Annotated in this window: 45 protein-coding genes (2 of these 45 cut by a window edge); 33 read left to right on the top strand and 12 right to left on the bottom strand. The window is 39.7% G+C overall.

The window, feature by feature from the left end; genetic code table 11:
• The 3 genes from L1283_RS06615 to L1283_RS06605 form a co-directional block, all read right to left on the bottom strand.
• Positions 1–635, bottom strand: the start of a protein-coding gene (locus L1283_RS06615) for an outer membrane beta-barrel family protein (protein ID WP_145327873.1). 1,897 nt of this gene lie to the left of the window's left edge; 635 of the gene's 2,532 nt are visible here — the first part of the coding sequence; its start codon is at positions 633–635; its stop codon lies beyond the left edge, outside the window.
• Between the two features lie 154 nt (positions 636–789).
• Positions 790–1,479: a LytR/AlgR family response regulator transcription factor gene (locus tag L1283_RS06610; protein ID WP_075993497.1), complete on the bottom strand. Its 690-nt coding sequence runs from the start codon at positions 1,477–1,479 to the stop codon at positions 790–792.
• Positions 1,469–2,509 (bottom strand): sensor histidine kinase, encoded by a 1,041-nt coding sequence (locus L1283_RS06605; RefSeq protein WP_075993496.1) that lies wholly within the window; start codon positions 2,507–2,509, stop codon positions 1,469–1,471. Before L1283_RS06605 ends, L1283_RS06610 begins: the two co-directional genes overlap by 11 nt.
• A gap of 279 nt (positions 2,510–2,788) precedes the next feature.
• Here L1283_RS06605 and mgrA point away from each other — a divergent pair, with 279 nt between their 5' ends.
• The 3 genes from mgrA (at position 2,789) to L1283_RS06590 (ending at position 5,356) form a co-directional block, all read left to right on the top strand.
• A complete protein-coding gene (mgrA, locus tag L1283_RS06600; protein WP_075993495.1) occupies positions 2,789–3,775 on the top strand; it encodes an L-glyceraldehyde 3-phosphate reductase in 987 nt (328 codons plus the stop codon).
• 19 nt (positions 3,776–3,794) lie between these two features.
• On the top strand, positions 3,795–4,277 hold the full coding sequence (locus L1283_RS06595; protein ID WP_075993494.1) for a YdeI/OmpD-associated family protein: 483 nt from the start codon (positions 3,795–3,797) through the stop codon (positions 4,275–4,277).
• A 92-nt stretch (positions 4,278–4,369) separates the two neighbouring features.
• Positions 4,370–5,356 (top strand): Gfo/Idh/MocA family protein, encoded by a 987-nt coding sequence (locus L1283_RS06590; protein ID WP_248932038.1) that lies wholly within the window; start codon positions 4,370–4,372, stop codon positions 5,354–5,356.
• A 152-nt stretch (positions 5,357–5,508) separates the two neighbouring features.
• Here L1283_RS06590 and L1283_RS06585 read toward each other — a convergent pair whose 3' ends face one another.
• The gene (locus L1283_RS06585) at positions 5,509–6,492 is read right to left on the bottom strand and encodes an aldo/keto reductase (RefSeq protein WP_248932037.1); all 984 of its coding nucleotides are present in this window, start codon (positions 6,490–6,492) and stop codon (positions 5,509–5,511) included.
• Positions 6,493–6,823: 331 nt separating this feature from the next.
• On the opposite strand from L1283_RS06585, the gene L1283_RS06580 reads away from it, so the two are divergent.
• On the top strand, positions 6,824–8,515 hold the full coding sequence (locus L1283_RS06580; RefSeq protein ID WP_145327870.1) for an FAD-binding dehydrogenase: 1,692 nt from the start codon (positions 6,824–6,826) through the stop codon (positions 8,513–8,515).
• Between the two features lie 82 nt (positions 8,516–8,597).
• Here L1283_RS06580 and L1283_RS06575 read toward each other — a convergent pair whose 3' ends face one another.
• The gene (locus L1283_RS06575) at positions 8,598–9,467 is read right to left on the bottom strand and encodes a DMT family transporter (RefSeq protein ID WP_075993491.1); all 870 of its coding nucleotides are present in this window, start codon (positions 9,465–9,467) and stop codon (positions 8,598–8,600) included.
• A gap of 349 nt (positions 9,468–9,816) precedes the next feature.
• Here L1283_RS06575 and L1283_RS06570 point away from each other — a divergent pair, with 349 nt between their 5' ends.
• The 3 genes from L1283_RS06570 to L1283_RS06560 all read left to right on the top strand — a co-directional run bounded on the left by L1283_RS06570 (position 9,817) and on the right by L1283_RS06560 (position 12,877).
• A complete protein-coding gene (locus L1283_RS06570; protein WP_075993490.1) occupies positions 9,817–11,100 on the top strand; it encodes a Gfo/Idh/MocA family protein in 1,284 nt (427 codons plus the stop codon).
• A 1-nt stretch (position 11,101) separates the two neighbouring features.
• Positions 11,102–12,595 carry an alpha-L-fucosidase gene (locus L1283_RS06565; protein ID WP_208734195.1) on the top strand — a complete coding sequence of 498 codons (1,494 nt, stop codon included), beginning with the start codon at positions 11,102–11,104 and terminating at the stop codon, positions 12,593–12,595.
• 87 nt (positions 12,596–12,682) lie between these two features.
• Complete coding sequence (locus L1283_RS06560) at positions 12,683–12,877, top strand: hypothetical protein (RefSeq protein WP_208734193.1); 195 nt, start codon at positions 12,683–12,685, stop codon at positions 12,875–12,877.
• A gap of 11 nt (positions 12,878–12,888) precedes the next feature.
• Here L1283_RS06560 and L1283_RS06555 read toward each other — a convergent pair whose 3' ends face one another.
• A complete protein-coding gene (locus tag L1283_RS06555; protein ID WP_075993488.1) occupies positions 12,889–13,230 on the bottom strand; it encodes a winged helix-turn-helix transcriptional regulator in 342 nt (113 codons plus the stop codon).
• 78 nt (positions 13,231–13,308) lie between these two features.
• Here L1283_RS06555 and L1283_RS06550 point away from each other — a divergent pair, with 78 nt between their 5' ends.
• On the top strand, positions 13,309–14,058 hold the full coding sequence (locus L1283_RS06550) for an SDR family oxidoreductase (protein WP_075993487.1): 750 nt from the start codon (positions 13,309–13,311) through the stop codon (positions 14,056–14,058).
• Between the two features lie 166 nt (positions 14,059–14,224).
• Here the strand turns inward: L1283_RS06550 and L1283_RS06545 are convergent, their stop codons facing one another.
• From L1283_RS06545 to L1283_RS06535, 3 genes are all read right to left on the bottom strand, one after another.
• Entirely contained in the window at positions 14,225–15,064 is an 840-nt protein-coding gene (locus L1283_RS06545) for a cold-shock protein (protein WP_145327869.1), read from the bottom strand.
• 95 nt (positions 15,065–15,159) lie between these two features.
• On the bottom strand, positions 15,160–16,095 hold the full coding sequence (locus L1283_RS06540) for a helix-turn-helix domain-containing protein (RefSeq protein WP_075993485.1): 936 nt from the start codon (positions 16,093–16,095) through the stop codon (positions 15,160–15,162).
• A gap of 70 nt (positions 16,096–16,165) precedes the next feature.
• Positions 16,166–17,008: an SDR family NAD(P)-dependent oxidoreductase gene (locus L1283_RS06535; protein ID WP_075993484.1), complete on the bottom strand. Its 843-nt coding sequence runs from the start codon at positions 17,006–17,008 to the stop codon at positions 16,166–16,168.
• Positions 17,009–17,221: 213 nt separating this feature from the next.
• On the opposite strand from L1283_RS06535, the gene L1283_RS06530 reads away from it, so the two are divergent.
• From L1283_RS06530 to L1283_RS06505, 6 genes are all read left to right on the top strand, one after another.
• Positions 17,222–18,121, top strand: a complete 900-nt coding sequence (locus L1283_RS06530) for an SPL family radical SAM protein (protein ID WP_349681401.1) — start codon at positions 17,222–17,224, stop codon at positions 18,119–18,121.
• A gap of 681 nt (positions 18,122–18,802) precedes the next feature.
• Positions 18,803–22,069: a SusC/RagA family TonB-linked outer membrane protein gene (locus L1283_RS06525; protein WP_312352648.1), complete on the top strand. Its 3,267-nt coding sequence runs from the start codon at positions 18,803–18,805 to the stop codon at positions 22,067–22,069.
• Positions 22,070–22,073: 4 nt separating this feature from the next.
• Complete coding sequence (locus tag L1283_RS06520; protein ID WP_286734781.1) at positions 22,074–23,816, top strand: RagB/SusD family nutrient uptake outer membrane protein; 1,743 nt, start codon at positions 22,074–22,076, stop codon at positions 23,814–23,816.
• 481 nt (positions 23,817–24,297) lie between these two features.
• Positions 24,298–25,539: a quaternary amine ABC transporter ATP-binding protein gene (locus L1283_RS06515; RefSeq protein WP_075993480.1), complete on the top strand. Its 1,242-nt coding sequence runs from the start codon at positions 24,298–24,300 to the stop codon at positions 25,537–25,539.
• A gap of 2 nt (positions 25,540–25,541) precedes the next feature.
• Positions 25,542–26,369: an ABC transporter permease gene (locus L1283_RS06510; protein ID WP_075993479.1), complete on the top strand. Its 828-nt coding sequence runs from the start codon at positions 25,542–25,544 to the stop codon at positions 26,367–26,369.
• 1 nt (position 26,370) lies between these two features.
• Positions 26,371–27,210 (top strand): glycine betaine ABC transporter substrate-binding protein, encoded by an 840-nt coding sequence (locus L1283_RS06505; RefSeq protein WP_088162284.1) that lies wholly within the window; start codon positions 26,371–26,373, stop codon positions 27,208–27,210.
• Positions 27,211–27,278: 68 nt separating this feature from the next.
• On the opposite strand, the gene L1283_RS06500 is transcribed toward L1283_RS06505, so the two are convergent.
• Positions 27,279–27,539 carry a hypothetical protein gene (locus L1283_RS06500; RefSeq protein ID WP_046675378.1) on the bottom strand — a complete coding sequence of 87 codons (261 nt, stop codon included), beginning with the start codon at positions 27,537–27,539 and terminating at the stop codon, positions 27,279–27,281.
• 185 nt (positions 27,540–27,724) lie between these two features.
• On the opposite strand from L1283_RS06500, the gene L1283_RS06495 reads away from it, so the two are divergent.
• From L1283_RS06495 to L1283_RS06420, 16 genes are all read left to right on the top strand, one after another.
• Positions 27,725–28,711 (top strand): helix-turn-helix transcriptional regulator, encoded by a 987-nt coding sequence (locus tag L1283_RS06495; protein WP_115050491.1) that lies wholly within the window; start codon positions 27,725–27,727, stop codon positions 28,709–28,711.
• 160 nt (positions 28,712–28,871) lie between these two features.
• Positions 28,872–29,696, top strand: a complete 825-nt coding sequence (locus L1283_RS06490; protein WP_070567954.1) for a siderophore-interacting protein — start codon at positions 28,872–28,874, stop codon at positions 29,694–29,696.
• Between the two features lie 15 nt (positions 29,697–29,711).
• Positions 29,712–31,061, top strand: coding sequence for an MATE family efflux transporter (locus L1283_RS06485; RefSeq protein WP_145327867.1), 1,350 nt, complete (start codon positions 29,712–29,714; stop codon positions 31,059–31,061).
• Between the two features lie 118 nt (positions 31,062–31,179).
• On the top strand, positions 31,180–34,401 hold the full coding sequence (locus L1283_RS06480) for a SusC/RagA family TonB-linked outer membrane protein (protein ID WP_145327866.1): 3,222 nt from the start codon (positions 31,180–31,182) through the stop codon (positions 34,399–34,401).
• Between the two features lie 12 nt (positions 34,402–34,413).
• Entirely contained in the window at positions 34,414–35,907 is a 1,494-nt protein-coding gene (locus L1283_RS06475) for a SusD/RagB family nutrient-binding outer membrane lipoprotein (protein ID WP_286850548.1), read from the top strand.
• A complete protein-coding gene (locus tag L1283_RS06470) occupies positions 35,907–38,369 on the top strand; it encodes a phosphocholine-specific phospholipase C (protein WP_208734189.1) in 2,463 nt (820 codons plus the stop codon). Before L1283_RS06475 ends, L1283_RS06470 begins: the two co-directional genes overlap by 1 nt.
• A 146-nt stretch (positions 38,370–38,515) precedes the next feature.
• A complete protein-coding gene (locus L1283_RS06465; protein WP_227550161.1) occupies positions 38,516–39,280 on the top strand; it encodes a response regulator transcription factor in 765 nt (254 codons plus the stop codon).
• 10 nt (positions 39,281–39,290) lie between these two features.
• Complete coding sequence (locus L1283_RS06460; RefSeq protein ID WP_075993474.1) at positions 39,291–40,649, top strand: HAMP domain-containing sensor histidine kinase; 1,359 nt, start codon at positions 39,291–39,293, stop codon at positions 40,647–40,649.
• Between the two features lie 124 nt (positions 40,650–40,773).
• Positions 40,774–41,256: a hypothetical protein gene (locus L1283_RS06455; protein ID WP_075993473.1), complete on the top strand. Its 483-nt coding sequence runs from the start codon at positions 40,774–40,776 to the stop codon at positions 41,254–41,256.
• Between the two features lie 70 nt (positions 41,257–41,326).
• Positions 41,327–42,328 (top strand): ABC transporter transmembrane domain-containing protein, encoded by a 1,002-nt coding sequence (locus L1283_RS06450; RefSeq protein WP_075993472.1) that lies wholly within the window; start codon positions 41,327–41,329, stop codon positions 42,326–42,328.
• Complete coding sequence (locus tag L1283_RS06445) at positions 42,318–43,679, top strand: HlyD family secretion protein (protein ID WP_075993471.1); 1,362 nt, start codon at positions 42,318–42,320, stop codon at positions 43,677–43,679. Before L1283_RS06450 ends, L1283_RS06445 begins: the two co-directional genes overlap by 11 nt.
• A gap of 7 nt (positions 43,680–43,686) precedes the next feature.
• Entirely contained in the window at positions 43,687–45,117 is a 1,431-nt protein-coding gene (locus tag L1283_RS06440) for a TolC family protein (RefSeq protein ID WP_088162275.1), read from the top strand.
• Positions 45,118–45,246: 129 nt separating this feature from the next.
• The gene (locus L1283_RS06435; RefSeq protein WP_088162274.1) at positions 45,247–45,765 is read left to right on the top strand and encodes a hypothetical protein; all 519 of its coding nucleotides are present in this window, start codon (positions 45,247–45,249) and stop codon (positions 45,763–45,765) included.
• A complete protein-coding gene (locus L1283_RS06430) occupies positions 45,752–46,252 on the top strand; it encodes a hypothetical protein (RefSeq protein WP_075993468.1) in 501 nt (166 codons plus the stop codon). The genes L1283_RS06435 and L1283_RS06430 overlap by 14 nt, the downstream gene beginning before the upstream one ends.
• Complete coding sequence (locus tag L1283_RS06425; RefSeq protein ID WP_088162273.1) at positions 46,236–46,985, top strand: YoaK family protein; 750 nt, start codon at positions 46,236–46,238, stop codon at positions 46,983–46,985. The genes L1283_RS06430 and L1283_RS06425 overlap by 17 nt, the downstream gene beginning before the upstream one ends.
• A gap of 164 nt (positions 46,986–47,149) precedes the next feature.
• Positions 47,150–48,613 carry a glycoside hydrolase family 76 protein gene (locus L1283_RS06420; RefSeq protein ID WP_088162272.1) on the top strand — a complete coding sequence of 488 codons (1,464 nt, stop codon included), beginning with the start codon at positions 47,150–47,152 and terminating at the stop codon, positions 48,611–48,613.
• Between the two features lie 52 nt (positions 48,614–48,665).
• Here L1283_RS06420 and L1283_RS06415 read toward each other — a convergent pair whose 3' ends face one another.
• Together L1283_RS06415 and L1283_RS06410 are read right to left on the bottom strand one after the other, a co-directional pair.
• Positions 48,666–49,445: a response regulator transcription factor gene (locus tag L1283_RS06415; RefSeq protein WP_075993465.1), complete on the bottom strand. Its 780-nt coding sequence runs from the start codon at positions 49,443–49,445 to the stop codon at positions 48,666–48,668.
• Between the two features lie 2 nt (positions 49,446–49,447).
• Positions 49,448–52,603 (bottom strand): sensor histidine kinase, encoded by a 3,156-nt coding sequence (locus L1283_RS06410; RefSeq protein ID WP_158638847.1) that lies wholly within the window; start codon positions 52,601–52,603, stop codon positions 49,448–49,450.
• Positions 52,604–52,776: 173 nt separating this feature from the next.
• Here L1283_RS06410 and L1283_RS06405 point away from each other — a divergent pair, with 173 nt between their 5' ends.
• The 3 genes from L1283_RS06405 to L1283_RS06395 form a co-directional block, all read left to right on the top strand.
• On the top strand, positions 52,777–53,937 hold the full coding sequence (locus tag L1283_RS06405) for an aldose epimerase family protein (RefSeq protein WP_286850535.1): 1,161 nt from the start codon (positions 52,777–52,779) through the stop codon (positions 53,935–53,937).
• A 201-nt stretch (positions 53,938–54,138) separates the two neighbouring features.
• Complete coding sequence (locus L1283_RS06400) at positions 54,139–57,330, top strand: SusC/RagA family TonB-linked outer membrane protein (protein ID WP_083663683.1); 3,192 nt, start codon at positions 54,139–54,141, stop codon at positions 57,328–57,330.
• A gap of 4 nt (positions 57,331–57,334) precedes the next feature.
• Positions 57,335–57,671, top strand: the beginning of a protein-coding gene (locus tag L1283_RS06395; protein WP_088162270.1) for a RagB/SusD family nutrient uptake outer membrane protein. The gene runs 1,487 nt beyond the window's last position; the window shows 337 of its 1,824 coding nt (coding positions 1–337); the start codon lies at positions 57,335–57,337; its stop codon lies off the right edge, out of view.

Here is a 57,671-nt window from a genome sequence, read left to right as displayed (position 1 = left end):
TCGGCAGGAATCTGGTCGGGGGTGAGCGTTGTAGGTTTTCCATCGACAAAAATTGTAGGGGCTGCATTTCTCAGTTTTACGTTTCCGTCGATATCTACTTGTACAGAAGGCATATTGCGGAGTACATCGATCGCAGTACCGCCAGCTGCAACGATATTCTTCTCTACATTGAAGACTTTTTTGTCGATGTCCATTTCGAGTAGTGCCTTGCGGCCAGTCACGGTAACTTCATCGAGTTTACGGTTGTCATCGTCCAATTTGATCGCACCTAGATCTTTGTTTGTTGTTTTGCTATCGCTATAGTCTACAGCAAGATCTATCGGCGCATAGCCTACAGAACTAATTTTTAGTTTCCATTTTTCTTTTGGTGAAATGGCTGCGAAATTGAACTTTCCATTTTCTGAAGAGCTGGTACTTTTTACCAGGATTTCCCTTTCTTTACCTGTAGCTTGATCCTTGATAACCTTCAATAAATTCACGGAAGCTTGTGAGATAGGTTTCCCGTTGTTGTCCACAATTTGGCCCGAGAGCTGACTTTCGGACATGGCGAAAGCAGGACGACCACCTGCAGGGGCTTGAGCGTGTACGGAAGCAACCGCAGTTGCCATTAGCGCTATTGCTATAAATCTTTTCATTTTTTCTTTGCTATTCTACCGGCTACGCGGATTAGGCTGTTCGATAGTACACAAATTTGAAAAGGATTTTTTAGCTATGCAATCATCTGTAGACCGAAGCGGCCAATGTGTAGACGAACGGATAATTGCATCGATTCAATTTGTGGCGGTAGCATTAGATAAATTGTTCAATATTTTTGATATATTTTTTACCGATAGGAAGGGCGGTTTCAGGTAGGGTGAGTTTGCTTTGGGCGACCTGCTCAATACGATTTTTATTGACAATAAAAGAATTATGTATGCGTAGGAAGTCTATTGTAGGTAATATTTTTTCCATTCCACGGAGGTTGCTGCGCGTAAGAAGGGGCGATTCACGGTCCACCAGGTATATTTTTACATAGTCCTTCAAGCCTTCGATGTAGCTGATTTCATGGAGAAAAATTTTCGTCTTTTTATATTCTACATTAACGATAATATGATCCTGTTCGGGGAGCTGTTTTGCACGGAGCAGCATACCCTCTTCCACTTTTCGGACTGCAGCTGCGAGTCGTTCTTTTGAGATCGGCTTAAGCAGATAATCAATAGCATTTAGCTCGAAACCTTCAACAGCATATTGGTGATAGGCCGTGGTGAAGATAACCAAGGGTCGGGGAGCGAGCTCGCGAATAAACTGCGTGCCCAATTGATCGGGCATTTCAATATCCAGAAAAATCAGATCGATAGCGTGATTTTTTAAATATTCTTCCGCTTCGGCCGTCGCATTAAATTTATGGACGACTTCGATTTGCTCAAAATTCAATAAGTCGTCTTCTAAAATATTGAGTGCGAAGGGTTCATCATCTATGAGTATACATTTAATCTTCATCGGTCATCAGTTTGAGGGTGACTTCGAAATCTCCAACATCGGTTTTTCTGATGCTGAGGTCATGTCGATTGGGATACAATAATTGTAATCGTCTGCGTACATTGGTCAGTCCTATACCTTCGTTTGGACGCGGTTCTGTATGTTGTAAGATTCTATTACGGGATATAAAGATAATGCCACCCGGAGTTTCCTGAAATTGAAACTGTATCTGTGGAGCTGTTTTGCTATCTACGCCATATTTGAATGCATTCTCCACAAAATGTATGAAGAGTAATGGGGGGATCATTCTATTTTTGACCTTGTCTTCGATATCAAGTGTTACATTTCCTTGGATAGGAAGACGAAGGGTCTGTAAGGCAATAAAATTGCGCATATGGTCAATCTCTTTAAAAAGTTCGACTTTGGGGCCGTCTACTTCGTAAAGTATATAGCGTAGCATTTCGGATAACTTAACAATAGTGTCTTCGGAATCTGGTGATTGTTTACGAATGAGCCAACGGATATTGTTCAGTGTATTGAATAGGAAATGCGGGCTGATCTGTAGCTTTAACATTGTTAGTTCTGCCGTTGTTTTTTCAAGCGCAATCTGTTTGTTGAGCTCCTTTTGTCGCGCTTGCTCATCGTAAAGGAAGATCATTGAAGACGTGATCATACAAAGGGAGTAAATAATGCCTGGGCCGATGACCAACCGTACAAAAAGAATATTTTCCTTCGTCAGATGAGCAAGCTCTCCATCTGGATTAAAATAAACTATGCTGTAGTTCAGTGCTACGTAGGTGGCAAACCCAAGTGCCATTAATAGTACAAAGATCTTTCTGCGACCGAAAAAATAGGTGGGCGCAACAACGTAGCAATGCAAGTAAAAATGAGTAGCCAGGAATACAATATTTACTAAATGCGATAACGCCGAATAGGCTTTGAAATCAGCGATCTTATCCGGCTGGTAGAGATACGTTATAAAGGGCAACAGCAGTAATATGGTCCAGATGACAATATGTAAATAGAATTTTCTGAAGAATCTGCCAATCATGTTATGTCTAATTAATCCCTTTGCTTTTGGATAAGACCAAACTTAGATAAATTGCTTTTTATATGCAATATAAATACGTTTCTATGCAAAAAGAATTATGCATCGAAGCCTGCTTTCCTAAGGTTATCATGACCTGTTGCTAATCGATTTGGTGTTAGAAACATGACCTGCTGTTAAATGATATAGTGTTAAAAAGAGGTTTGCGAAAGAAGACGAAAGCGGGAAATACGCTGGACTGTTGGAAATAGTTTTGTATTTTGCAGGTATAAACTTTGTAACGTGACATTCAATCCAAACCGATATCAGAATATGCCCTACAGACGCTGTGGGAAGAGTGGTATTCTCTTGCCAGCCATATCATTGGGGCTTTGGCAAAATTTTGGCGAAACCGATATTCAAGCTGTATTCCGGAAAACCTTGCTGACCGCTTTTGATCGTGGAATCACCCATTTTGACCTTGCCAATAATTATGGTCCTCCTCCGGGAAGTGCCGAAGAGAACTTTGGACAGCTATTGCGTACCGATTTTGTGGGCTATCGTGATGAACTTTTAATTTCCACTAAAGCGGGTTATACCATGTGGCCGGGGCCGTATGGTGATTGGGGAAGCCGTAAATATTTGATGGCCAGTTTACATCAGAGCTTAAAACGGATGAGTCTCGATTATGTGGATATATTTTACCATCATCGACCTGATCCGAATACACCGTTGGAAGAGACAATGGCAGCATTGCGAGATATTGTTCATCAAGGAAAGGCCTGCTATGTAGGCTTGTCCAATTATCCTCCTGATCTTGCTCAGAAAGCAGCTGCGTTATTGCGTGCTATGGGGACACCATGCCTTATTCATCAGCCTAAGTATTCGATGCTGGTGCGGACACCTGAGGAGGGACTTTTGGATGTGCTGCAGGCAGAAGGAATCGGAGCGATCGCTTTTTCTCCTTTGGCACAGGGACTGCTGACCAACAAATATCTCGGCGGCATTCCGGCGGATTCACGTGCTTCGAAAGAACATTTTTTGAAAAGTGAAATGATCACTCCAGAATTAATGGAGAAGATCGACCGGTTGAATAATCTTGCGGTACAAAGAGGGCAAACATTGGCACAAATGGCAATTGCATGGTTGTTGAAAGATGAACGCGTAAGCTCGGTTTTAGTAGGGGCGAGAAATAGTGAGCAGCTGGTTGATTCCCTCAAGGCCCTGGACAGGTTGGACTTTACGACGGATGAATTGACGCATATCGATACTATTCTGAAGCATAATTAATCACCTAATTGATCATATCATGTTTGCCTTTGAAGCACAATTGGAAATTATTGGTATCAATCCTTTTGTTTTTGTTCCTACGGATATTCTTGAAAACCTATTTAAGGATGCAGGAATAAACAAGGGATATATTCCTGTGAAAGGAAAAGTGAATGAAAAGGATTATGTTCAGACGTTGCTGCGGTTTAAGGAGGAGTGGAGACTGTACATTAACACGGCTATATTGTCGAATTCGCCGAAACGAATCGGTGAGACCTTAGCCGTAACAATCGCTTTTGATCCGGAAGACCGCACTATTTTGCCTCACCCCGAACTCGAAGCAGCATTTGCACTAAATAAGGAAGCTCTGCAGGTATTCGATGGATTGTCTCCATCAAAGCAAAAGGAAATTATCCGCTATATTTCTTCCTTAAAAACTGCGGATAGTCGAAGAAAAAACATCGAAAGGGCAATCGGTTTTCTTTTGGGTAAAAACCGATTTGTGGGACGTGAAAAGCCCTAAGAAATCAGACCAGTACTTCGATGTATGTACTGTAATGCTGGCCAGATATCGGGATTATTGGTCAGAGTCTTAGCAATAATTTGAATATACTTATGGATAATCCTAAAATTGTATGGGGTATCATCGGCTGTGGTGATGTCACAGAAAAAAAAAGCGGACCAGCGTTTAATCGCATAAATAATAGTCAGCTAATGGCCGTAATGCGAAGAGATGCGACGAAAGCTGCTGATTATGCTAGTCGACATCAAGTACCCTTGTGGTATTCAGACGCGGACGATTTGCTCGATAATATCGATCTCAATGCGATTTATGTAGCAACGCCACCGTCATCTCATCTCGCGTATGCAGTATCTGCCCTGCGTAGAGGGAAATCTGTTTATGTTGAAAAGCCCGTTACGTTAAATGCGATAGAAGCAGAAAAATTATTGCAGGAAGTAAAAGAAAGAGACGGGAAGTTGGTAGTTGCACATTATAGGCGGCAATTGCCTTTGTTTCTGAAGGTTAAGGAGCTTGTTGGAAATGGTGAAATTGGTGAGTTAAGGACGGTACAATTGCGTTTATGGCAGAGTAGAATGCCCGACCTAGTGACCAAAGGTGGCGGAGATTGGCGTACTGATCCTGCTGTTTCGGGAGGAGGTTATTTCTTTGATTTAGCCCCACATCAATTGGATTTGATGCTCTATTTTTTTGGAATGCCGGTTTCATACGATGGTTTTAGCTTGATTCAGGATAAAGAAAGTGCTGTAGCTGATCAGACCACAGGAACCATTTTGTTTGAAAATCAGCTTGTCTTCAATGGAAGTTGGTGTTTTAATGTTGCCAAAGAAAACCAGGTAGATAAGGTGGAAATTGTAGGAAGCCTTGGGCATATTACTTTTTCTATTTTTGGAAATTCAGTTGTTGTCAAAACAAGAGATGGAGAGAAGGAATTTATATTTGATCATCCTGAAAATATTCAATTGCCGATGATTTCGCGTACGGTAGATTATTTCCGCGGTATCGGGCCAAATCCATCTCCGATTGAGGAAGCCTTGGTTCTGATGAAGATTATCGATAACTTTTCGACAATAAGACCATAGTGTTCTCGTCGTTCTTATCCTAAGCAGCATGATACCATGTACGATCTGTTGGGTCTACCAGCAGTGTTTTATTTTGCGCATTGCTTTGCTGTGAGTGACAGTACACCCATAAGGAGTACTGTCAACTGATTGAATTTGTTCATCGCTGAATGTTAAATTTTTGCTAAAGCAAGATTGATAAATGATAGATCTTCGGCGGTAAGCGTGATATCGATGGCTTGCGCATTTGCTATGGCCTGTTCTGCATTTCGAGCACCTGCCAAAACCACAGTGATCGCAGGCTGTAGACTGGTCCAGCGTAATACCAATTGAGAAAGTGTTACACCTTTGTTAGTGGCAATTGGACTGATGGTATCCAAGAAAGTCTTTACCTTGGCCAGATCAAATTGTTGGAAATAACCATTGCGGTGGTCGTTTTCTTTTAATTTACCTGTATTAAAATATTTACCGGTTAATAAACCTCGTTCCATAGGGCTATATACAATGATACCTAGATCATTTTCCTTTGCATAAGGAACAAGGTCCTTTTCGATACCTCGGTTTAGCATACTGTAACCAACTTGATTACTTGCAATGTTGAGGTTCTTCCGTGCTTCTGAAACTTGATCGACACTATAATTGCTGACGCCGGCGGCACGGATCTTACCTTGTTGTAAAAGAAGATCCAAGGCTTCCATCGTTTCCGAAATCGGGGTCGTGCTATCTGGCCAGTGAATCTGAAGTAGATCGATGTAGTCCGTACGTAAGCGTTTTAGGCTATTCTCTACTTCATGAATTACACTGGTTTTTGACGAATATTTATAAACTGGAATAGTTTTACCAGCTTCTTCTGCATCAAAGAAAAATTCACCTTTTCCTTGGTTACTGCCGTCCCATACCAAACCAAATTTGGTCAATAGCTGTATTTTGGTCCGATCATAACCCTGTATTGCCGCACCGATCATTTCTTCACTTAAACCAAATCCATAAAAAGGGGCTGTATCCAATGTAGTGACACCATTGTCGATCGATGCTTTTACAGAATCAATAGAATCTTTCTTTTCATTTCCGCCCCACATGTTGCCGCCAATGGCGAAAGCTCCATAAGTAATTGCCGATAATTCTAAATCTGTTTTTCCTAATTTTCTGTATTCCATTTTTTTTATTTTTTATATTTCTTGTTAAAATTATTTATTACGCTAATGCACTTTTTTATCAAATAAATCTGTTCGAAATGGCGCTTATTATTATTTGAATGATTGATAGCACAAAGTTATAATCCTGATTTTTATTATTAAAATAATTTAAATTGTGTTATTCTATTATTTTTATAATATATTATTAAGTGTTTTTTTAAGGAAAGAACGAAGGGATTCCTGTTAAGTTTTTCTTGTGCAATCCTGCCCAAACTAGTAAATTTATATAAGGCAGTTGGTCTTGTGAGCAATCACATTTTTATTGGGATAGCTGTTCGGTAAAAGAATAACAATGCAAAAAGTAGAACAATTTAAACCTGATGTGATTATTATTGGATCGGGTTTAGCAGGACTTACGACAGCAATGGAAGTCACCAATGCTGGTAAGAAAGTGCTTCTTGTAGATCAGGAAACGGAAGAAAATCTAGGGGGACAGGCCTATTGGTCCTTCGGGGGACTTTTTCTTATCAATTCGCCACAACAACGTCGCATGGGGATTAAGGATTCTTATGAACTAGCCCGACAGGATTGGATGGGGACTGCCGGGTTTGACCGCGAGGAGGATTATTGGCCACGACAATGGGCTGAGGCCTACTTGAAATTTGCAACAGAAGAAAAGTCTGCCTACATCGCTAAGCTTGGTATAAAGCTGATGTTTATGGTCGGTTGGGCGGAGCGCGGTGATGGTTCGGCCTCGGGGCATGGTAATTCCGTTCCTAGATTTCATGTCAGTTGGGGGACCGGAACCGGAGTTGTGAAACCTTTTGTGGATAAAGCTTATGCTGCGCAGGAAAAAGGTCTTCTGCAGTTTCGCTTTCGACATCGCGTAACAAAATTGCTAACGCAAGATGGTGCGGTAATTGGAATTGGAGGTGATATATTGGCAGACGATCACCAAGCAAGGGGTGTTGCAACCAACAGAACTATTCTTGCAGCGTTTGAATATTATGCAGATCAGGTCGTTATTGCTTCTGGAGGGATCGGCGCAAATCATCAATTGGTACGCGAAAACTGGCCTGAACGATTAGGGAAAGCACCGGCACAAATGATTTCAGGTGTTCCCGCCTATGTCGATGGAAAAATGATCGGAATTGCGGAAGAGGTTGGGGCTCATATGATAAACCGCGATCGCATGTGGCATTATACGGAAGGGATTGAAAATTGGAATCCAATATGGCCTAACCACGGCATCCGTATCTTGCCTGGGCCCTCTTCGCTGTGGTTTGATGCCCGCGGTACCAGACTTCCTGCGCCTTATTTGCCTGGATTTGATACCTTGGGTACACTCAAGCATCTGCAAGAGACAGGCTTTTCTTATTCCTGGTTTATTCTGACGCAGAAGATAATCAAAAAAGAGTTTGCTCTTTCGGGTTCAGAACAGAATCCAGATATTACCAACAAGGATTATAGGTTATTTTTGAAACGCATTTTTGGGAAAAATGCTCCCGGGCCCGTTGAGGCCTTTAAGGAAAAAGGATCTGATTTTATTGTTTCGGACAATCTAAAGGATCTGGTAGCTCGTATGAATCGTTTGACAGGGGAGGATTTATTGGACTATGAAGCAATTAAATCGCAAATTGAAGCGCGTGACCGGGAAGTAGATAATAAGTTCTCAAAAGACACGCAAGTGAATTATATCCGGAATACACGGAATTACCGTGGTGATAAATTAGGCCGAGTGGCAGCCCTTCATAAAATCCTGGCGCAAGAAAATGGACCGCTCATTGCGGTACGTCTCCATGTACTGACCCGGAAAACCTTAGGCGGTCTTAAAACGAATCTCCAAGCACAAGTACTAACAAAGGATGACGAGGTGATAAAGGGCTTGTATGCTGTGGGTGAGGTGGCGGGATTTGGTGGTGGCGGGATGCACGGCTATCGGGCACTGGAAGGCACGTTTTTGGGAGGATGTATTTTCTCCGGCATGAAAGCCGGACAACATATTGCGAGTCTGACAAAGATACCATCTGTCTTAGAAATGTGATGAAAATTAATTTTTTTCTTCATGTTAAAATAGAGGTTCCATAGGCAATCAATGCGATGTTTGCCTATGGAATAAGGAATTATTAGGCTTTTTTTCTGATAGAGCGCATCGTTTGGAGAAGAACAGAAACGAGTACAAGAGCGAGTCCAACATAGAAGGAAGCATTGACTTGTTTGCCTTCGTTGAAGAATAAAAAAGCAATGATAATCGAATAGATGGGCTCGAGATTGAAACTCAAATTGACCGTAAATGCAGATAACTTCTTGAGTGATTCAGCAAAAAGAACATAAAGGCCAACTGTACAAAATAAAGCCAGCAAGATTAAATAGACCCCATCAGAAAAGCTCGGTATAAAACGTTCGGTAGGAAATAGATAATAGAAAATGGGCAGTCCAAATCCCAATACAATGGTGCCACTAAGCATCTGATAAAAATTGAGCAATTTACTATCATATTGTTTGACTAATTGCTCGTTGTAAATGGTATATAGAGCCGCAAAAATAGTTGAAATTACACCCAAAATAATCCCAAGTTGATAAGAGCTATCAAAATGAAAGATTAAACTGATTCCGATCAATGTCAGCATACTTAACATGAGCTGCACTGCGCTAAATCTTTTCTTGTTGATGATTGGCTCTAATACAGCGGTAAAGAAACTGGTCAGACAATAGCAAACAACGCCAATGGAAATGTTGGAAAACTTGATGCTACCATAAAAAAATATCCAGTGGATAGTGATTAGTACGCCGACTTTCGCAATTTTAAACGCATCTTTAGTGGATTTTAAACGCTCAATTTTGAATAATTTGAGAACGATGAATAAGATGATTGTTGAAAGTAAGACCCGAAACCAGACGAGTGGTATTTGATTGAGCGTAATGAGCTTGCCGAAAACACCGGTGAAGCCTGCGAGCAGTACTGCGGTATGAAGTACTAAATATGATTTTTTCATAAGAGAAATGTCTTTCCCATAAAGGGAAATTTAAAAGCTAAATAAATAGTTAATCCTTATATCATCCGAATTTGCTCCTGATCGGAAGCCATTATTCGTTTGACATTGCGCTATATTATTTTGCTGGAGGAGAAAGACAAGTTCTTCGGTCCATGGTTTTATGCTTGTTTTTAACAAATATAGAAATTATCTACGGTATTCAAAGTCCTTTATTTCAGCCATTTTGTTTGGATTAATATTCTTCATCCTAAAGACTAAATGTTATATTAGTAATCTCACTAGGGGGGATCCCAAGATAATCGTCTTCCTAGTAATGAATACACAATATCAATATAAACCAAACTAAACAATGAAGAGAAAAGAATTTATCCGAAATACGAGCCTATTGGCTGCATCAGCACTTTTTGCACAGACGAAAGTATTCGGTTTTCAAGCTGATACGGTTCGTGTAGGGCTGATCGGTACAAACGGAATGGGTTGGTCCAATCTGAACGCCATCTTGAAGGTATCAGGAGTGCAGTGTACGGCATTATGTGATGTCGATGAAAATGTTTTGGGGAATCGAGCTGAGGAACTAAAGAAACGCAATATCAATGTGAAGACTTACATCGATTATAAAGACCTCCTAAAAGCAAATGACGTTGATGTTGTTATTGTCGCTACCCCCGATCATTGGCATTGTATGCAAATGGTTGATGCTGTTGCGGCCGGAAAAGATGTGTATGTCGAAAAACCGATTGGAAACTCCATTCGGGAATGTGAAATTATGGTTGCAGCTGCTAAAAAGCATAAGCGCGTTGTACAGGTTGGGCAGTGGCAACGAAGCCAACAACATTTCAGAGATGCGATGGATTTTGTTCATAGCGGAAAATTGGGGAAAATACGTCTTGTTAAGGCTTGGGCTTACCAAGGTTGGATGAAGAGCATCCCGGTTCAGGCAGACGCTCCTGTTCCTGCGGGAGTACATTATGATAAATGGTTGGGGCCAGCACCAAAACGTGCATTTAATCCCAATCGTTTTCACTTCAATTTTAGATGGTATTGGGATTATGCGGGTGGCTTGATGACCGATTGGGGGGTACATATGTTGGATTATGCGCTAATTGGAATGAAAGTATCAGATCCTGTTTCTGTTATGGCTGCTGGAGGTAAATTTGCTTATCCTGACGATGCCGCTGAAACACCCGATAGTTTAACAACGGTATACGAGTTTGATGGATTTAATGTTCAATGGGAGCAGGCAACAGGTATAGATTTGGGTCCTTACCAGAAGACTCACGGAGTTGCTTTCATTGGCAATAATGGTACCTTGGTGGTCAATCGTGAGGGTTGGGAGGTTATCCCGGAGAAAGGGCGAATGGATGCTGTCTCTTTTCAACGTTCACAAGATAATGGGTTGGACAAGCATATGGTTAATTTTGTTGAAGCAGTTAGAAAGAAATCCGTGGAGGGTTTACATGCTCCGATAGAAGCCGGGGCACATATTGCGATATTCTCACAAATGGGAAATATTGCTTATCGGGCCAAAAAGAAATTGTTCTGGGACAAACAAAAGCGCAGTTTCAATGATAAGGATGCCGACCAGTACCTGGCGAAAGTTTATCATAATGGTTATAACCTGCCCAAAGTCTAAGATGTTAAAAATAGGTATTAAAAAGATATTGTTTTGTCTAGTACTGGCGGGGTTGGTTGTGAACCAGGTTTCAGCGCAACAGATGGAACACATGTGGGATGGTGAAGGGGGAAATAAAGCGATCGCCCAAAATAGAGGGAAACTGTTCCGTGAAGGCAAATATGCGATGTTTATCCATTGGGGAATCTATTCGCAGCTGGCAAATACCTGGAAGGGAAAAACGTTTTATGGCATAGGGGAGTGGCTCATGAACAAGAGCATGGCCAATATCCCTGTTGCGGACTATATGGCTGCTGCGGGTTCTTTCCATCCAGATCATTTTGATGCTAAAGCTATTGTGCAGCTTGCAAAAGATGCCGGAATGCGTTACATCGTGATCACAAGTAAACATCACGATGGATTTTCAATGTTTCATTCTAAGGTGAATTCTTTTAATATTGTTGAGGCGACTGACTTTAAGCGTGATCCAATGATTGAGCTCGCAAAAGCCTGTAAAGAGGGGGGAATTGGTTTTGGGTTCTATTATTCGCAAAATCAGGATTGGACTTATCCTGGCGGAAATGGAGGCCCCAAGGTGAATGCAGCTGGTCAGCCGAAAACATTTGATGATTATTTTTGGGAAAAATGTTATCCTGAGGTGGATCAGATTACGACACAATATGGACCGATAGAATTGGTCTGGTTCGATACTCCTGGGGGAATGGACAAGAAATATGCACAAAAGCTTGTTGAATTGGTTCATAAAAATCAACCCGGAGCATTTGTGTCAGGGCGAGTTGGGCATGGGCTCGGGGATTATTCTACTTTAGGAGATATGGAAGTACCGCGGCAGAATGTTCCAGGGCTTTGGGAAGCAGTGGATGTAACCAACGATTCTTGGGGTTATGCTTGGTACGACAATAATTGGAAGAGTGCTCGCGAGATCCTATTGCGTACATTGTCGACGGTTGGTCGAGGTGGGACTTATATGTTAAATGTCGGCCCCAAGCCCGACGGGACTATTCCAGAGCCCGCGAGCTTAGCGTTGCGCGGTGCGGGTGCCTGGATCCGAAAATATCCAGAGACCGTTTATGGTGCACAGGCGTCACCTAGGGGGCATGCCTTACCCTGGGGAGATGCTACTGTGCAGGGACGTAAAATTTCATTGTTGGTCTATCATTGGCCGACCAATGGAAAGTTGTTTGTTCCGGGCCTAACAAAAGGGATAAAGTCGATTAGCCTTTTAACTTCCAACGGCAAAAAGTCCTTGAATTACACGTTCGATGGAAAATGGTTAAAAATCAATACGCCAGGTGTAGCCCCCGATCCATTGGTTTCTGTCATTGAGGTCGTTATGCGGGAAATGCCCGTTATTGATAAAATGTTGGGAGTTGATCCGGCCATGGAGACAATTGTGCCTGTTGATTTTGCTGAAGTTGAAGGATGTAATAAAACTGGAAAATCCTGGATGGAAAAATTCGGTGAATGGAAGCATGTGGTTCAAGTAGGGCAATAGACTGATGAAAGTAAACTAACGTATGCTATAGACATTGTTAAGCCAGGCTATTATCAAATTGATCTCAATTATACGGGGCAGGGGAGAGTGGTGTGGAAAATCGAAAACTCGGCTGGGGAGATCGTGCAGAATCAGCAAGCGGCCTCTTCTGTGTATAATTGGTACCCTTGGGGATGGATGAAATTTAAGGCTCCGGGACGTTACAAAATTACTGTTTCTTTAGTGGAGGGCGATGGTGATAAACTCAGTCTTACTGCACTTCGATTTAAATCTGTAGAATAGAGCTCAAAAGTCTATTCTACAGATTCTTCAATAATCACCTTTCTGTGCTCTCGGCCCCAGTTAATCATTTCTTGGATGATATTACCAAATGTCCGGCAATAGGCAGTCGGTAGGTATTCAATTAGCACAGGGCTGTCCGGATTGACTTTTCTGTTAACAAGCTTGTTGAGTTCCATATCTTTCAATTCTTTGGACAGCATACGTGTAGTGATACCAGTGATACTTCGTTCAATTTCTCGAAACCGTTTATTACCGTTGCATAGTGAATTGATAATAGGAATACGCCATTTTCCGCCTATAAAATACAGGGTGTCTTGTAATGCTCTTAGTTCTTCTACTTGATTTCTTTCCATGGTAATTTTGGTATACTCTATTATACTGGTATCAAATGTATATCAAATACCCAATATATTTGTCAAAAAAATAGAACAATGGAAAATTTAGAAAACAAAGTCGTCTTAGTTACGGGAGGGAATAGTGGAATTGGTTTCGCAACAGCAAAGGAGTTTAGTAAAAATGGAGCACAAGTTATTATTACAGGAAGAAGAAAGCAAGCTATTGATCAAGCTGCTGAGCGGATAGGAGCAACAGCTTACGTGGCGGATCAGGCTATACTGCAAGATATTGAAAAACTTGCTCAGGAAATAAAAGATCGGTTTGGATATATTGATGTCCTATTTATAAACGCCGGTATTACAGGTGAAGGAGGTTTTATTGATGAAGCATCAGAAGCGAATTTTGATGCAGTAATGGATATCAATTTAAAAGGTTCATATTTTACATTGAGCAGATTTATCCCTCTACTTCGCGATGGTGCGTCTGTCGTTATTCTTTCTTCTAATGTAGCTACCTTAAATATGCCAGCGAGTTCGATTTACCAAGCGAGTAAAGCGGCCGTTAATTCCTTCGCCAAAACAGCGGCAATGGAGCTTGCAAACCGTAAAATTCGTGTAAACACGGTGAGTCCGGGTCCGACTAGGACAGATGTGCTTAACAAGAATTATGACAAGCAGACTGTCGAAAATATTTGGAATAAGTTGGCAGCAGAATCTCCACTCAAAAAGATAGGTACAGCCGAAGACGTCGCTAAAATGGTTGTTTATTTGAGTGGTGATCATGCATCTTACATCACTGGTGCTGATTTTGTTTTGGACGGTGGAATGGGGATCAATCATTCTTAACCACCTGCATAGCGCATAAAGAGGACTTTAGGTGAAGAACTTATCCTTCGTAGATATTCAATTATTATCATACGAAGGATAATCAATAGTTCAGATTCTTTGTCTGATCTCGCTTATTATATTGGGGCGGATTGCATGCTAATTTTACAGCATTAAATAGTTTCAGCTATTCTTGCAGCAGCGTCTGTATTTTTTCAATAGAATCCTCATTCTCCAAAAACTCAATATAAGGTAACAATGGTTCAATATCCTTTTTGTCCATTGTTTCTATGTCTTCAAATAAAGCATTTACAAAATCAGTGCAAAAAGATTTGCCAAAGCTGTAAGTGTTTATTCTCGCCAGATCCTCACAATTGATTTCGGTGGCATTCAGATTAAATACAAGCTCAGGAATTTCGTAGTCGCCTTCCGCCGGATAGCCAATATACCTAAACATGCTTTCCTTCCATACGCGAAATAGAATTTGATGTGAGACATGTTTCCCAAAGTATTCGAACACCTTGGAAAGTATATCGTAAGCGGTTTCTTTCTCAAAAACACCAGTAATGCTTTTGTCGATCAATTCGGCATAGGAAATGAAAATTGAGCTATCAAAATGAACATCAAAATTAGCGGTCAGCATGGCCACAATATGTTCTCTGGGCTGGGTTCTTAAAAGTTGTCTTGCTGTTAATGAGGTTAAGTTATGCTTTTGTTCTCGACCGTGGCTGTCGGGGAGGAGTACGGTGTGTTCTTTGTCGAGGAGCGAGATGACGAATTTCCAATCTTCGGGCCTTTTGAGAATCCTGCAGTTCTGGGCGAGATAACCGCTCCTTTTAGGGTCGGGTTTCTTATCGCCAACAATAACTTCTCCAGGTTGAATAATATGTTCTGGAGGAACTTTAAACCTGCGTATATGCACAAAGAGTTCTTCTCCGGAAGGTAACGCAAGAGTACCAAATCCTTTGTTATTGTCGAACCATTTGACTGCGCCGATAAACATGGCTGGGGTTGAGTTTTGTTTCAATAGTATAAAGGTAATGAATAAATGCCTTTATTAGGTATTGAAAATGAAATATTTGCAATTATTTGTGCTATATCACTTATTTTTCTCGTATTTACCTACTTATTTGGTTGGGGAAAAGATTTTCGGAAGGCCAAAGGCGACATATTTGTCTTCGCTTTGAATAACTTGTTAAAAGATTGGGGATGGCCAAAGCCCAAGTCGTAAGCAACTTCGCTTACGGATAGGTTTGTGATGGATAATTTTTCTTTTGCTTTGTCAATTATTTTATCATGGATGAAATGCTGGGTATTTTCACCAGTCTGCAAACGGAGCATATCGCTTAAATAGCTAGCTGAAATGTGTAGGCGATCAGCAAGATACTGTACCGTTGGGATGCCTTGTTTGGTAGAAATATTGTTAGCGAAATATGCTTCCAATATTTCCTCAAGTTTGGCTATTAAGTTTGTATTAATCGCTTTTCGTGTGATAAACTGTCTTTTATAAAATCGGTTGGCATAATTTAAAAGTAATTCAATGTGGGAAATAATCACATCTTGACTAAAGTCATCGATTCGGCTAGTTAATTCTTCATCGATGTGTCGGAAGATGGAAATAATTCGGTCTTTTTCTTTTTCGGATAAATGTAGGGCTTCATTTGTGGTATAAGAAAAAAAACCGTACTGTTTTATTTTTTTTGCTAGCGGATATCCCCAAAAGAAATCGGGATGTATCAAAAGGGTATATTGTGAGCATACTTCGCCTTCATTTGCGCCATGGTTTCCTATAATTTGATTTGGAGCGGCAAACAGAAGTCCACCTTCGTCAAAGTCATAGTAACCTTGTCCATAGATGAGTTTTCCTTTAATGCTCGGTTTGTAGGATATTTTGTAGAAATTCAATACATGCGGTTGAGGAATATTGTTGAGCATAATCTGATGAGTGCTGCCATTCACCATGCTAACCAAGGGGTGGACCGGTGTTGGAAGGCCAAAAGCACGGTGAATATCCGATAGGGATTCCATCTTTGGAAGAGCTTTTTGTTCTTTTTTCATTTTTGAATTTACATAATTCTCGTTTACAATAGTCGATAATGTAAACGAGAATGAATTATTGACATAGGGATTACTTGGAAGCGCCTTGAGCTTGGGCTGAAACAGTATCCCATTCTTTCCATGTGGCAATCCTTTCGGCATACACACTACTTACCCAAGATAGGTTCCCATTTCCTAGATTAAACCGCAAGGGAGGATTTTCTGTGTCAACAATACTGAAGATTGCAGCTGGGGTCGCATTCGGATCACCTTTCTCCATTTTTCCTAAATCAGTAAAAAATTGGGCTTTAAAATCCTGGTAGGGATCTAATGTTTCAGCAAATTGTAGAGATTCCTGACTTCCAAATTCGGTGGCATAGGCTCCGGGTTCTATGATGGTTACTCTGATGCCAAACGCTTTGACCTCAAGTGCTAAGCTTTCGTGTATTGCTTCAAATGCCCATTTTGAGGAACAATAGTATCCGATTACAGGCAGTGTAACGTGGCCTAGGCTACTTGATGTACCTAAGATGTGGCCATATCCTTGCTGACGTAATAATGGTAAAACAGCTTGAATGACAGCGACCGGTCCAAGGATATTTGTTTCGTATTGTTTTCGAATATCGTTCATGCTAGCTTCCTCAATAGTTCCAACCAGAGAGTAACCTGCATTGTTAAGGACAATGTCTAACTGGCCAAAGTGATCATATGCCTGTTGTACAACAGTTTTTACTTTTTTTGTATCGGTAACGTCCAATTCCAGTGTCAATACGTTGTCTCCATATTTCTCATTGAGATAGGCGATGGAAGAGAGTCGTCGTGCGGTAGCAATTACTTTGTCGCCTCGCTGGAGCGCTGCCTCTGTCCAGATTTTCCCGAATCCGCGCGAACTGCCCGTGATAAACCATATTTTACTTTGCGTATTTTGTGTCATATTTCTTTGTATTTGTAATACAAACTTCCATAAAGAGCGTCTAATAAAAATCGCCAAATTGAGGGAATATGTAGCCGAAAGGAGTTTTGTGAAATTTATTTAAACGAATAATTTTATGGAATTATTTTTTGTCTCTTAGTCGTAATTTTGAATTAACTTAGTATGTTAAAATCTGTTTTATAAGATAGATTTTCATTAAACGTAAAGTTCCGTATGCAGCGTGTAATTGCTAAATCCATTCTTAACAAAACAAAACAGAGAGATCCTTGGTTTCTTGATGACTATACTGTAAATCCCTATAGCGGATGCTCTTTTAACTGTCTATATTGTTATATCAGGGGTAGTAAATATGGGGTAAATATGGCTGAAAAGCTAAGTGTCAAACAGAACGCGATTGATTTGTTGGATCGTGCTTTAGCGCTCCGTGCCCGTAAAAAACAATATGGAATAATTGTACTGTCGTCTGCAACGGATCCTTATCTGCAATTTGAACAGACGGAGTTACTGACGCGGCAATTGTTGGAAATTATATTACATTATCGTTTCCCAGTGCATATTATCACCAAATCGGATCTCGTCAGTAGAGATTTTGATTTGGTGAAGCAGATTGATGCTGAAGCAATACTTCCATTTGATCTGCAAGGTAAATTAACACATCGTGCTTTTATTACCTTTTCATTTTCGACAATCGATACCGAAATTGCCAGAATATTTGAACCGGTTGCACCATCGCCTGAGCTTCGTTTGAGTACATTGAGTCAGGCGCGAATGATGGGATTGTGTAGTGGCGTAAGTTTAATGCCTTTGTTACCATTTATTTCAGATACAGGAGCTCATCTTGATCAGATGTTTTCGACTTTTCGATCCGTTGATGCAAATTATATTTTTCCAGCAACCTTGGCGTTATATGGTTCTGACCCTGGTGATAATCGGACTTTGGTTATGCGCGCGGTTGAAAAACACTATCCACAGTTCGTGGAAAAATACCAACGATTGTTTGGTCCGGACGGTAAGCTTCCCAACTATTATCGACAGGCATTTGCGGAAAAGGTAAAGGGATTATGTGTACAATATGGGCTGCGAGACCGGCTGCCGGCTGGCGATTCCTTATAATTTCTTGAGTATTTCAGTCAATTGATCAACACCAAAGTTGGATTTAAGAACCTTTGTTTCGAAATACCGTAGTTGTAGAAATAGAAGCAAGAATTTTCTATTAGAGTTAAAGGCCTGATATTTATGGAATCTATTGGGTGGATAGCTAGGGATACCGACTATACTTTTCTTGTTCTAGCTCTTAACAAATACAGATATTTTCGGTATTCCGGCAGTCTGAATTTTAACCTTTAATTGTATGTTTTGGTCCTAGCTGAAACCGATGGAAAACGAATTTTTTGTATAAATGACTTTTATGACGAAGTTTTAAATTAAAACTAAGGAAATAATTAGCCTAATTGTTCGTGTGTTTTATGGATTAAATATAGGTGTGTCTTGTTTTGTTTTTATGTTGTTTTGTTTCAAATATGTTACATTTTATTTCGTATTGTATTTTTTAAAATATTATTTGTCTGTTTTTGTGTAATTGTTTGGTTTTAAGCTATTTAATTAGTTTAATGAAATTAATTGGCGCTTTGTTTTGCTAAAAAATTAAAAAAGACATTCTGTTTCGTGTTAAAATTATATTATCTTAATACTGATTTAACCAATTGTCGTTTAATTGTTTAGTAATGCTTTATTAATAATTTACAAATATTAAATAACCTTTCTTTGTAACCGAAGAAAAACAAAACCAAATTCATGAAAACGAAACACGTATTACTTCCTGTAATGATTGGGATGTCTTTCGGCGCGTGGGCCAAGAGCAAACCTGTCTTTCTGACATCTATTCCAGATGTTGAAATTTCTGCCAAATTTCAGGGGCCTATCCGAGGCATTGTAAAAACAGCAACCGGTGAACCTATCTTAGGTGCATCAATTTTTAATTTAACTACTGGTAAAACTACACAGACTGACCAGCATGGCGATTTTGTCATTGAAGGGAAAATCGGGCATACACTGCGCTTGTCGATGATCGGTTTTGAAACACAGCAAGTAAAAGTAGAGGCAACAACTTTAACGATTCAGCTGGTTTCTACAGATCAATCGCTTGATGAAGTAATTGTTGTCGGGTATGGTAAGCAAAAAAAGGTAAACTTAACGGGTGCTGTTACACAGATTGATGCGAAGATACTTGAAAACCGTCCAGTTGCCAATGCTACTCAGGCTTTGCAGGGAGCAATACCAAATTTGAATATTACATTTACCAATGGTAGGCCAGGAGGGGAAGGGAATGTTAATATCCGGGGCTTTGCTTCGATAAACTCAGCTAATGCACAACCTCTTATTCTCATTGATGGTGTCCCAGGTAATATCAATACTATCAATCCGCGTGATATTGAATCGATATCCGTTTTAAAAGATGCTTCTGCTGCAGCGATTTATGGAGCTCGAGGGGCATTCGGTGTTATGCTAGTAACAACCAAAAAAGGAAAGGCCGGAAAAATGAACATTAATTATAGTAATAATTTTGGTTGGTCTGGACTGACTGTGCGGACAGATTTTATGACGAGCGGATATGATGCCGCGAAACTAAATGATGAAGCTTTTATTCGTGCCACTGGTAATAGTTATACGGGATATACAGAAGATGACTATGCTGAACTATTGAAACGAAAAACAGATCCGAGCCTGCCTTCCGTAGTGATTCAGAATAGAAATGGAAAAGATCAATATGTATATTATGGCAATACAGATTGGTGGAATGAGATGTATCGAAAAACACAGGCATCGATGGAACATTCGTTGAATTTCTCTGGTGGTAGTGAAAAAATTGATTATTATGTGTCGGGGCGTCTTTATGAAAAAGGTGGGCTAATGAAAATTAACCAAGATAAATTCGATGCATATAATGTTCGATCGCGCATAAATGCGCAGGTGACCCCTTGGTTGAAAGTAAGTGCAAATACCCAGCTCAATTATCAGAATTATACCTATCCGGGATGGGCGACAAGTCCAGATAATAACAATAATTTTATTTCGACAACGGTACATGCTTTACCATCTTATGTGCCAATGAATCCAGATGGTACAGCAACATATAGGACCGAGTTGAACAATTATAATATTGGTGATGGTATTTACGCAGATTTGTTGCATGGAAAGTCAAAAGGAGGCGAGGATAAATATGAGTTTATCAATATGTTTGAGACGGTATTTCAATTGGCGCCAAACTTGACCTTAACGGGGAATTACACCTTTACCTATAACCCTATACACAATTGGAATAGGAGAACTGTAGCGCCTTGGTCTGTTTTCCCGGGAGTGATCAATTACCTAGGGAATGATACGTTTACCGAAACGATTATCAATCGACCTAAACACTCACTCAACCTTTTTGCAAATTATAACAAGCAGTTAGGGGACCATCAGTTGGCGGCTACGGTGGGTTTTAACCAGGAGACTACCGGATACAAACGAATTGGTGGAACACATAATAACCTATTGTCAGAGGATCTGAATGACTTTGCTCTTGGGACTGGTCAGATGCAACTACTCGGAAATGCAAATACATGGGCACTACGAGGATACTTTGGAAGGCTGAATTACAACTATAAAGGGAAATATCTTTTGGAAGTTAATGGTCGCTATGATGGAACTTCTAAATTTCCGTCCAATCAGCGGTATGGATTTTTCCCGTCTTTTTCGGGTGGATGGCGGATCTCTGAGGAGTCTTTTATGGCAAATCTGAAACCTGTTTTGAATGAAGCTAAATTTAGAGTTTCTTATGGGGCATTGGGTAATGCGCAAGAGGCTGCTGAGTATGGTTATATCCAATTGTTGAATGCAGGGTTGTCCAATTACATAACCAATGGTACAAAAACACAATACCTGAGTGCTCCGACACCAATTTCAGCTGATTTAACCTGGGAGAGGACGAATACGTTAAATTTTGGAACAGATCTTGAATTTTTTAGAAATCGTTTGAGTGTTTCTGCTGACTATTTTATTCGAAATACGTTGGATATGTTGATCCCAGGTAAGACATTGCCAGCGGTTTTTGGTTCCGGTTCACCTCGGACCAATGCAGGCGACTTACAGAATAAGGGCTGGGAGCTTTCTGTGGCCTGGCGGGATCAACTGGAGCTGGATGGAAAACCTTTTGGCTATAATGTTGGATTGGGACTATCGGATTCCAAAGCGAAGATTACGCGTTTTGACAATAAGGAAATGTTGCTGAGTAACTATTACGTTGGCCAGACTTTGGGCGAAATTTGGGGTTATAGGACCGATGGATTTTTTCAGTCTCAGGCGGAAATTGACAATTGGAAAGTTAATCAGGATTATGTGGACAAACAACGGTTGGCTGCACCGGGAGACTGGTCTAAGCTTCATCCTGGAGATTTGAAATTTGTTGACATTGGTGGAAAGGATGGAGTTCCGGATGGAAAGGTTGATGCTGGAGACAATACATTGATGAACCCTGGGGATCAAGTTATCATCGGGAATAACAGACCCCGTTATACATTTGGTTTTAATTTGGGGGCAAATTGGCAAGGATTCGATATCTCGGCTTTCTTTCAGGGGATAGGTCGACAACATTGGTGGCCTGGAGCAAATGCAGATAAGTTTTGGGGGCCATACTCAAGACCCTATTATTCTTTTGTACCGAAGGATTTTGAACAAGATATTTGGACGCCTGAAAATGCAAATGCCTATTATCCACTGCTACGAGGTTATATTGCCTTAAATGATCGTGGATCTTTGAACGTCAAATCGGATCGTTACTTACAGGATTTAGCTTATATAAGACTAAAAAATCTAACCGTAGGATATACGGTTCCTCAGGCCTGGCTGAAGCGCGTGAAATTGGCCAATGCACGGGTTTATGTGTCAGGTGAAAATATTTGGACGGCGACTAAGCTCCGTTCCAAATATATCGATCCCGAACAGTCGGCTCAAGAGGTCAACGGAAGATCATATCCAATCTCTAAAACATTTTCATTTGGTCTAGATTTAACATTTTAATAGTATGAAAAAGATAGTATATATATATGCATTGTTGAGCTGCGGCATGATGGCTTGTAGCAAAGATTATTTGGAGCGTTTGCCTGAGTCGTCGGTTACTCCTGAGGCTTCCTTTAAAACTGAAAAGGATTTGGCACTATTTACAAAGTCATTTTACGATGCCGCACTGCCTTCGGCCGAAGGTATTTATAACGAATCGGTCGATAATATCGTTAAGACAACATTGGATGATGAATTGACCGGAAAAAGACAGGTTCCGATAAGTGGCGGTGGATGGACTTGGGCAAATCTTCGTAATATCAATTACTTTTTGGCAAATTGCTTTAATACAGTTTCAGAAACAACTGCTGCGCCTTATGCTGCCGAAGCGCGTTTTTTTAGGGCATATTTTTATTTCGATAAACTGAAACGTTTTGGAGATGTGCCTTGGTATGACAAGGTCATTGACCAAAATGACGAAGAACAACTTAAGAAGGCAAGGGATCCTAGAACTTTGGTTGTATCAAATATTCTCGCTGATCTGGACTATGCGATTGCTAATCTATCAGCTACCAAAAGTGATGAAAAAGTGACTAAATGGACTGCATTGGCCTTAAAATCCCGAGTCGCACTTTTTGAAGGAACATTTCGTAAATATCACACAGAATTTAATCTAACTGATGCAAACGGTTTGTTAGAGAAGGCAGCCGATGCAGCCAGTAAGCTTATGGAGGGAGCGCAATACAGTGTATACAATGCCGCGGGAACAGACTCTTATGGTGCGTTGTTTTATAGTGTTAATAGTTTGCCGCAAGAGGTTATTTTAGCGCGGAAATTCTCGGATGCTTTGCAAATTTGGCACAATGTAAATTATTATACGATCACGGCTTCCTATGGGAAACCTGGATTGGATAAAAATTTGGTGGATTCTTATCTGATGAAAGATGGAACGAGGTTTACCGATAAATCGAATTACCAAACAATGATGTTTAAAGAAGAGGTTCTAAATCGTGATCCACGCCTAAGCCAGACGATACGTACACCAGGCTATAAGCGTATAGGAGGTGCTGCTGTTGTTGCACCGAACTTTGGGAATTCGGTAACGGGATATCAATTGATCAAATTTGTAGGTGATGTAAAGTATGATAATTACAATCGTTCTGAAAATGATATGCCTATTTTTAGGTATGCCGAGGTTTTATTGAATTATGCTGAAGCGAAAGCAGAGTTAGGTACATTGAGCCAGGCTGATTTGGACAAATCAATTAAGTTGTTACGCGATCGTGTAGGTATGCCAAATCTAAATCTGCAAGCGGCTAAATCAAACCCAGATGCATTTTTAGCTAAAGATTATCCGAATGTAGTTGGTGATATGAAGGGGGTACTATTGGAAATAAGAAGAGAACGACGTGTGGAATTGGTTATGGAGTCTTTCCGTTGGGATGATATCTTAAGATGGAAAAGCGGGCAGTTGGTCACAAGGCAATTTAAAGGGATGTATTTTCCAGGTACAGGTAAGTTTGATCTAGATAATGATGGTAAAGATGACGTTTGGATTTATGAAGGTGACAAGCCTAGTGCTTCAGGCATTCAGTTATTGAAATTAGGGTCGGAAATCTTATTGGAAAATGGAAATAAAGGAAATGTGATTATTAACGCACATATCAAAAAAGTTTTCGATGAAAAGAAAGACTATTTATATCCAATACCTGTTCAAGAACGACAGTTAAATCCTAACCTCATCCAAAATCCAAACTGGGGAGAATAATACCCCTTAGAAAATACGATCAGTGGTCGAGCCCTTCGCCTGCTGATCGTATTTTTTTAACATAACGACGTTTTTTTTAACTATCTGTATTTTAGTTGTATATGGTGGGGAAAAGACGTTTAATTTATTTTTCGTACCTTTGTACTGTCAAAAGACAGAATGGCGTGAGTTTATTCCGCTATGGCTTTGTGCCTTTGGCACAGCCTAGGTTGTTCGTTATACTTGTTGAAGTATATTTTGGAGATGCTTTTTGAATGGAGCATTTCGTCTTTAAAAGATTAGTTTCTTTTTCATCATTGCTCTTACCGAACCGAGAGTAAAGTATGTTAGTTAATAAGTTGATTGAACTGTAAGAGTAAGATTTCGATCAAACGAACTCAACTGTAGGGATATTTTTATTTGTAAGAAAATAGCGTAGGCGTATGGCCTTAGTGGATCACTCATGCCCTTATGGTTTATTTATGTTTAAAAAAATTAAAAAATGGATAAAACTAGTAAGGTAAAAGTAAAAGTTGAAGACTTGGTACTTGTTTTCGGAAAACAGAAGAAGCAAGCTTTGAAATTACTAAATGAGGGTTTCTCCAAAAAAGAAATCTTGGCAAAGACAGATTGCACGATCGGAATCAACAAAGCTAATTTTGAAATCTTCGAGGGTGAATTCTTTGTTATAATGGGACTATCAGGGAGTGGGAAATCTACGCTGCTCCGTTGTCTTAATCGATTGAACGAACCTACATCGGGAAAGGTATTTGTCAATGGAGAGGATATTACAGGGAAAAATAATAAAGATCTTCTTGAAGTCCGTAGGACAGAAATGAGTATGGTCTTTCAAAAGTTTGGTCTGTTGCCACATCATACCGTATTAAGCAATGCCGCTTTTGGTTTAGAACTAAGAGGGGAAGAACGGGAAAAACGGGAATCTAAAGCTCAGAAAGCGCTGGATGTAGTAGGACTGAGTGGATTTGAGCAACAGTTACCGTCTCAGTTATCTGGTGGTATGCAACAGCGGGTTGGACTGGCTCGGGCACTTGCCAATGATCCCGAAGTATTGCTGATGGATGAGGCATTTTCAGCACTAGATCCCCTGATTAAAACCGAAATGCAAGATCAGCTATTGGAGTTGCAGGATAATTTACAAAAGACGATCGTTTTTATTACCCATGATCTCGATGAAGCAATCAAATTGGGCGATCGTATTGCTATTATGAAGGATGGTGTCATCGAACAGATCGGTACCGCGGAAGATATCTTGACAAATCCAGCAAGTGACTATGTTAAAGCCTTCGTTGAAAAAGTGGATCGCAAGTCTATCATTTCGGCAGGTTCCCTGATGTTTGAGAAACCTACTGTTGTACGTTTCAAAAAAGATGGCCCTGAGGGGGCTCTACGGAAAATGCGGTCGACAGGAATTGAAATTCTCCCTGTAGTTGATGCTCATGAGACTTTTCTTGGTTTTGTTCACATGAATGAAGTCATTCAATCTGCAAAGCGTAGGGAACCTACCGTAGAATCCATTATACATACTACCGTTCCAACAGTATCAAAAGAGGTGACCGTTGAAGAAATGTTGCCCCTGATATCGGAGATCCGGTCGCCAATCGCTGTGGTGAATGAACATAATCGTTTGTTGGGGATCGTAACACAGACATCGTTGATTATCGAAGCGACAAAGTATAATGAAGAAGAAATTATTGAATTAAAAGAGAAAGCAAATAATCAGTAGAAATGAATAAAGTAATCGATATAGGACAATACATCGCTGTAGCTGTAAATTGGCTGACAGATCATTTAGAACCATTTTTTAACTTGATAAAAAATACGGGGAATGCATCCATTATTGGACTGGAATGGGTGCTAACAACGATACCTTTTTTTATTATCATCGCATTATTTACAGGTTTAGCCTGGTGGAAATCTGGGAAAGGGGTTGCATTGACAACGTTGGTGGGATTAACATTGATCTATCTGATGGGATTTTGGATTGCAACGATGGAGACTTTGGCCCTGGTGTTGGTCGCTACACTAACAGCATTGGTTATATCAGTTCCTTTGGGGGTGTGGGCCGCGAAGAATAAACTAGCAGCGAAAATCATTCGGCCCTTACTTGATTTAATGCAGACGATGCCTGCCTTTGTTTACTTGATTCCAGCGGTGTTATTTTTTAGTATCGGTAAAGTCCCGGGAGCTTTTGCTACCATTATTTTCGCTATGCCACCTGCCGTCCGTTTGACGACTTTAGGGATTGATGCGGTTCCAAAAGATATCGTTGAAGCTGCACGTTCATTTGGCGCGACCAATAGTCAGATCTTATTTAAAGTAGAACTGCCCTTGGCTACAAAAACAATCTTAGCAGGGATCAATCAGACCATATTACTGTCTTTATCTATGGTTGTTATTGCCGGAATGATTGCTGCTGGTGGCTTGGGAGAAAAAGTGCTTGAGGGTATTAATAACTTGGATATTGGTCTTGGTTTTGAAAGTGGTTTGTCCGTTGTGATTCTCGCTATTATTTTGGATCGAATCACGCAGGGCTTTGTAAAAAAGAAAGCATAGTATGAGGAAAATAAAAAGTATGGTATTGTGTCTGATGGTGTTGTTGCTTGCGTCATGCAGCACAGGTCGGAATAAAAATATTATTCATATCGGTATGGTCGATGGCTGGGCCGAAGGGGTCGCAATGACAGAGGTCGCAAAAGTTATTATGGAAGAAAAGGGATATCATGTTGTTGTCCAGCGGGCTACGCCAGATATGATCTTAGCCTCCATGAACAATGGCGATACAGATCTATATATGGATGTCTGGCTGCCATTGACCCATGGAAGTAAAGTGGCTAAATTCCCCAATATTGAAGAGCTTGGAACGAGTTATAACCATGCGCGAAATGGACTTGTTGTACCGGATTACGTAACAATTGATGGAATTGAAGAGTTGAAAAAACATGAAAAAGAGTTTGATAAACGGATCATTGGAATAGAAAAAGGGGCTGGAATAACACGTGCCGTGGATCAGGTGATCAAAGATTATAGCCTCGATTATAAGCATGTGAACTCATCTACCGTAGCTATGATCACGGAATTGCAAAATGCAATCAAAGCAAAACGTTGGATTGTGGTAGCTGGCTGGCAGCCGCATTGGATGTTTGCTAAAATGAAATTGAAGTTTTTGGATGACCCCAAAAAGACATTGGGTGATGCCGAGCAAATTAAAATTTTTGCACGGGGAAACTTTAACATTGAGCAGCCTGAGCTAGCCCGATTTTTCTCCAAAGTCTACTTCGATGAATCAACAATGGCTGATTTGTTGTCAAAAATGCAGGGAAGCCAGGACAAAGCATTTACGGCAAAAGAATGGGTCAAGAAACATAACGATCTCGTAAAGGGCTGGTTATTGTAAACTGAGGTGATTAAATAGTTATGCTCCCCCAGTACGCTACCCGGCATAGCATAAGGAGGGCATTGTCATTACGACAATGCCCTTAAAAATTTACGGGCCAGTTGAATTTGTTGTTGTTGTATGCTGGATAAAGGATATCTGCTATCATCAATCCATGTGTCGAGCCCCTTTGGAAATTCCCAGGCGAAATCTAAGACTTTCGCTTTTTCTGCGGCTAAAATAATGTCATGTTTCGTTGCATTTGGATTGGCAATCTTGATGTTATTATAAATGCTATCCTGGATGAGTGGAAAGTTGTCTGCCATATCCTGATTTCTATTTGTATCCATTCTTAATTATTTTTCAAATAATTAAGAATGATTCTAAATAATTTTATACTTTAGTCAAAGATAGCAGGCATTCTATTGTTATGGGGTCTGCATAAAGGAGTAAAATGTCCGTCGAAGGGAATATTTCTGTTAAGGTATATTGCCTAATGTGCGTAAGACTATTTGAATCCTAAAAGGAATTAAAAATGGCACTAAGATTATATGATATTGATTCACCCAATTTATTATTGGAGCGGACTTACCCAAGTACCTACTTTTCTGTCGACACTGGAATTTATGAATCTGTAACACATTTAGATACTACATTTGGAAAAGGTTTTTATAAGGAGGTTTTCTTCGATGGTATTCATATTGGTTACGGTCATGCACAGTTATTTAAACGGATGCGGTTTCGTTTTGAAAGTGATTTTGAAACAGTTGAAATGCACTTTGCCTTAAAAGGCAATAGTCAGGCGAGTGGCGAAATGATGCCCTTAGGTGTAAATTTTGAGACATACCAGCATAATATTATTTACGGAAATTCAATGTGTGGTCAAATGGAGTGGGGGAATCAGGAGTTTCAGTTATGTGAAATAAACTTATCGCCCGAATTTTTTAAAAGATTCCTGCCCGAAGATTATAAATTCTTTGCAGATTTTCGGAATGCTATTGACCGTGGTAAATCGGGATTGCTGACCAATATGCATAGACGGATTACCCACGATATGTATGAAATTATCGACGATATAATCAATTGTCAACGAAAGGGAATTTTTAAGAAAATTTTCCTGGAAGCAAAGATTATGGAGCTCTTGCTTCTTCAATTGGAACAGTTTCAGGAAGAGGATTTTGTAGCAGTTTCGTTAAAAAAAGCCGATATCGATAAGATATATGCCGTTCGTGAGTTTCTACTAAAAAATATGGATACCAATAGTACACTAGTCAATCTCGCGCATCTGGTGGGTACCAATGAATTCACATTGAAAAAAGGTTTTAAGGAGCTATTTGGTACGACTGTTTTTGGTTTTTGGCATGACGCAAAAATGGAACATGCCAAGAAACTGATTTTAGATGAAGATCGAACAATCGGTGAAGTTTCTGATTTGGTTGGTTACAAAAATCAACGCCATTTTTCGGACGCCTTTAAACGTAAATTTGGAATCCCACCGAGTAAGCTAAAAAATACCTTGTAATGTGGAATAGTTTTTTTTACACTTTACGGACCTTTTATTCCTTCTTACGGAAGTTTTAATAGCGCATGAATCGGGTTTGATAAAAGTCGAATAACTACCTTTGTTTAGAAAGATTCTTAATAATGGTCTTTTGATCAAATATGTACGTAATTAGAAAATCATGGGAAAAACTGAAATGAAAGTAATACAGCTCGCCCTGACTGTAAGTAGAAAAGAATACCTGACGCCACATTATATTCGTGTTTATTTGACTGGTGATGGTGTAGATCAAATCGCTAATACGACCGTCGGAGTCAATAACAAGATCTTGATTCCGCCAAAGCATGTAGATCGCATTTATTTTCCAGAATTTGATTATGAACGAGGGCAGTGGAAGCCGATGGATGAGGCGATTAGGCCAACAGTTCGAACTTATACACATCGCGGTATCAACCTTGATAGAAATGAGGTATGGATTGATTTTGTTGCCCATGGTGATGAGGGGCCAGCTTCAGCTTGGGCTATGGCTGCAAAACCTGGCGATGTGCTTGGGATTCTAATGAAAGCAGGTAAGACCTCTCTATATGAAGTTGCAGCTAACTATCTCCTTGTTGGGGATGCAACTGCAATTCCTGTTCTGGGGGCAATCTTAGAAGATTTGCCACCTTTGGCAAAGGGAATCTGTATGATTGAAGTACATGGTAGCGAAGATATACAGCAATTGAAGACTAAGGCTGCTATTGATTTTATTTGGTTACATAATGATACGCCACAGGAAGGTAGCCTTTTGGCGGATTTGGTGAAGATCAGATCCTTGCCTGTAGCGGATAAATTTGCTTATGTAGCTGCTGAATTTTCGACAGTTAAGGAGATTCGCAATTATTTGCGTAAGGATCTCGGTTGGGGAAGAGAGGAGCTTTATGCTTATTCGTATTGGAAAGCCGGAGTTGCTGAAGATAAATCTGCTACAGATCGCCGTAGTGAGAGTGAAGAAATCCAGGCCTAACGTTTACGATAGGTTATGGAGAAACAGAAACAACTGATCTTAAACGGTAAGTTAAGTAGAGTGATGTGGCAGATGTCGTGGCCTGCCGTGATTGCAATGGTCCTGTATGGTCTGAACAATTTTCTGGATGGTATTTTTGTTGGTCATCTGATTAACAATACAGCGTTGGCAGCTGTCGGTGTAACCTATCCTTTAGCCCAATTTGCACAAGGTTTTGGTACTCTGATCGGAACAGGTATGGGGGCGGCAATTAGTATTTGGATAGGTGGGGATCAACAGGAGAAATTACATAGGTCATTTGGTACGGTGCATTTTTTGACTATTATTTTCTCTCTTATAATTACGCTCCCTTGCTATGCATTTGCCGACAAATTGGTCTACATGATGGGTGGTAGAGGTGATATATTGGCTCTTGGGGTGGATTACTTTCGAACAACCATATTGGGTAGTTTTTTCTGGATTTATGGTTTGGCCCTCAACATGATTATTCGTGCAGAGGGTCTTATGAAAACTGCGGCCTGGATGATTGCAATTGGATTGCTTGTTGATGTCTTACTTAAACCGGTTTTTATAGAACACTTTGGTTGGGGTGTATCAGGGGCAGCTTGGGCAACCAATATATCGATGATCATCTACACATTTTTAGGTGTATGGTATTACGCCGGGGGAAAGGCTTCGTTCAAAACAAAGTTTTGGTCTTTATCTTGGGATTTATCGATTTTAAAAGAAACGCTTTCATTAGGAATGCCCGGGTTTATTATGATGGTCATGATTGTAATCCAGAATATTGTTGTCTTCAACGCATTGGCTAATTACGGAAATGATATGGATATTACGTTTTTTACGGCGGTCAATCGGCTTTATATTTTATTAAATACCCCACTATGGGGGCTTATGCGGGCTTTGCAGCCTGTAACGGGGATGAACTATGGTGCTGGGCAGTATACGAGAAGTATCAATTCGTACCGTTTATTTGCCATTACTGGGCTGCTGATTCTGCTTCCGTTCTGGTTGCTGGTGATGCTTCATCCCGTTGCTGTGATATCGATACTGATACCAGAAGCGATTTTTTCAATACAGCAGCTAATGGATTTCAGAATTTACATGAGTGTTTTATTGGTTCTTCCATTTATTTTTATGGCGATGGTGTGGTTTCCTTCCATTGATCATGCCAAGCCTGCGACTTTTATCAGTGTATTGCGACAGGTTGTATTTTATATTCCTATCTTAATTATTGCGCCAAAATATTTTGGTGTACACAGCATTTACGTAGCGAGCGCGGCGATAGATTGGATTATTTTCATTATAGTCATCTATGCGGTTCGACGAAGCACGCGGAAGCTCAATATGCAAGTTGATGTATAAGACATTGCAGCGCGAACGATGTTAATGTTAAGTTAAGCAATCTTTAAGATTGCATTGTTAATATACTACTCATCTTCTAGTAATATAGGTTTCATTTTTTTGGGCAAAATTCAAAATAATGAAACCTATTAAACTACCTCAATTTAGGAAAACAGCTCAGGTGACCTTAGCTATTGCATTGCTGAATGCGGCACATGTCGATAGCGTATGGGCAAACTTTGCGAATGAAACTACCAAGCTCGAAATTGCCGATCAAGCTATTATTAAAGGGATTGTTAAGGATCAGGACGGCAAACCTATTGACGGCGGCACGATCATCAATGAAACCAGCAAACAGAGTACGCGTACAGAGTTTAATGGTAAATTCAATCTGAAAGGTCAGGTTGGCGACCAAATCCGTGTTTCTTCTTTAGGATATAAAACAGCTACAATAACTGCTACAGATGGGGATCTTGTGGTGGTTTTGGAAAAGGATGATTCAAAGTTGGATGAGGTTGTTGTCACGGCAATTGGTATCAAGCAACAAAAGAAGCAAATTGGTTACGCTACTCAAGAAGTTAAATTAGACGTACTTAAAGAGTCTAAAACAATGAATATTGGTACAGCGCTAACGGGACAAGTATCTGGTCTTATCGTTAATAATCCAACGGGGATTTTTCAGGCACCATCTTTTCAATTGCGTGGTAAGAGCCCACTTATTGTCGTAGATGGTATTCCTGTAGAATCTGATTTTTACGACATGTCCAGTCAAAACATAGAGAATATCAATGTACTGAAAGGAACAGCCGCTTCATCTTTATATGGATCACGCGGTAAAAATGGCGCGATCTTAATTACAACCAAAAGTGCAAAAAGCGATAGGCTGGAGTTTTCGGTTGGAACCAGTAATATGTTTTCTGCTGGATTTACAGTTTTTCCTGAATCGCAGAAGGAGTTCGGAAGTGGATCCAACGGTAAATATGAGTTTTGGGATGGTGCTGATGGGGGGATTTCAGATGGAGATATGACATGGGGACCCAAATTGAACTCCGGAATAAAGGTGGCACAATGGAACAGTCCGATTCGTGATAAGCAAACTGGTGAAGTGATTCCTTGGTGGGGTGATGTGAGTGGAACCAAGTATAATGATAAGTCACGTTATGAAAGAGTGCCGATTGATTGGGGCGCACATAACAATTTAGAGGATTTCCTTGGAACTGGACTGATTACCGAGAATAATGCGACATTATCGTATCGTTCGGAAAAGGTAAGCATATTTGGAACAGGAAAATATGCCTATCAAAAAGGTCAGGTGCCCAATACAAAGCTTTCTACAGGTGGATTAAATTTGAATACCTCTTACCGTTTTACTCCTGAGGTACAATTAGATCTTAACTTATCCTATAACAAAGTGAAATCTCCAAATTATCCAAGGTATGGATATGGACCTAAAAATCATATGTATACGATTTTGTTGTGGATGGGAAATGATGTAAATGGACAGGAATTAAAGGATCACCTCTATATTCCGGGACAGGAAGGCTATCGTCAAGCAAACTATAACTATGCTTGGTACAACAACCCTTATTTTGCAGCTAATGAGTTGAACCAAGTATACGATCAGGATATTTTGGCCGGGCAGACTGCTTTAACTTGGCGTATTTCACCTGAATTTACCATCAAAGGTCGTGCTGCAGCAAGACAAAAAAATCTATTCCAGGACATGCAGAGTCCTAAGTCTTATATGAATTATGGCGATTCACGGAATGGGGATTATAAAAACTGGGATAGCAAGCAGCTCAATTTTGATGCGGACGTCTTAGCAACCTATATTAAGCAGTTGTCTGATAATTTCGGTGTAACCGTTAATGCGGGATCTTCCACTTTCAAAAGAGATTATCGTGAGCTTTATCAAACTACTGATGGTTTAGTTGTACCATTTGTCTACAACTTAGGCAATACCCAAGGTCCAGTTAAGGCAACAAATACAACAACTGAGAAAATAATCCGAAGTGCTTATGCGTCGGTAAACTTAAATGTGTTTAAGTCGACCTATCTGAATTTTTCAGGAAGAAATGACTGGTCATCCACATTATCAAAGGCAAATCAGTCATTCTTTTATCCATCGGTTTCACTAAGTAGTGTTATCTCCGATTATTTTAAACTGCCAGCGCAAATTGACTTTGTTAAATTGTACAGTTCCTGGGCATCAGTATCTTCTGATCTGGATCCTTATAGCATTGCTGCGACTTATAAAAAAGATGTTACCTATGGTTCGACGCCATCAGTAACCTATCCTGTAGGTATTATTAATCCTGATATCCTTCCGCAGCAGTCCATTTCCTTAGAAATTGGTGCTTCTATGGCTTTCTTTAAAAATAGGCTTTCGGCTGATGTAACGTACTATAATGTTGTTGATAAAAATCAGATCATCGATTTGAGTATTTCCCAAGCATCCGCTTTTACTTCGCGTAAAGTAAATGGAAATAAATACCGTACAAAAGGATTGGAGATTTCTTTGACAGGGAATATAATTAAAAATGAACAATTTTCGTGGACGTCTACTGTTAACTGGTCTCGTGCAATTCAGCGTTTGGAAGAAATTTACAATAACCAAGCGAAATACGGTAATCTTAAAAAAGGCGATCGTGCAGACAGCTATTATGGTACTGTCTGGGAAAAATCGGCTGATGGTAAGGTTATCTTGAATCCGAATACGGGTATGCCGACCAAAAATCCATTTCCACAGTATTTAGGTTACTTTCAACCGGACTGGCAATTTGGTTTTGCAAACCAGTTCAAATTTAAGGGATTTCAGGTAAATCTTGATTTCGACGGATCTATTGGCGGCGTGATGAATTCGACAACCATAGAAAAAATGTGGTGGGGTGGAAAGCATCCTTCTTCGGTCTTATATCGTCAGGAACAATATGATGCAGGGAAACCAGTTTTTGTACCAGATGGGGTGATCGTAACAGGGGGTGAGCTTACCCGCGACGTGAACGGTAATATTACTTCAGATACCCGAACGTATACAAGTAATACAAAAGCTGTTGATTGGCAGGCTTGGAGTCAAAATTATCCTTACCAGGCCAGAGTTACAGAGTCTGAGAGTAAACTGTTTGCCAATGTGTTTGATCGATCATTTGTAAAACTGCGTAGACTTTCGGTAGGTTATGATGTCAATAAGGTGTTTAAATTAAAACAGCTTACGGCCTTAAATGCATCACTATTTGGCTATAATTTGGCTATGTGGAAGAAAGTACCTTATATCGATCCTGATTTTGGTGTTGGGAACGATGGAAACTTACAAGATCCTTCCACGCGATATATTGGTTTTTCTCTAGATTTTAAGTTTTAATAACGTAGTACGATGAAATTATTTAATAAACATATATTTCTTGGATTATTTTCTCTTTCAATCATGACTTCTTGTCAGAAATTGACTGAAGTAAATGTTAATCCAAATGAAGCGACAACAACCCACCCGCAAGCTTTATTGACGAAGGTAGAATGGGATGCTTTTCGGACCTGGCATGGTACCTCACCACTATATGCCTTGAAAATGATTGTGCAAACAGATGGTGAAAATGCGAATCAAATTTATAATTGGCAAAGGGGAAGCTTTGAGCAATATGGTAATCTTCGCAATATTACCAAGATGACGGAAGAAGCTGAACGTATTGGCGCTGAAAGTTATTTGGCATTAGCAAAATTTTTCCGTGCGTATTATTTTTATAATCTTACCTTAACGTTTGGTGATGTCCCTTATTCAGAAGCAGCAAAGGGTGAAAATTCGGCAATTTTTGCGCCGAAATACGATACACAGAAAGACGTTTTGGTGGGTGTATTGAAGGAGCTCGAGGAAGCAAGTATTATTCTGAAGAAGAACAATAACACCATAAATGGGGATATTATTTATGGTGGAAATAGTGGCAATTGGAACAAGTTAGTCAATTCATTTCGCCTAAAAGTATTATTGACGCTTTCGAAGAAAACGACTGATCTTCCATTTAATGCAGCAACAGAATTTTCAAAAATATTTACCAATGAGTCTAGAATCACTGATGTTAGTGGTGCTGAAGATGGGCAACTCATCTTTTTGAATCAAGAGGGTAATCGCTATCCTGAATTTAACTCTAGCGGTTATGGATCGGGAATGTATATGGATTCCACTTTTATCCAACGATTGCAGGACCTGAAAGATCCGCGGTTATTTGCCGTCGCTACACAAACAAGACTGGGTAAAGAAGCGGGTAAAGCGATTAATGACTTTACGGCTTATGAAGGCGGTGATCCGATTGTTCCTTATGCACAGGTGAATGCAAAAGCCGTATTAGGTAAATTATCGAAAGTCCACGAACGATTTTATCAAGATCCCACAGCTGAGCCATTGGTCTTATTGGGCTGTTCGGAGATGCAGTTTATTTTGGCTGAAGCCATTTTGAAAGGTTGGATAACGGGCGATCTCAATGCAACGTATACCAAAGGAGTACAGGCATCGTTCAAATTTTATGAAAAGTATGCGAAAAATTTGGGAACTTATACAAATGAAGCACAAGCGGCCAAATATCTTGAACAAAATTCGGTAAGTCTTGACGGAGCTAGCTCCAATGAGCAAAAGCTCGAACGTATCTTGATGCAGAAATACCTGCGCTCATTTCATCAGGGGGGATACTCGGCTTATTTTGATCATTTGCGCACGGGATATCCGAGTTTCCGTAAATCGGCGAATGTGAAAACAGCCTATCGCTGGATGTATCCTCAAGATGAGTACAATAATAATACGGCGAATGTATCTGATGCGATCAAATCACAATTTGGCGGAAATGACAATATTAATTTACAGACTTGGTGGTTAAAATAATGGATTCAAGGAGGGTATTTTTAAAAAAAGCAGCCATGCTGGCAGGGAGTACAGTCGCCATAAACTGGCTGCCTGAATCAATACAAAAAGCCTTGGCGATTGAAGCTCCAAAAGGATCAACTTTTTTGGATGCCGAACATGTTGTCTTTTTGATGCAGGAAAACAGATCGTTTGACCACTGTTTTGGAACTTTGAAGGGTGTACGTGGCTTTAACGATCCCCGCGCGATGAAATTGCCGAATGGCCTACCTGTATGGATACAAGGAAATAAGGAAGGTGCATATTTTGCACCTTTCCATTTAGATATCGTCAATAGTAAATCGACTTGGATGGGGTCGCTTCCGCATGGTTGGCGTGATATGGTTGCTGCTCGTCATGACGGGAAAATGGATAATTGGTTGGAAGCAAAGAGCTCTGGCAATTCAGAATATAAGGCTATGCCTTTAACAATGGGTTATTATAACCGTGCGGATATTCCTTTTTATTATGCTTTTGCAGATGCATTTACAATTTGTGACCAGCATTTTTGTTCTTCACTGACGGGAACGAGCGCTAATCGATCGTATTTTTGGACTGGTACAGTGCGCGAAGAACCCCGTAATCCCGAATCTGTTGCGCATGTAGACAATGGTCAGATCAACTACAAGGATGTCAAATGGAAAACCTATCCTGAACGACTGCAAAAAGCAGGGGTCTCGTGGAAAGTTTATCAAAATGAACTAAGTTTACCAGTAGGCTTTAAAGGAGAAGAGGAAGATTGGTTGGCCAATTTTACAGATAACAACCTGGAGTTTCACCAACAATATGGTGTAAGATATCATTTGGCACATTATCAGTGGATGAAAGAACGGGTAAAAGAGCTGCATAAATTTTTGGAAACAAATCCAAAAGAAGAATTGCTGCACAAAGCCAAAGCGGAATTGGAGGATTTGAAAAGGGATGTCATTCATTATACGCCCGAGAATTTTGAAAAGCTATCCCAGTTCGAAAAAGATATCCATCACAATGCATTTGTGACTAATCTAGCTGATCCCAACTTTCACAAACTTGATAAATTAAGTTATAAAGAAGGTGGAAAGCGGCAGGAAGTTGAGGTGCCAGCCGGAGATGTTTTTTATCAGTTTAGAAAAGATGTTGAAGATCGCCAATTACCTACAGTGTCGTGGTTAGTGGCACCTTGTCGTTTTTCGGATCATCCGGGCTCACCTTGGTATGGGGCATGGTACGTATCCGAAGTCCTCGATATATTGACCAAAGACCCTGAGGTTTGGAAAAAGACAATTTTCATCTTAACTTATGACGAAAATGATGGATATTTTGACCATATCGCTCCTTTTGTTCCGCCATTGAGCACGAACAAAGATCAGGGTGCCGTGTCAGAAATCGACACTTCGGATGAATATGTTACGCTAGAACAGGAGCGAAAAAGGAAAAATAGTAATCATGTAAGTTTTGAAAGTCCTATTGGTTTGGGCTATCGCGTACCAATGGTGATAGCTTCACCCTGGTCTAAGGGTGGTTGGGTCAATTCCGAAGTTTTTGACCACACCTCCTGTCTTCAATTTTTAGAACATTTTTTGGAGAAGAAAACGGGTAAGGTGATACGGGAAGAAAACATCAGTCAATGGCGAAGAATGGTCTGTGGCGACTTAACAACGTCTTTTCGTCCTGTAGATAACATTTCCAAAACAAGGCTTAATCCGGTAGACAGAGACGGGTATGTTGAACGTATATTCTCCGCCAGGAATAAAAAGCTCCCAACAGATTTTGTGAAAATCGACAGCCAAAAACTGGAGGAAATCAAATCGACAGGTCAGTATCATGCAGCTATGCAGATGCAAGAGCAGGGATGGAAGGATGCTTGTGCTTTACCTTATGAATTGCAGCTAAAAGTACAGCATACACCAACGATGCTTTCCATCAGCTCAACCTTGGAAAGAAGGCTCAATACAGCTAAAGCGGGAGCGGGTCTGCCTTATCATGTTATTTCCTATGTGGCGTATGATGGCCATGCGGCGGGTAAAGTTTGGAATTTTACGGTACGGGAAGGGGATCAATTAGCGTATGAATGGGAACTCGATAAAATTGTAGGAGAGTACATATCATTTGCATTGCATGGCCCTAATGGTTTCTATCGTGCGATTGAAGGCGCAAAGTCGCATATTCCAGCTATTGATGTGTATACGAAAGTAGTTGCTGGAAAGCCTATTCTTTGTGTACAATCAGAGTCGCTAAATTGGGATTTATTTCTTAAAGACTGTTCCTATGATCTTTTCCATGCGAAAGCAATGCGCAAGGATGATCCTGCTTTGGTTGAAATCGATTGCAGCAAGAGTGAAGGTTGGTATGATATCGAAATAACGTGTTCAGAAGATCATGCGGTCAAATTCCGCTATGCTGGACATATAGAGACTGGTAAATCAAGTAAGACAGACCCGTTAATGGGTAAAGTAGAATTATAGCTGAACCAATTAAATACTAGGACGAAAGCGCTGTTTCACGATCGATGAACACAGCGCTTTCTCTTTTGCAAAATAGAGCAAGATTCTTTTTGTGTGGATTCGGGCAAAAATGGGATTTGTGTCTCTTGTGTCAAAACGTTATTTTTATGGTTTGGATCGTAGTTCATTACAGAGAGCTACACATCATGACGAATATGGAGGAGCAAAAAATTATTTTGGTTGAAGATGAACAGGATGTTGCTGATTTGATCGTACAAGGCTTAGGCGAGGATGGCTATAGGGTCATTCATCTGGGGCGTTCGGAAGGTCTGGAACAGCTTTTGGCGAAGCAAGATGTCTCTCTTGTGCTATTGGACATTCTTTTGCCGGGAACCAATGGCCTGGATATTTGTAAGCAGATCAGACAGTGGGGGTATACCGATTTACCTGTTATGATGCTGACTGCACTTGGTACTCCAGAAAATGTGGTGCTCGGACTCGATAATGGTGCCGATGACTATCTTTCCAAGCCCTTTAAGCTCATTGAATTGAAGGCTCGGATACGTTCATTGATCCGCAGGCAACAGTCTATCGTACAGGCAACACAACGTGAGTTACAGCCCTCGAAAGACACATTTAGTTATGGTTTTCTGAGTATCGATGATTATAAAAAAATAGCCTACTGTGAGGGGCAGGAACTCAATCTGACAAGTACAGAGTATCGTTTACTCTTGTTGTTTATTCAGAGCCCCAAAAAGGTATTTGAGAGAACGGAGCTTTTGGACAAAATATGGGGGATAAATTTCGATATTGGATCAAATGTCGTCGATGTTTATGTGAATTATTTGAGAAAAAAGATTGAAAAAATAACGAGCAAAAAAGCGATCCACACGGTTATTGGTATGGGATATGTTCTAAAAATAGAAGACTGAATATTTAAAAATGCACAATTACAATCGAAAGCTTATTTATCTCATTGCAATTCTGGTCATTTATGTGAGTTGTTTTGTTGGCTTTATTTTTTATTCCGTTACAAATTTTGCTTTTACAGATTTTTATAAACGGCTCGATCTGCGGCGAAATATTGCTGCTGAAAAATTTCTGAATAGTAAATCCGCCTCCCAGGCTGATCAGTGGAGCCTTGATTTTATAGAAAATCTCAATAATCAGCATGAATTTTTGGTGGAATTTGATAGCAATGGTGCTATTTTAAGAAGCCAAGGATTTCATCAAGAACTTTGGGATAAAATCAATAAAAAAGGAAGCTCAAATTTCAAGTCGGGTAATCAATTCTATTCAACTAAATATTTTTCGCAAAATGGTCGAAAGTATATTGTGGGCGCTTCCGCTGAAAATTACTTTTATACACACCATTTGGCCTACCTTCGTAATCTGCTTATTATAAGTCTGATTTTGGGGATTCTCTTTATATTCGTTGTTTCGGTTTTTATGAAACGTTCGTTCTTAAAGCCAATACTAACCATGATGAAAGAGGTGCAAGAGATTGGTTCGGAAAATCTTTATAAACGATTGGATGAGGATAAATACAAAGGTGAGCTTCATGGCCTGGCACTCACATTTAACCGGATGTTGACGCGCTTGGAAACTTCTTTCGAAACACAAAAGAACTTTATCAGCAATGCATCACATGAGCTAAATACACCATTGACATCCATCATAGGACAGGCAGATCTTGCTTTATCCAAAGAACGAACAACAGCGGAGTACCAACGAACATTATTTAAGATCATTGAGTCGGCAGAGCATTTGGAAAAGAAAACAAAAGCACTTTTACTGTTGGCGCGTACAGGTTTTGTTAATAATGCGACCGCATTTAGCCCCGTTCGTATTGATCAGATCGTGATGGACGCCGAGCTGACTGTTAAGGCCATCAATGATAAATTTAAGATTATCACAGATTTCAGTCTATTACCAGATGATAGTATGCGACTTAAGGTGAATGGAAATGCAATTTTGTTACAGCTTGCGCTATCCAATATTATCAGCAACGCGTGTAAGTATTCATCCGATAGAACCGCTTATATTGCTTTAGGGGCATTGGACAATAAAGTCTTTATTCTAATAAAAGACAAAGGTATCGGAATACCCTCCCGCGAATTGGATCATATCTACGATCCTTATTTTAGAGCGTCCAATACGAGTGGCATTGACGGTTATGGTATTGGACTTCCTTTGGCCAGAAATATTATTAAGTTGCATGGTGGTACATTGAAGGTCAATTCTGTTGTGAGTGAAGGCACCACTGTAGAAATTGAACTACCCACTTACCTTCGATTTTAATGTGGTTTTAATTTCAACTGCATTTCTAATCTCATTTTAATACTGTTGCTCGCTTTCTAATGGAAAGCTAATTTTAGATTCATTCCGTTGCCATATGTGCGTTTTAACTTTGTTAAAAAAAGGCATGGCTAAAACAACGCGTATATTAATACCTAGTGATTTTACAGTTGACTCACTCCATTTTGTGCGTCAAAGTATTGAAGAGTCAATGGCTGATTCTATCGATATTATTCTTGTGTATGGCAATAAAAGCAGCACTTCTGCGAGTGAATTACTCGGAATTGGATTGGAAGATCAACTGGAAACACTTCAATCTGAATCTTTTTTAAAAGCCTGTAGCGGAATCTATCAACGCTATAAAAACCGTAAGCTCAGTATTTTTGCGGATATTTTGGGTACCGATAACAGTCATTATTTGCAGCATTACCTCAAAGGGCAGTCTGTGAATGAGGTCATAATACCACGCGATTATACCTATAAAAAGAAAACACGCAATTTTTTTAATGTCGCTATTGCACTCCGTAAAGTCGAGAGTCAAATTCCCTCTACAATTTCATTTAAGGAACAACCAAGTATTAGAAACAGAGAGATCGGACTAATTGAATGATCGATCGGAGTTTTTACTGTTGTTTTTAGCTGAAATTCATCATTTATAACTTATCTTCTATCTATTTTTTATGGGGCATATACAAGGCGGACCATCACCTTTGCAACGGTTGGCTAGCTTATTACATACTGAACGGAAAACGATCAATTATATATTTATTTATGCCATCGTCATCGGTATTTTTAGTTTGACTATTCCAATAGGGATAACAGCTATCTTTAATTTTTTAAGCAATGGAGCGATGTATAGCTCTACCTATATCTTAATTGCTTTTGTGTTATTTGGCGTGATTGTGGGCGGGGTATTATTGATCGGACAATTGACCTTAGTCGAGTATTTAGAGCAGAAAATCTTTCTAAAATCGGCGGTTGAATTTTCTTATCGCCTGCCGAGAATTAAACCTAAAGAGTTACTTGGAAAAAATCTTGTGGAGTTGGTCAACCGATTTTTTGATGTTATCATTATCCAAAAGGGAATTATCAAACTTTTGATCGATATCATCGCTGCAGTGGTGACAATTTTCTTTAGCGTGGTCTTATTATCATTTTATCATCCTGCATTTCTGGCCTTTGGCCTTATTGTCATTTTTTCTGTTATTACGATACTTGTTTTATACTATAAAAGAGGGTTGAAAACAAGTATTGAAGAGTCTGAATACAAATATGAGACGGTAGCCTATTTGGAAGCTGTTGCCGGACAAATTGACCATTATCGTGCTGATGAGACGAAAATGAACGAAGTGACAAAAACAACAGATTATATTGTCAGTAAGTATTTAGGGGCGAGGAACGATCATTTTAAGGTTTTAAAGCGTTTTTTTATTGGTTCTGTCCTACTTCGCACCCTGTTGTTTGGAGCGATGCTCTTGCTTGGATCTTATTTTGTTGTTGAGCGGCAAATGACTTTTGGTCAATTTGTTGCTGCTGAAGTTGTCATCGTTCAAATTGGTTATGCCATTGAAAAACTGATGACAAATTTGAATACTATTTTTGATATGCTTACTGGAGTTGTCAAATTGGCGGCTGTAACGGATCTTGCGTTGGAGGAGGACGCTGCGGTTTATGTTGATTAATAAGGATCGTTCGAGTCAGAAAACGCTCTCATGGAGAGATCTTTCCCATGATGCGGTTGATAAGTTATTGAAAGAGCGGGGATCCCTAGTCTTGGGGCGAATTCTTGTGTTTTCTGGGATTGTTTTTGTACTAGCACTTTTTCTCCCATGGAGGCAGACAATTCCTGGAGTAGGAACGGTTACTGCTTTACGTCCACAAGATAGACCACAGACTATCCAAAATCAGATTGGTGGCCGCATTGAATATTGGGCCGTTACTGAGGGGCAGGAAGTGAAGAAAGGTGATACGATTTTAGTGCTTTCGGAGACTTCTCAATCTTATTTTGATCCCATGTTACCATTGCGGTTAGAAGAGCAATTGAATGCCAAACAAAGCGGAGAAAATGCTGCTAATCAAAAAATGAAAGCCACTGAAGCACAGATTGAAGCATTGAAAAATGGGCTTGATTTTCAGCTTGCGTCAGCTAAAAATAAGGTGATCCAAGCTCAAAATCTGGTAAAAATAGATAGTGCAGAATTGGTCGCTGTCATGAGTTTTTTTGAGACCAGTGAAAAGCGGCTCAAACGGTACGAAGAGGGCTATCGTGACGGCTTATTTTCGTTAACAGATATCGAAACAAGGCGTTTAAATCTGCAAAATGATCGAGCTAAAGTAGTAAGTGCAGATAACAAGTTGTCGAATTCAAGACAATCATTAACAAATGCCAGTATCGAATTAAACAACATCCGCGCAAAGTATAATGAATCATTGGCGAAAGCGCAGTCCGATTTAAGTTCGGCTTTTTCCTCCAAAGCCTCAGTACAAGGGGATATCGCCAAACTGAGAAATGAGATATCCAATATTGATGTACGACGGGGGTTATATGTCGTGAGGGCTCCACAAGATGGTTTTATTGTAAAAACCTTTAAGGCAGGAATTGGTGAAAATATGAAGGAGGGTGAGTCCGTTGCGACATTACAGCCTAAAAAACCACAGCTTGCCGTAGAACTTTATGTAAACGCAATGGATGTCCCACTGATTGAGCCGGAAAGTGATGTAAGGCTACAATTTGATGGCTGGCCATCGATCCAATTTTCCGGATGGCCGTCTGTCGCGGTCGGTACCTTTGCTGGAAAAGTTTCAGTCATCGATAAAGTGAGTAGTACGAATGGCCGATTTAGGATTTTGATACGTGCAACAGTTCCTGTTCCGGAAGGAGATGAACCCTGGCCTGTTCAGTTAAATCAGGGCTCAGGTGCTTATGGAAGGGTTATTTTAAATAAAGTCCCATTATGGTATGAGATATGGCGACAGTTGAATGGCTTTCCGCCGAGTTTGGAAAGAGAACCAAAAGAAAGTGAGAAAAAGTAATTGTTATATGAATAAATTGAATTTTATTTTTATCGTGTTGTGCTTTTTTTTCTCTCCTCATCTTTCGGCTCAGGAAAAGGAGTATGGAGCAAGGAATACTTTTACCGTGGATGACATGGAAGAGCTTTTAATGGCCAATCATCCAATCGTTAAACAAGTGAATCTGCTGAGTGAAACTGCAAAAGCCCAGGTAACACAGGCTTTAGGGAAGTTTGATCCGACGTTAAATTCCAGTTTTAAAAATAAGCATTTTGGCAATACGGATTATTATAATCAGTGGAATAGTGAGCTAAAAATTCCTCTTTGGTTAGCTGGCGCAGATCTGAAAATTGCTTATGATCGAAATGTTGGTGATTATACAAACCCGCAATCCCGAACAAATAATGCAGGGCTTTCCGCAATCGGTTTAAGTATTCCATTGGGGCAAGGTTTAATCGTCGATAGCAGAAGAAATACGCTGCAGCAGGCAAAGGCTATGATCAGCTACCTCGAAGGCGAAAAGATAAAACAAATAAATGCCATTTGGTTTCAGGCACTTTCAGATTATTGGAATTGGTATTTTGCCTATCAGCAGTATCAGCTTTTATTGGAGGGTGTAAAATTGGCTGATCAACGGTTTAAAGCAATCAGTGAGCAGACGACGCTGGGAGATAAACCTGTAATTGATTCCATCGAAGCTTCGGTCGTTGTAAAAGAACGGCGGATAGAACTTTCAAAGTATGAAGTTGAACTTAAAAACGCGAAAATTGTATTGTCCAATCATCTGTGGAATGATCAACAATTTCCAGTAGAACTTCCCGATCATGCCATACCGCATAAGCTCGAAGATCCTGTTATTTTGCCAGATAATAGTGTGATCGAGGCGCTACTTGATTCGGCAAAAATTGCTCATCCCGAAATGATAAAGTTGGCGAGTAAAAATCAACAACTTCTATTTGAGGAACGTTATCGAAAAGAAATGCTTAAACCTAAATTCAATGTGTCAGGCACGCTCATTTCTAGCCGTCACGGTTTTAATGACTTTGTACCGCCGCAGTATGATTTTAATTGGCAGAATTATAAAGTAGGTTTTGAATTTGCATTTCCACTTTTTATTCGCGCCGAACGTGGGAAGCTCAAAGAGGTCCGGATTAAGCAAGATCAGCTACGATTTGAACAAGCTGTGACCGAGAGAAATATTTACAATGAAGTCGTTAAAAAATATAATGATTTAAATGCTTACAGTAAACAGATTGAACTTCAATCGATCAATATAAGTAATCAGGAACTGCTTCTTAGGGGGGAATTAAATAAGTTTGAACTGGGTGAATCAACCTTGTTTGTTGTTAATAGTAGGGAAAACAAGCTGATCGAAATGCGGATCAAGCAAGAGAAGCTGGTTACGGACTACAGAAAGGCACTAGCGGAATTATATTACAAAGCCGGAACTAAATTTTAATCCCATTTTAATCTGCATCTTTTTTTTAATCTCATTTTAATATCGGTCTTAAAATTCTAATAGAAAGTTAATTCCAGATTCATTCGGTTGCCATGATGACCTATTAATTTTGTATAAAAATAATTGGATATGGCAAAGGCAATGCGTGTATTGATTCCAAGTGATTTTACGATTGATTCACTTTTTTTTGTGATTCATAGTATAGAGCAATCGAAAGCCGAAGAACTTGATATCATTCTTGTCTATGGTAATAAGAGCAGTACATCGATCAGCGAACTATTGGGAATCACATTGGATGACCAACTCAGTAATCTTCAATCGGAGGACTTTTTGAAGGCCTGCCAGATGATCTGTCATCGTTATGAAAATCGTAAGCTAAATATCTATACAGATATCATCGGCTCTGACAATCTCAATTATTTACAACATTATTTGCGCGGAGCTCGGATTGATGAAGTCAAAGTTCCCACAGATTATGAATTTGAAAGAAGAACACGGCATTTTTTCGACGTCGGACAGGCTTTGCTTCACTTGAGTAAAAGTAAACAGAAGAATGTCTCGATTGTCGCAAGACCTGGGACAAACAGAACAGGAGGAAATGTCTTGGCGGATTTATTTTTTAACAAGAAATGGGATGTTAACTATTAAGAGAAAAATATTAGCAAGGTTCAACTTCGTCTTGTTGTCCTTTTTGCTTTTAGGAGCTAGTTCAATGGTTATGTTTTATGAAAACCCCGAGCGGCTTTTAGAAGGAGAGTGGGAAGAGCAAGGTTGGTACTTTGAGAAAGTGGAGAAGTCTCCAACGTTCAAAAAACAGGCGGTTATCCATGAGGGAATAAAAGATGCTGCAATCGCTCACCTTCCACCCTTGCAGGATGGATTATGGCATTTTGAAAAAATGGGTGACAAAAATTTTATTGCCCATCATGAGGACAAACAATACAATTGGTTTTTGAAGGGACGAGGCCATATCCTTGAGCTTCGGAAAAATGATGAGCTTATAGAGAGCTTTGTCATACAAAAATTGAATAAAAACCAATTGATACTGCATCTTAACTTGGATATGCAGACGAAAGGAATCGCACGAATTGTGCTGAAAAAAGGAGGAAAGGAAAAATATGCTGAGAAAATATAGCAATCATAGAACGATTCAAGATAATATCAAATTAGGGGGAATAACTGCATTCTCTGCGGGAATGGTCAATGTCGCATCTGTCATTGTCTTTTTCTCGTTTACATCCAATGTAACAGGTTATTATGCGGTTTTTGCGCAAGAGATTGCGAAAGGAAATTGGTATCAAGGTGCAGTAGTGCTATTTTGGATTTTACTTTTTCTAGTCGGGAGTATGCTTTCGAATCTTATCATCATTCATGGTAAAGGACGTTTTAGCTCCTATCTGACACATTCCATTCCTTTGGCATTGGAAATACTGAGTATATTATTTGTCGGGATATATCTTGATGTATTTTATGAAGATTCTTTGAAAGAAACAGAGATACTTGTCGGTGCATTGCTGTTTGCAATGGGATTGCAAAATGGTTTAACAGCGAGCATATCGAATTCTGTTGTGAAAACGACACACTTGACAGGGCTAACGACAGATTTAGCAATATTGATTTCGATGTTCACTAAGGAGTCGAACCGAAGCAATAAGACATTGGTCGACAAATTCCATTTACTGCTGAGTATCGTGGGAGCCTATGTCATGGGAGGGCTTGTGAGCGGTATTTCATTCACCTATTTATCGAATAAGACATTTTACGTGGTTTGTTTTGTTCTTTTAATCATTGGTTTGTACGACCATTACAAATTGTATCTATTGAAAAAGCAATTTGTGAATCGTCATCGTCAGCCAGTGGCAGCTTAGTTGACCGAGAAAGTTCTTGGTTAACTAAGCTAAAGGGCAAATATTTTTTAATCGCATTTCAAAAAATGCGATTTTTTTTGTCTGAAAAATGCTTATCTTCAACCTCGGTTATCACGCTCTACCAATGCGCATGAAAGACTACTTAATCAATTTAAAACCACGTCATGATCAAATTCTTTTCCATCCGGCCTTTTTGGGCACTCTCTCTAATTTCTCTGTCAGTATCACCGCTCTGTGTAAAACAGGTTTGTGCGCAAGAATTGCACAGCCAAAGATCAGTACATGATCAACATAAAAACCAACAGAATCTTTTACGGGCGATCCAATTGATTGATCGGTCAATGGAAGTCTATTTTTCTGGTGAAGATTTCAAAATGCATCGTTTTTATAATCCATTTACGCAGGTTCGATCCGAAGAAAAAGCGAGTGTATGGATGTACTCTGCTTCCATAGAAGCTGTAAATGCTGTGTTGAGCGGCTTGAAAAAGCAACAAAAGGCAGGTAATACCGAGCTTTACGGAAAGTATTATTCCCGCTATGTGGATTTATTGGCTAAGCTTCATGCAAATGCAGCTTATTATTTAGGGACATTTACGCTAACATCTTTTACACAACATAAAGAATGGACGGTGTATGCTGTCGATCGCGTCCGAGAAAAAGGAAAAGCAAATGTAACGGGAGTACTGAATGTCTATGATGATCAGATGTGGCTAGTACGGGAATTATTGGAAGCTTATCATTTGACTGGGCAAGAACGCTATTTGCAAGAAGCTGAATACCTTACTGCTTATGTTCTTGATGGTTGGGACTGTACTTTGGATGAGAAAGGGAAAGAGCATGGTGGAATCCCATGGGGCCCAGGATATGTAACTAAGCATGCCTGTAGTAATGCACCGATTATTAGTCCGCTTGTTGCATTGTATGAAATCTATAAAAAGAAAGGAGATCAAATCGTTGCGCATTCCATTGATCCGAAAGATAAACTAACTCGTATTTCTAAAAAAGAGAAGAAGAGCGATTTTTATCTCCGTTATGCTAAAAGGATTTATGACTGGCAAAAGGCATATCTTCTTAATGAAAAAGGTGTTTATGCGGATATGATGGGTGATTGTTTTCCAGATTGTTCGATAGCTTATGAAACGGTCAACGGTGTACAATATCGAAAAAATACCGAGCTCAGAAAAGCGGTCGGCACGGCATTTTCCTATAACAGTGGAACGATGATTTCTGGAGCCGCCGACTTATATCGTGTTACGAAAGCAAAAAGATATTTAGAAGATGGCAAGAAACTGGCCGATGCGACTTTTACTTATTTTGGAAAGTTAGGGCAGCAGATTCCTGAGCACTATACCTATGCGACAGATGGTTTTAATAATTGGTTTAACGGCGTGTTGTTAAGAGGATATACCGCTATATTTCCCAATTATAGCAAGGCTGGACTGTATGCAAAATCTTTTCAGGATAACTTGGATTACGGCTATACCCACTTCTTGAAAGATGGATTTCTGCCGAATGACTTGCTCGGAGGCTGGGCAAATGATAAAAGTAAGAATGATTTGGAAGGAATGTTTATGTTCACTTATGCAGCACAGTATGCAACACTTGCCCAAGTTGAATCAACAAAATAGGTGCACGCTTGGACGGACACCTATTTTTATTCAGATATGATTATTTGCTGGGTTAAGATTTAGATAAAGCAGTTTGAGCGTCCTGAAATTCGGTAGGACTTTGGCCAAACTGCTTTTGGAAATTACGTGAGAAATGAGTAGCGGAACTGTAGCCCAATAAATTAGAAATTTCGTAAACTTTATATTGTTTTTGAATAAGCAGTTCTGCTGCTTTTCTGAGCCGAGTTAAATTAATCAGTTCATTGGGTGATAGGCTGGATACCACATTGATTTTGCGATAGAGTGTAGGTCTGCTCATGCAGAGAATATCGGCCATTCTATCGACATTAAACTGGGGATCATCGAGATGTTGCATAATGATTTCTTCAATCTTCAGCAAGAACTCTTGTTCACTTTGATTTTGCCCGATCTGTTGGATTTGTGACATCGGATTTTTAATAAAAAACTCCTTGACCTTAACTCTATTCTTTAATAAACTGGCTATTTGTGCTCTTAAAAAAGCGGGCGAAAAAGGTTTTTCAATGTAAGCGTCGGCACCAAATTCTAAACCCTGAATTTTTGATTCAATACTATTTTTTGCTGTCAAAAGTATAACTGGAATATGTGCATAAGCGATATCTTCCTTAATTTTTTGACAGAGCTCAAAACCATCCATTTCTGGCATCATTACATCACTTACGATCAGATCGAAATATTCAGAGGCTAATAAATCTAGGGCTTCTCTTCCATTAGAACTCGTTGTTATCTGATAATCTTCATTGAGATCATCCGCAATAAATTCAAGCAGTTCGGTATGATCATCTACTAATAATAAATTGGATTTGGCATTCATAATTATGGGTTTGTATTGTGATTCAAAGGTAACGTCAAGCTAAATACGTTCAATTGGAGGTCGTTTGTACTATATAACAAGGTACCTTGGTGTTTTAAGGTTAGGGATCTTGTCAATGCCAAGCCTAGACCACTTCCGGGAACATTCTTATTTTGCTTTAAACGATTGAATGGTTCAAAAATTCTTTCCCTTTCTTCTGAAGGAATTAAAGCTCCGTCGTTTTTCACGGTCAATATAAAGATATTTTTCTGTTTATCCATATTCAAATTCACTTCAATATAGGATGAAGAATATTTAAGGGCATTATTCAATAAGTTGTAACAAATCTTGTCGAATGCGTCGATATCGACCTGACCTATAATATCCGGCATAATGTGTGACACAATCTGCTTTCCCTGTGCCTGGAGTGTGACCGTAAAATTGTTGATGATTTCCTGAACCGTTTGGCTTATGTTTTCTGACTCAAAGTGTAATTTGAATCCTTCCGTTTCAACCTGTCTAAAATCCAGTAATTGGTTACTAAGCGCAATCAACTTCTCCGTATTGTTCTGCATGGTCAATAATAGCTTGTCTGTTACAGGATTGTGATCTACCTTATCCATAAGCTTCTCTAAGGGGGCTTTGATCAATGTCAACGGTGTGCGTATTTCATGGGCAACATCGGTGTAAAAATTGATTTTTGAACGGTAGAGTTCTTGCTCACGTAGATTTTGTACGGTTAGAAGGTGTTGTCGATTGCGTTGCTTGATCTTTTCATTGAAATGATGAATCACAAATACAATGAGCCCCATAAGGATTAGTGCGTAGCAAACAAAAGCTGGTATACTTGCCCAAATAGGAGGAAGAATCGTGATTTTAAGACTAGCAAAGGTGGGTATTGTGTTACCATTTGGATCCTCCGCTTTTACGGTAAAAACGTAATTACCGGGAGCTAACTTGGTGAAATAAGCGCGTTGATTGCTTGTAATGTCTATCCAATTGTCGTCAAGACCATCCATTTTATAACTATAGTGAATAGAATGGGGGGCTTGGTAGTGTAATGCCGCAAAATCAAGACTGAAGGATGATTCGTCGTGTTTTAGTTTGATATTTTTTGTGAATAAGATTGATTTGGATAAAATACTTGCATCGGTATATTGATTGATCGCTCTATTGTTGATGTAAAAATTAGTGATATAAATCGGTATTTGATTCTTATAGTTAATTTGGTTTAGTTTTTCCGGATTGAAACGTATAAGGCCATTGATGGTACCGAAATAGAAGTTCCCATTGTCGTCATCAAAAGATGAATTGTAATTGAACTGAATCGTCGGTAGGCCTGACTCCAAGTTGAAGATCCGTTTTCTGCCATTGGGCAGATGATAGCGTACCAGCCCTTTAGAGGTACTTACCCAGAGATTCTGTTGTTTGTCTTCTAAAAATGCGAGCGTTACGTTACTGGGCATTCCTTCTTCCAGGCCAATGTTTTCAAAACTGTCCTGATTTAATTTCTTCTTAGCCATTCCACCTTCAGTGGCGATCCAAATTTGATTTTTTGAATCCTCAAATAGACTATTGACCCTATTGTTAGGCAAAGAATTGGGGTCATTCTGATGATGTGTATAATGTTTGAAATAACGTGTGGTCGGATTATAGCAAAATAGCCCATCGCGCCATGTACCTACCCAGATATTTCCCTCTTTATCTTCCAAAATAGTCGTGTAAAACATGTATTCGGGGACATTATCAATGAGGTGAAAAGACTTTTTTTCAAAGTTAAACCGGTATAAGCCACGAGTTGATGCAGCTATAATGTCTCCTTTTCGAGTTTTATAGAGATAAAATAGAAAATTGCTTTGTAGATCAGAAGGGGTTGCATTGTTATTGCGATCGATGTGATAAATGACTTTTTGAAGCTTTGGCGAAAATATGTCCAGGCCATTGACGAAGGTGCCGATCAGTAGTTTATCACCAATAGGAAGAACGCCATGGATATTATTGTTTGCCAGATTCCCCTGCTTATCGGAAAAGTTTTGGATATTACCCGACTTAGGGTCCAGTTTAGATAGTCCTCCATTTTCGGTGCCTATCCATATATTCTGATCGATATCTTTTTTGATAATGCGTACAACAGAGCCTTTTAGGCCCCCGGGGCGATCTTGTGGGAGGAATTTTTCGATGATACTATTGTTCTTATGATAATAGTTGATCCCACCAAAATAGGTTCCCAGCCAAATACCCTCATCCTTATCCTGTAGGATGTTATAAATGGCATTGTCAGATATACCCCAAGGGTTTTCTTGTTCTTTCTGAATGTTGATGTAACGTCGGCTAGCAATTTGATAAATGAAGAGGCCAGATTCTGTTGCAAACCAATATTCATGATCATTTGGCTGTATAATATCTCTGACATAGAGAAATTGATGCAGTTGATCTGGTCCAAGGATAGACTTAAGGGATTTATCTTGAAAGCGATAGCAATAAACACCAGTTTTTGAAGTACCAATCAATAAGTCTCCGTCGCGGTTTTCCATTATTTTCTCAATACTAAACCAATCCTTAGCACCATATTTTGCTTGAAAGTCAAGCATGAGTACGGGTTTTCCGGAAGGACCTATTTGGAAGATTTTGCCTTCAGGAGTTCCAAAAAATACCGCTCCATTTTTTGTGCAGCTGATGGACGTAATGTAGAGATCTGATTTTGTAAATTGTTGAATTGCATGACTAACTAAATCATGGCAATAGAGCATTCCATTTGATATAAACCAGATCCTTTTGCGTTGATCGGTAATAATAACAGGGACGTCCGCATTTTCAAATTGTTTACTCAGCAGTCTAAATTGTTCATCGACGGGGTTGTAACAATAGATTCCCTGATCTGTACCAATCCAAATTCTCTTTCGAAAATCTTCTTTCAATGAAATGATATTATTGCCCCCCAGACTATTTTTTCCAGATTTTGATGCATCAAAATGTTTGAAATTATTACCATCAAAACGATTTAACCCATCTTTTGTACCGAACCAAAGAAAGCCCTGACTATCTTGCATACTACAAATGACAGCATTGTTAGACAATCCTTCATTGATTTGATAATGATTGAAATAATAAGGCTGTGCATGGAGCAACGCGGGGAGCAACAGAAAAAATAGAAGACGTAAAGGCTTTAGGTTGATCATGATCATTTGGTTATTGATACAAAATAGTGCTAAAATGAAACAATTTAATCTTAAAATTTCTGAAAAAATTAAGACTTTAGCTTATATATTGTAAGCGTTAAAATTATAAAAAATCTAGAAAAGGACGTATGTTCTATCTAAACAAAGATTATAAACCATTTAAAATATTACGAATGAGAGGAAAATTGACCTTGCTTGGTCTTTCTGCAATGCTGGCATTTTGTGTGTCTTGTCAGCAATCGACTGGTTCCAAAACTTCAAAAGCAGATTCTTTATCGGCCTACATGGATAACGCACAGTTCAGCGGAACTATTGATCAAAAACAGGCTTATCTATATGAACTGAGCAATAAAAATGGCGTACAAGCTTATTTTACCAATTTTGGTGCACGTTTAGTGGGATTATGGGTGCCTGACAATAAGGGGGAGTTATGCGATGTTGTTTTGGGTTTTTCTAAAGCGGCTGATTATAATAATCCCAAAGAACCATTTTTTGGTACTATTGTAGGGCCTTTTGGTAATCGGATTGCTAAGGGAAAATTTAAGTTGGATGATAAAACCTATACATTGGCGGTAAATAACGGTCCTAATACACTGCATGGAGGTTTTAAAGGTGTGCATTTTGCCAATTGGACATTAAAATCGTCAGATAAATCGTCTCTTACTTTTGCTTACACCTTACCTGATGGACTCGAGGGTTTTCCAGGAAACATCCAGATGGAAGTGACTTATACGCTTAACGATAATAATGAATTGATGATTGCCTATCGTGCTACTTCCGATAAAAAGACGGTGATCAATTTGACCAACCATGCTTACTTTAATTTAAATGGTGAGGGAAGCGGTACAATTCTGGATCATCAGCTTCAATTGTTTGCGAATGAATACACACCAGTGGATAGTACACTAATACCAACAGGGCAATTAGCACCGGTAAAGGGAACAGCTTTTGATTTTACAACCTTGAAACCAATAGGAAAAGATATTAATGCCAATGATCAGCAACTGAGCTTTGGAAAGGGCTATGATCACAACTTTGTCTTAAGCAAGGAGAAAGATGGCGATTGGTACAAAGCAGCCCATGTGATTGGAGATAAATCGGGTATTGTTATGGATATTCTGACTGCAGAACCTGGAATACAATTTTATAGCGGTAATTTTATGAATGAACAAGTGCAATTGAAGAACGGGAAAAAAGACTCCTTTCGTACCGCCTTTTGCCTCGAACCGCAGCATTTTCCGGATGCCCCAAATCAGCTCAATTTTCCAACAACCGTCCTAAACCCCGGGCAAGTTTATCAAACGAAATCCCTGTATCGTTTTTCGGTAAAATAATACATATTTAATAATGATTGGTTTGAAAGTACACCACTGAAAAGAGGTGTACTTTCTCTTTTTAATAGACCTTAAAACGTTTTAGGTCTATTTTATTTCTTTGATACAAATAGGCAGTTTTTTGAGAAAAAACGAAAGTCTGTACGATTGAATATATCTTAATTTTGGACAAATCAATTATACAAACTAATCAATCTAGGTATGTTTAAGGGTCTTAAATGTCTGCCAATATCTGCTACATTGCTCTGCTGTGCGAGCAGTTTTATCCCCTTAGCAAAGGGAGCTAATTTAATTCCAGTTTCTCCAGGGGGGATCGAGTTGCAAAAAGCAATAAAAGGGGTTGTTAAGGATAAGGATGGCAATCCTATTGTAGGAGCGACGGTCGCATTGAAATCCAAACCCAATATTGCAGTCTCAACAGATGCCAAAGGTAATTTTAACTTGACAGGTGTCAATGCCGGTGAACTTTTGACCATAAGATCTGTAGGCTACCTTTCCAAAGAAGTGATGGCAATCGCTGACTTGGCAATCACTTTGGAAGATGAAAATTCGCGCATTGATGAAGTGGTCGTTGTAGGTTACGGTACGCAGAAGAAAGAATCCGTTACCGGTGCAATCACCGCAATTTCTTCTCAGGATATCTCCAGATCTGTTGCTACAACAACGTCTGGAGCCTTAGTAGGGAAGATCGCCGGTGTTAACAGCAGGATGTCGGATGGGCGTCCTGGAGCTCCAACAGGAATTAGTATCCGCAATATGGGGACACCCTTATATGTGATCGACGGTGTTCAAAAGGATGAAGGGCAGTTCAATAATTTAGATTTCAATGATATTGAATCGGTTTCGGTATTAAAGGATGCGTCTGCTGCTATTTATGGTGTGCGTGCTGCCAACGGCGTTGTTGTGGTGACGACAAAGAAGGGGAAGCGTGGCGATAATAATACCTTTAATATCAATTCATATTATGGCTGGCAGAGTATGTTTCGTTTTCCCAAGCCAGCCGATGCCAGTACTTATATCAAAAGCTATATTCAGTCTGATGCTATTCTCGGAACTGAACATCCACAATATACGTTGGCAGATCTCGAAAAATGGCAACAAGGTACCGAGAAGGGATATCGTCCTTTTGATTGGTATGATTATATTCTCAAAACTAGCCCACAAACTTATATCTCGGGTAATGTCAGTGGTGGGTCCGAAAAAATTAATTATTACCTGAGTGTAGGGCATCTGGACCAGCAGTCCATCATTCGTAATTACGGCGGCTTCAATCGTACCAATGTGCAGATGAATATTGACGCGAACGTATCAAAACGATTAAAGATTGGTGCTAATTTGAATGGGCGGATCGAACAGCGCAAACAACCGGGCGTACCTGGTGCTGACGATACTTGGCAGGCTTTATTTGCGATATATCGCAACCTGCCTACTGCACGGCCTTTTGCCAACGACAATCCTTTATATCCAACGCAGACATCGCCCAATGCGGAAACTAACTTTGCGATGCTGAATTATGATCTGTCCGGTACTTATCAGGAAAAATGGCGGGTGATGCAGTTAAATTTTAATGCGGAATATAAGATCACAAATGATTTGATCGCTAAGGGAACAGTAGGCTATTATTTGGCCAATAAATGGATGGATAATCAGGAGTTTACCTATAAACTATATGGCTACGATGAGAAGACAGATACGTACCCGGTAACTTTTAGCATGGACAACCCTTGGCGGGAGAGATCTATTTCGCAGGTTGAAGAAATCTCAACCCAATTTACCTTAAATTATAACAAGCGATTCGGCAAACATGGAATCAATGCTGTGCTTGCTGCGGAGTCCATAAAAAGGGATAATCCAGATGTTTATGTACACGATCGTCCAGCCTCTAATGCCTTGAGTTTGATCTATTTTCAGACGATGGACACCTACAATGATACTGGAGTGAATACCCAGGCGAGAGCCGGTTTTGCAGGGCGGGTCAATTATGATTATGACCAGAAGTATCTTTTGGAGCTTTCTTCGCGCTATGACGGTTCATGGAAATTCGCGCCAGGAAGCCGATGGGGATTTTTCCCTTCGGTATCTGCAGGCTGGCGTGTTTCATCTGAAAAGTTCTGGTCTGAAGGTATGAGAAAGGTATTTGACGATGTGAAGTTAAGGGGATCTTACGGTGTATTGGGCGATGATAATTTGGATGCCTGGGAATATTTTGCTTTTGGTTATCTAAGTGGATATAATTATTTCCGAAAACCAGTCCGTGATGGCTATCAAAATATCGTCGGTTCGACAATTGACGGGAAGTATGTTATCGGTTCTCAAGCACGTGGCCTTCCCGTTAAAACGCTTTCTTGGATTCAGGCCCATATGCTAAATGTTGGTTTGGACTTTAGTACACTAAAAGGTAAATTAACAGGTTCGGTAGATGTCTTCCGTCGAAAAAGAACAGGACTGCCTGCCAAGCGAGAAGATGTATTGATACCGAATGAAGTAGGCTTTAGTTTACCTTATGAAAATCTGAATTCGGATATTCATCAAGGTATCGATGGATCATTAATGTGGCGGAGTAGCGTCAATGGATTTAACTATTTCGTAGGCGGTAATTTCACTTTCGCACGGCAAACTGACGGCGAACAATATAAACCACGTTTTGGAAACTCTTTGGATCAATATCGAAAATCGATCTATGACCGTTATGCCTTTCTCAATTGGGGATTACATTCCATTGGACAATTCCAGTCGTGGGAAGAAATTGCCAATTATGATATAGACAATGACCGTAAAGGTAACTCATCATTACGGCCGGGTGATATTAAGTATGAAGATATTAATGGCGATAAAGTGATCAATGAGCTGGATGAACGGCCAATCGGATATCGACAAGGCGGTCTTCCTTATTTCAATTACGGAATTAACCTTGGCGGCCAATTTAAGGGATTTGATTTGGCAATGGATTTCACCGGAGCAGCTTTTGCTTCTTTTAATCCCAGTTATGAAGCTGTTTTCCCTTTCCATGATGGTGGCAACAATCCGCAATACTATATGGAAAACCAGTGGATGCTGAGCGATATTACGGATCCAAATAGTGCCTTGATCCCAGGAAAGTACCCTACATTAATTAAAGGAAATAGAGATCATAGTAATTATTGGCATAGCGACTTCTGGCTTACCAATGTCAACTATTTGAAATTAAGAAACCTGCAGATCGGATATACTTTACCGGAGAAATGGATGAAACCTCGAGGAATTCAGAAATTGAGGATATATACCATGATGCAGAATCTGTTTAGCATAGATAATTTGGGTGATATGAAGATCGATCCAGAAATCACAAGTGATTCGGGCGTTCAGTACCCAACAAACAAAGTTATAAACGTTGGTGTTACCTTAACTTTTTAATAAGATGATAAATAAGAACGTTATTTTATTGGGTGTATGTCTCGTATGTACATTTTCAAGCTGCAATAAATTTTTGGAACGGGAATCACAGGCTATTTTTACCGACGATCAGATATTTTCGGATCAGAATATGATAAAATCTGTTCTAGCGAATTATTATGGGCGGATTAGCTGGGGACAGCAATTTGGAGACAATGGATCTTTTGCGATGTTAGATGAGGCAGGATTTTCAAGCGGTGGCCCCAATACGATGCAGGAATTTCCGAATGACTTTTGGCGTATGTACGATTATGAACTGATTCGCAATCTGAATCAATTTATCGTAGGTGTTCGTCAATCAT

This window comes from Sphingobacterium sp. HSC-15S19 (genome assembly GCF_050433745.1).
GTDB classification, from domain to species: Bacteria; Bacteroidota; Bacteroidia; order Sphingobacteriales; family Sphingobacteriaceae; genus Sphingobacterium; species Sphingobacterium siyangense.
The sequence above is the reverse complement of the archived record's forward strand: the minus strand, read 5'-3'. Positions and strand labels throughout refer to the sequence as shown.

Bases quoted from the DNA above. Each gene is read 5' to 3' on its own strand.
- L1283_RS06520 (WP_286734781.1), top strand. From the start codon at position 22,074: ATGAAAAAGATAGTATATATATATGCATTGTTGAGCTGCGGCATGATG.
- L1283_RS06590 (WP_248932038.1), top strand. From the start codon at position 4,370: ATGGATAATCCTAAAATTGTATGGGGTATCATCGGCTGTGGTGATGTC.
- L1283_RS06485 (WP_145327867.1), top strand. From the start codon at position 29,712: ATGGAGAAACAGAAACAACTGATCTTAAACGGTAAGTTAAGTAGAGTG.
- L1283_RS06565 (WP_208734195.1), top strand. From the start codon at position 11,102: ATGTTAAAAATAGGTATTAAAAAGATATTGTTTTGTCTAGTACTGGCG.
- L1283_RS06525 (WP_312352648.1), top strand. From the start codon at position 18,803: ATGAAAACGAAACACGTATTACTTCCTGTAATGATTGGGATGTCTTTC.
- L1283_RS06450 (WP_075993472.1), top strand. From the start codon at position 41,327: ATGGGGCATATACAAGGCGGACCATCACCTTTGCAACGGTTGGCTAGC.
- L1283_RS06440 (WP_088162275.1), top strand. From the start codon at position 43,687: ATGAATAAATTGAATTTTATTTTTATCGTGTTGTGCTTTTTTTTCTCT.
- L1283_RS06585 (WP_248932037.1), bottom strand. From the start codon at position 6,492: ATGGAATACAGAAAATTAGGAAAAACAGATTTAGAATTATCGGCAATT.
- L1283_RS06580 (WP_145327870.1), top strand. From the start codon at position 6,824: ATGCAAAAAGTAGAACAATTTAAACCTGATGTGATTATTATTGGATCG.
- L1283_RS06420 (WP_088162272.1), top strand. From the start codon at position 47,150: ATGATCAAATTCTTTTCCATCCGGCCTTTTTGGGCACTCTCTCTAATT.
- L1283_RS06425 (WP_088162273.1), top strand. From the start codon at position 46,236: ATGCTGAGAAAATATAGCAATCATAGAACGATTCAAGATAATATCAAA.
- L1283_RS06470 (WP_208734189.1), top strand. From the start codon at position 35,907: ATGGATTCAAGGAGGGTATTTTTAAAAAAAGCAGCCATGCTGGCAGGG.
- L1283_RS06535 (WP_075993484.1), bottom strand. From the start codon at position 17,008: ATGACACAAAATACGCAAAGTAAAATATGGTTTATCACGGGCAGTTCG.
- L1283_RS06550 (WP_075993487.1), top strand. From the start codon at position 13,309: ATGGAAAATTTAGAAAACAAAGTCGTCTTAGTTACGGGAGGGAATAGT.
- L1283_RS06405 (WP_286850535.1), top strand. From the start codon at position 52,777: ATGAGAGGAAAATTGACCTTGCTTGGTCTTTCTGCAATGCTGGCATTT.
- L1283_RS06475 (WP_286850548.1), top strand. From the start codon at position 34,414: ATGAAATTATTTAATAAACATATATTTCTTGGATTATTTTCTCTTTCA.
- L1283_RS06435 (WP_088162274.1), top strand. From the start codon at position 45,247: ATGGCAAAGGCAATGCGTGTATTGATTCCAAGTGATTTTACGATTGAT.
- L1283_RS06570 (WP_075993490.1), top strand. From the start codon at position 9,817: ATGAAGAGAAAAGAATTTATCCGAAATACGAGCCTATTGGCTGCATCA.
- L1283_RS06455 (WP_075993473.1), top strand. From the start codon at position 40,774: ATGGCTAAAACAACGCGTATATTAATACCTAGTGATTTTACAGTTGAC.
- L1283_RS06610 (WP_075993497.1), bottom strand. From the start codon at position 1,479: ATGAAGATTAAATGTATACTCATAGATGATGAACCCTTCGCACTCAAT.
- L1283_RS06530 (WP_349681401.1), top strand. From the start codon at position 17,222: ATGCAGCGTGTAATTGCTAAATCCATTCTTAACAAAACAAAACAGAGA.
- L1283_RS06540 (WP_075993485.1), bottom strand. From the start codon at position 16,095: ATGAAAAAAGAACAAAAAGCTCTTCCAAAGATGGAATCCCTATCGGAT.
- L1283_RS06430 (WP_075993468.1), top strand. From the start codon at position 45,752: ATGTTAACTATTAAGAGAAAAATATTAGCAAGGTTCAACTTCGTCTTG.
- L1283_RS06460 (WP_075993474.1), top strand. From the start codon at position 39,291: ATGCACAATTACAATCGAAAGCTTATTTATCTCATTGCAATTCTGGTC.
- L1283_RS06595 (WP_075993494.1), top strand. From the start codon at position 3,795: ATGTTTGCCTTTGAAGCACAATTGGAAATTATTGGTATCAATCCTTTT.
- L1283_RS06505 (WP_088162284.1), top strand. From the start codon at position 26,371: ATGAGGAAAATAAAAAGTATGGTATTGTGTCTGATGGTGTTGTTGCTT.
- L1283_RS06575 (WP_075993491.1), bottom strand. From the start codon at position 9,467: ATGAAAAAATCATATTTAGTACTTCATACCGCAGTACTGCTCGCAGGC.
- L1283_RS06510 (WP_075993479.1), top strand. From the start codon at position 25,542: ATGAATAAAGTAATCGATATAGGACAATACATCGCTGTAGCTGTAAAT.
- L1283_RS06500 (WP_046675378.1), bottom strand. From the start codon at position 27,539: ATGGATACAAATAGAAATCAGGATATGGCAGACAACTTTCCACTCATC.
- L1283_RS06445 (WP_075993471.1), top strand. From the start codon at position 42,318: ATGTTGATTAATAAGGATCGTTCGAGTCAGAAAACGCTCTCATGGAGA.
- L1283_RS06515 (WP_075993480.1), top strand. From the start codon at position 24,298: ATGGATAAAACTAGTAAGGTAAAAGTAAAAGTTGAAGACTTGGTACTT.
- L1283_RS06410 (WP_158638847.1), bottom strand. From the start codon at position 52,603: ATGATCAACCTAAAGCCTTTACGTCTTCTATTTTTTCTGTTGCTCCCC.
- L1283_RS06480 (WP_145327866.1), top strand. From the start codon at position 31,180: ATGAAACCTATTAAACTACCTCAATTTAGGAAAACAGCTCAGGTGACC.
- L1283_RS06490 (WP_070567954.1), top strand. From the start codon at position 28,872: ATGGGAAAAACTGAAATGAAAGTAATACAGCTCGCCCTGACTGTAAGT.
- L1283_RS06605 (WP_075993496.1), bottom strand. From the start codon at position 2,509: ATGATTGGCAGATTCTTCAGAAAATTCTATTTACATATTGTCATCTGG.
- L1283_RS06400 (WP_083663683.1), top strand. From the start codon at position 54,139: ATGTTTAAGGGTCTTAAATGTCTGCCAATATCTGCTACATTGCTCTGC.
- L1283_RS06555 (WP_075993488.1), bottom strand. From the start codon at position 13,230: ATGGAAAGAAATCAAGTAGAAGAACTAAGAGCATTACAAGACACCCTG.
- L1283_RS06465 (WP_227550161.1), top strand. From the start codon at position 38,516: ATGGTTTGGATCGTAGTTCATTACAGAGAGCTACACATCATGACGAAT.
- L1283_RS06495 (WP_115050491.1), top strand. From the start codon at position 27,725: ATGGCACTAAGATTATATGATATTGATTCACCCAATTTATTATTGGAG.
- L1283_RS06415 (WP_075993465.1), bottom strand. From the start codon at position 49,445: ATGAATGCCAAATCCAATTTATTATTAGTAGATGATCATACCGAACTG.